Source organism: Chitinibacter sp. ZOR0017, assembly GCF_000799095.1.
Lineage (GTDB): Bacteria > Pseudomonadota > Gammaproteobacteria > Burkholderiales > Chitinibacteraceae > Chitinibacter > Chitinibacter tainanensis.
Map to the genome: position 1 here is coordinate 1 of NZ_JTLG01000003.1, position 56,820 is coordinate 56,820.

Annotated in this window: 55 protein-coding genes (1 of these 55 only partly in view); 16 read left to right on the forward strand and 39 right to left on the reverse strand. The window is 57.4% G+C overall.

Translation table 11 applies throughout. The features are described 5' to 3' along the window. Window positions 1–242 precede the first annotated feature (242 nt). From L991_RS00420 to L991_RS00460, 9 genes are all read right to left on the reverse strand, one after another. Window positions 243–1,754: an ATP-binding protein gene (locus L991_RS00420; protein ID WP_047390938.1), complete on the reverse strand. Its 1,512-nt coding sequence runs from the start codon at window positions 1,752–1,754 to the stop codon at window positions 243–245. Window positions 1,755–1,788: 34 nt separating this feature from the next. Next, entirely contained in the window at window positions 1,789–2,328 is a 540-nt protein-coding gene (locus L991_RS00425; protein ID WP_047390940.1) for a heme NO-binding domain-containing protein, read from the reverse strand. 21 nt (window positions 2,329–2,349) lie between these two features. Continuing rightward, window positions 2,350–3,114 carry a hypothetical protein gene (locus L991_RS00430; RefSeq protein ID WP_047390942.1) on the reverse strand — a complete coding sequence of 255 codons (765 nt, stop codon included), beginning with the start codon at window positions 3,112–3,114 and terminating at the stop codon, window positions 2,350–2,352. Between the two features lie 18 nt (window positions 3,115–3,132). Then, a complete protein-coding gene (locus tag L991_RS00435) occupies window positions 3,133–4,869 on the reverse strand; it encodes a PAS domain-containing sensor histidine kinase (protein ID WP_081986349.1) in 1,737 nt (578 codons plus the stop codon). A 35-nt stretch (window positions 4,870–4,904) separates the two neighbouring features. After that, on the reverse strand, window positions 4,905–5,297 hold the full coding sequence (locus tag L991_RS00440; RefSeq protein WP_197053749.1) for a response regulator transcription factor: 393 nt from the start codon (window positions 5,295–5,297) through the stop codon (window positions 4,905–4,907). A gap of 38 nt (window positions 5,298–5,335) precedes the next feature. Beyond that, window positions 5,336–6,400 carry an ATP-binding protein gene (locus L991_RS00445; RefSeq protein WP_034618488.1) on the reverse strand — a complete coding sequence of 355 codons (1,065 nt, stop codon included), beginning with the start codon at window positions 6,398–6,400 and terminating at the stop codon, window positions 5,336–5,338. A gap of 154 nt (window positions 6,401–6,554) precedes the next feature. Beyond that, window positions 6,555–7,322, reverse strand: coding sequence for a GNAT family N-acetyltransferase (locus L991_RS00450; RefSeq protein ID WP_052190450.1), 768 nt, complete (start codon window positions 7,320–7,322; stop codon window positions 6,555–6,557). Continuing rightward, window positions 7,297–7,734, reverse strand: a complete 438-nt coding sequence (locus L991_RS00455) for a rhodanese-like domain-containing protein (protein WP_047390949.1) — start codon at window positions 7,732–7,734, stop codon at window positions 7,297–7,299. The genes L991_RS00450 and L991_RS00455 overlap by 26 nt, the downstream gene beginning before the upstream one ends. Continuing rightward, window positions 7,731–8,276: a GNAT family N-acetyltransferase gene (locus L991_RS00460; protein WP_052190451.1), complete on the reverse strand. Its 546-nt coding sequence runs from the start codon at window positions 8,274–8,276 to the stop codon at window positions 7,731–7,733. Before L991_RS00460 ends, L991_RS00455 begins: the two co-directional genes overlap by 4 nt. Before the next feature lie 107 nt (window positions 8,277–8,383). On the opposite strand from L991_RS00460, the gene L991_RS00465 reads away from it, so the two are divergent. Both L991_RS00465 and L991_RS00470 read left to right on the forward strand, forming a co-directional pair. Further along, window positions 8,384–9,832, forward strand: coding sequence for a PLP-dependent aminotransferase family protein (locus L991_RS00465; RefSeq protein WP_047390951.1), 1,449 nt, complete (start codon window positions 8,384–8,386; stop codon window positions 9,830–9,832). A 120-nt stretch (window positions 9,833–9,952) separates the two neighbouring features. Further along, window positions 9,953–11,413, forward strand: coding sequence for a sodium:alanine symporter family protein (locus L991_RS00470; protein WP_047390954.1), 1,461 nt, complete (start codon window positions 9,953–9,955; stop codon window positions 11,411–11,413). Window positions 11,414–11,478: 65 nt separating this feature from the next. Here L991_RS00470 and L991_RS00475 read toward each other — a convergent pair whose 3' ends face one another. Next, window positions 11,479–12,261, reverse strand: coding sequence for an ABC transporter substrate-binding protein (locus L991_RS00475; protein ID WP_047390962.1), 783 nt, complete (start codon window positions 12,259–12,261; stop codon window positions 11,479–11,481). A 162-nt stretch (window positions 12,262–12,423) separates the two neighbouring features. Then, complete coding sequence (locus L991_RS17120; RefSeq protein WP_052190452.1) at window positions 12,424–13,998, reverse strand: carbohydrate-binding protein; 1,575 nt, start codon at window positions 13,996–13,998, stop codon at window positions 12,424–12,426. A 132-nt stretch (window positions 13,999–14,130) separates the two neighbouring features. Here L991_RS17120 and L991_RS00490 point away from each other — a divergent pair, with 132 nt between their 5' ends. After that, window positions 14,131–15,069, forward strand: a complete 939-nt coding sequence (locus L991_RS00490) for an AraC family transcriptional regulator (RefSeq protein WP_081986355.1) — start codon at window positions 14,131–14,133, stop codon at window positions 15,067–15,069. On the opposite strand, the gene L991_RS00495 is transcribed toward L991_RS00490, so the two are convergent. The 3 genes from L991_RS00495 to eco form a co-directional block, all read right to left on the reverse strand. After that, a complete protein-coding gene (locus L991_RS00495) occupies window positions 15,070–16,563 on the reverse strand; it encodes a sensor domain-containing diguanylate cyclase (protein WP_052190461.1) in 1,494 nt (497 codons plus the stop codon). A 103-nt stretch (window positions 16,564–16,666) separates the two neighbouring features. Beyond that, window positions 16,667–17,026 (reverse strand): DUF2750 domain-containing protein, encoded by a 360-nt coding sequence (locus L991_RS00500; protein ID WP_047390971.1) that lies wholly within the window; start codon window positions 17,024–17,026, stop codon window positions 16,667–16,669. A gap of 201 nt (window positions 17,027–17,227) precedes the next feature. Beyond that, entirely contained in the window at window positions 17,228–17,701 is a 474-nt protein-coding gene (gene eco / locus L991_RS00505; protein WP_028448303.1) for a serine protease inhibitor ecotin, read from the reverse strand. A gap of 231 nt (window positions 17,702–17,932) precedes the next feature. Between eco and L991_RS17945 the strand changes: the two genes are divergently transcribed. The 3 genes from L991_RS17945 to L991_RS00520 all read left to right on the forward strand — a co-directional run bounded on the left by L991_RS17945 (window position 17,933) and on the right by L991_RS00520 (window position 23,140). Beyond that, entirely contained in the window at window positions 17,933–20,341 is a 2,409-nt protein-coding gene (locus tag L991_RS17945) for a methyl-accepting chemotaxis protein (protein WP_051258607.1), read from the forward strand. Window positions 20,342–20,644: 303 nt separating this feature from the next. Continuing rightward, window positions 20,645–22,681: a S8 family serine peptidase gene (locus L991_RS17890; RefSeq protein WP_052190454.1), complete on the forward strand. Its 2,037-nt coding sequence runs from the start codon at window positions 20,645–20,647 to the stop codon at window positions 22,679–22,681. 90 nt (window positions 22,682–22,771) lie between these two features. Next, complete coding sequence (locus tag L991_RS00520; protein WP_047390974.1) at window positions 22,772–23,140, forward strand: hypothetical protein; 369 nt, start codon at window positions 22,772–22,774, stop codon at window positions 23,138–23,140. A 58-nt stretch (window positions 23,141–23,198) separates the two neighbouring features. Here the strand turns inward: L991_RS00520 and L991_RS00525 are convergent, their stop codons facing one another. The 5 genes from L991_RS00525 to L991_RS16200 form a co-directional block, all read right to left on the reverse strand. Continuing rightward, a complete protein-coding gene (locus L991_RS00525; RefSeq protein WP_081986361.1) occupies window positions 23,199–24,143 on the reverse strand; it encodes a DMT family transporter in 945 nt (314 codons plus the stop codon). A gap of 97 nt (window positions 24,144–24,240) precedes the next feature. Then, window positions 24,241–25,146, reverse strand: coding sequence for an HD-GYP domain-containing protein (locus tag L991_RS00530; RefSeq protein ID WP_081986363.1), 906 nt, complete (start codon window positions 25,144–25,146; stop codon window positions 24,241–24,243). Window positions 25,147–25,188: 42 nt separating this feature from the next. Continuing rightward, window positions 25,189–26,139 carry a succinylglutamate desuccinylase/aspartoacylase family protein gene (locus L991_RS00535; protein WP_047390977.1) on the reverse strand — a complete coding sequence of 317 codons (951 nt, stop codon included), beginning with the start codon at window positions 26,137–26,139 and terminating at the stop codon, window positions 25,189–25,191. A 216-nt stretch (window positions 26,140–26,355) separates the two neighbouring features. Continuing rightward, complete coding sequence (locus L991_RS00540) at window positions 26,356–27,183, reverse strand: undecaprenyl-diphosphate phosphatase (RefSeq protein WP_047390983.1); 828 nt, start codon at window positions 27,181–27,183, stop codon at window positions 26,356–26,358. Between the two features lie 305 nt (window positions 27,184–27,488). Further along, window positions 27,489–27,923: a DciA family protein gene (locus L991_RS16200; protein WP_052190455.1), complete on the reverse strand. Its 435-nt coding sequence runs from the start codon at window positions 27,921–27,923 to the stop codon at window positions 27,489–27,491. Between the two features lie 12 nt (window positions 27,924–27,935). Here L991_RS16200 and L991_RS00550 point away from each other — a divergent pair, with 12 nt between their 5' ends. Both L991_RS00550 and secA read left to right on the forward strand, forming a co-directional pair. Then, a complete protein-coding gene (locus tag L991_RS00550) occupies window positions 27,936–28,826 on the forward strand; it encodes a M23 family metallopeptidase (RefSeq protein WP_028448308.1) in 891 nt (296 codons plus the stop codon). A 111-nt stretch (window positions 28,827–28,937) separates the two neighbouring features. Then, window positions 28,938–31,679 carry a preprotein translocase subunit SecA gene (gene secA / locus L991_RS00555; protein ID WP_047390987.1) on the forward strand — a complete coding sequence of 914 codons (2,742 nt, stop codon included), beginning with the start codon at window positions 28,938–28,940 and terminating at the stop codon, window positions 31,677–31,679. 273 nt (window positions 31,680–31,952) lie between these two features. Here the strand turns inward: secA and L991_RS00560 are convergent, their stop codons facing one another. Together L991_RS00560 and L991_RS00565 are read right to left on the reverse strand one after the other, a co-directional pair. Beyond that, on the reverse strand, window positions 31,953–32,894 hold the full coding sequence (locus L991_RS00560) for a TraB/GumN family protein (protein ID WP_047390990.1): 942 nt from the start codon (window positions 32,892–32,894) through the stop codon (window positions 31,953–31,955). Beyond that, window positions 32,885–33,823: a methylenetetrahydrofolate reductase gene (locus L991_RS00565; protein ID WP_047390993.1), complete on the reverse strand. Its 939-nt coding sequence runs from the start codon at window positions 33,821–33,823 to the stop codon at window positions 32,885–32,887. Before L991_RS00565 ends, L991_RS00560 begins: the two co-directional genes overlap by 10 nt. 277 nt (window positions 33,824–34,100) lie before the next feature. Between L991_RS00565 and L991_RS00570 the strand changes: the two genes are divergently transcribed. Next, window positions 34,101–34,847, forward strand: a complete 747-nt coding sequence (locus L991_RS00570; protein ID WP_047390995.1) for a basic amino acid ABC transporter substrate-binding protein — start codon at window positions 34,101–34,103, stop codon at window positions 34,845–34,847. A gap of 49 nt (window positions 34,848–34,896) precedes the next feature. On the opposite strand, the gene L991_RS17125 is transcribed toward L991_RS00570, so the two are convergent. Further along, window positions 34,897–35,034, reverse strand: coding sequence for a hypothetical protein (locus tag L991_RS17125; RefSeq protein WP_156128934.1), 138 nt, complete (start codon window positions 35,032–35,034; stop codon window positions 34,897–34,899). Window positions 35,035–35,073: 39 nt separating this feature from the next. After that, entirely contained in the window at window positions 35,074–35,613 is a 540-nt protein-coding gene (locus L991_RS00575; protein WP_047390998.1) for a hypothetical protein, read from the reverse strand. A 487-nt stretch (window positions 35,614–36,100) separates the two neighbouring features. Here L991_RS00575 and L991_RS00580 point away from each other — a divergent pair, with 487 nt between their 5' ends. Continuing rightward, window positions 36,101–37,312 carry an MFS transporter gene (locus L991_RS00580; RefSeq protein ID WP_047391005.1) on the forward strand — a complete coding sequence of 404 codons (1,212 nt, stop codon included), beginning with the start codon at window positions 36,101–36,103 and terminating at the stop codon, window positions 37,310–37,312. A gap of 67 nt (window positions 37,313–37,379) precedes the next feature. Here the strand turns inward: L991_RS00580 and L991_RS16775 are convergent, their stop codons facing one another. Both L991_RS16775 and L991_RS00590 read right to left on the reverse strand, forming a co-directional pair. After that, a complete protein-coding gene (locus L991_RS16775; RefSeq protein ID WP_197053750.1) occupies window positions 37,380–39,461 on the reverse strand; it encodes a DEAD/DEAH box helicase in 2,082 nt (693 codons plus the stop codon). A gap of 183 nt (window positions 39,462–39,644) precedes the next feature. Then, window positions 39,645–40,196 (reverse strand): NADPH-dependent FMN reductase, encoded by a 552-nt coding sequence (locus tag L991_RS00590; RefSeq protein WP_047391008.1) that lies wholly within the window; start codon window positions 40,194–40,196, stop codon window positions 39,645–39,647. 95 nt (window positions 40,197–40,291) lie between these two features. Between L991_RS00590 and L991_RS00595 the strand changes: the two genes are divergently transcribed. Together L991_RS00595 and L991_RS00600 are read left to right on the forward strand one after the other, a co-directional pair. Beyond that, entirely contained in the window at window positions 40,292–40,855 is a 564-nt protein-coding gene (locus L991_RS00595) for a YaeQ family protein (protein ID WP_047391015.1), read from the forward strand. Between the two features lie 71 nt (window positions 40,856–40,926). Beyond that, entirely contained in the window at window positions 40,927–41,328 is a 402-nt protein-coding gene (locus tag L991_RS00600) for an FKBP-type peptidyl-prolyl cis-trans isomerase (RefSeq protein ID WP_047391021.1), read from the forward strand. Between the two features lie 39 nt (window positions 41,329–41,367). Here the strand turns inward: L991_RS00600 and L991_RS00605 are convergent, their stop codons facing one another. Both L991_RS00605 and L991_RS00610 read right to left on the reverse strand, forming a co-directional pair. Beyond that, the gene (locus L991_RS00605) at window positions 41,368–42,519 is read right to left on the reverse strand and encodes a glycerate kinase (protein WP_047391133.1); all 1,152 of its coding nucleotides are present in this window, start codon (window positions 42,517–42,519) and stop codon (window positions 41,368–41,370) included. A gap of 124 nt (window positions 42,520–42,643) precedes the next feature. After that, window positions 42,644–43,057: a carbohydrate-binding protein gene (locus tag L991_RS00610; RefSeq protein ID WP_028448319.1), complete on the reverse strand. Its 414-nt coding sequence runs from the start codon at window positions 43,055–43,057 to the stop codon at window positions 42,644–42,646. Window positions 43,058–43,257: 200 nt separating this feature from the next. On the opposite strand from L991_RS00610, the gene L991_RS00615 reads away from it, so the two are divergent. Together L991_RS00615 and L991_RS00620 are read left to right on the forward strand one after the other, a co-directional pair. After that, window positions 43,258–44,598, forward strand: coding sequence for an HD-GYP domain-containing protein (locus L991_RS00615; RefSeq protein WP_052190457.1), 1,341 nt, complete (start codon window positions 43,258–43,260; stop codon window positions 44,596–44,598). 241 nt (window positions 44,599–44,839) lie between these two features. Further along, window positions 44,840–45,055, forward strand: a complete 216-nt coding sequence (locus L991_RS00620; RefSeq protein WP_047391025.1) for a hypothetical protein — start codon at window positions 44,840–44,842, stop codon at window positions 45,053–45,055. A 220-nt stretch (window positions 45,056–45,275) separates the two neighbouring features. On the opposite strand, the gene L991_RS00625 is transcribed toward L991_RS00620, so the two are convergent. The 3 genes from L991_RS00625 to glnK form a co-directional block, all read right to left on the reverse strand. Next, entirely contained in the window at window positions 45,276–46,880 is a 1,605-nt protein-coding gene (locus L991_RS00625; protein ID WP_047391033.1) for a methyl-accepting chemotaxis protein, read from the reverse strand. 126 nt (window positions 46,881–47,006) lie between these two features. Continuing rightward, entirely contained in the window at window positions 47,007–48,527 is a 1,521-nt protein-coding gene (amt, locus tag L991_RS00630) for an ammonium transporter (protein WP_197053751.1), read from the reverse strand. A gap of 24 nt (window positions 48,528–48,551) precedes the next feature. Continuing rightward, the gene (glnK, locus tag L991_RS00635) at window positions 48,552–48,890 is read right to left on the reverse strand and encodes a P-II family nitrogen regulator (protein WP_028448322.1); all 339 of its coding nucleotides are present in this window, start codon (window positions 48,888–48,890) and stop codon (window positions 48,552–48,554) included. Window positions 48,891–49,135: 245 nt separating this feature from the next. Between glnK and L991_RS00640 the strand changes: the two genes are divergently transcribed. Continuing rightward, on the forward strand, window positions 49,136–49,396 hold the full coding sequence (locus L991_RS00640) for an accessory factor UbiK family protein (protein WP_028448323.1): 261 nt from the start codon (window positions 49,136–49,138) through the stop codon (window positions 49,394–49,396). 99 nt (window positions 49,397–49,495) lie between these two features. Then, the gene (locus L991_RS00645) at window positions 49,496–49,975 is read left to right on the forward strand and encodes a GNAT family N-acetyltransferase (RefSeq protein WP_047391036.1); all 480 of its coding nucleotides are present in this window, start codon (window positions 49,496–49,498) and stop codon (window positions 49,973–49,975) included. A 137-nt stretch (window positions 49,976–50,112) separates the two neighbouring features. Here the strand turns inward: L991_RS00645 and L991_RS00650 are convergent, their stop codons facing one another. From L991_RS00650 to L991_RS00690, 9 genes are all read right to left on the reverse strand, one after another. Beyond that, window positions 50,113–50,541: a F0F1 ATP synthase subunit epsilon gene (locus L991_RS00650; protein ID WP_028448325.1), complete on the reverse strand. Its 429-nt coding sequence runs from the start codon at window positions 50,539–50,541 to the stop codon at window positions 50,113–50,115. Between the two features lie 11 nt (window positions 50,542–50,552). Beyond that, window positions 50,553–51,932, reverse strand: a complete 1,380-nt coding sequence (gene atpD / locus L991_RS00655) for a F0F1 ATP synthase subunit beta (RefSeq protein WP_028448326.1) — start codon at window positions 51,930–51,932, stop codon at window positions 50,553–50,555. A 35-nt stretch (window positions 51,933–51,967) separates the two neighbouring features. Next, window positions 51,968–52,846 carry a F0F1 ATP synthase subunit gamma gene (gene atpG, locus L991_RS00660; RefSeq protein ID WP_047391038.1) on the reverse strand — a complete coding sequence of 293 codons (879 nt, stop codon included), beginning with the start codon at window positions 52,844–52,846 and terminating at the stop codon, window positions 51,968–51,970. A 28-nt stretch (window positions 52,847–52,874) separates the two neighbouring features. Further along, window positions 52,875–54,416, reverse strand: coding sequence for a F0F1 ATP synthase subunit alpha (gene atpA / locus L991_RS00665; RefSeq protein ID WP_028448328.1), 1,542 nt, complete (start codon window positions 54,414–54,416; stop codon window positions 52,875–52,877). A gap of 8 nt (window positions 54,417–54,424) precedes the next feature. Then, window positions 54,425–54,961 carry a F0F1 ATP synthase subunit delta gene (locus tag L991_RS00670; protein WP_047391042.1) on the reverse strand — a complete coding sequence of 179 codons (537 nt, stop codon included), beginning with the start codon at window positions 54,959–54,961 and terminating at the stop codon, window positions 54,425–54,427. Between the two features lie 7 nt (window positions 54,962–54,968). Beyond that, window positions 54,969–55,439, reverse strand: a complete 471-nt coding sequence (locus L991_RS00675; protein ID WP_028448330.1) for a F0F1 ATP synthase subunit B — start codon at window positions 55,437–55,439, stop codon at window positions 54,969–54,971. 33 nt (window positions 55,440–55,472) lie between these two features. Continuing rightward, window positions 55,473–55,739, reverse strand: a complete 267-nt coding sequence (gene atpE, locus L991_RS00680; protein ID WP_369076719.1) for a F0F1 ATP synthase subunit C — start codon at window positions 55,737–55,739, stop codon at window positions 55,473–55,475. Between the two features lie 115 nt (window positions 55,740–55,854). Next, on the reverse strand, window positions 55,855–56,652 hold the full coding sequence (atpB, locus tag L991_RS00685; protein WP_028448332.1) for a F0F1 ATP synthase subunit A: 798 nt from the start codon (window positions 56,650–56,652) through the stop codon (window positions 55,855–55,857). Between the two features lie 3 nt (window positions 56,653–56,655). Further along, a protein-coding gene (locus L991_RS00690; RefSeq protein WP_047391045.1) for an ATP synthase subunit I crosses the window boundary here: on the reverse strand, window positions 56,656–56,820 show its end. It continues 207 nt past the right edge of the window; only the last 165 of its 372 coding nucleotides appear in the window; its start codon lies off the right edge, out of view — the gene reads right to left on this strand; its stop codon occupies window positions 56,656–56,658.

Genomic DNA, 56,820 nt, shown 5'->3' on the forward strand with positions numbered 1-56,820 from the left:
GAGGCCGAACTATACCCACCCATCGAAAACACGTCAACACCAATCCAACGAAAAAGCGCCAACAAGTCGATAAGCGATTGATTTGCAAAGCAGCGAGCACCAAAGAAAATCGCGCCCAACCAAGAAGAGCTATCAACCCCCACGCCCAGCAGCACTGCAGCACCAGCGCAAACATCGCCAAAACCACGCCTAGAAACACCACAGCCCGCTGACGCGGGCTGTGGTTGCTCTAAAAGTGAGCTTTAGTAGCAGTGTTCGGTGGGGCAAGCGCTCACCGCTGAACTACTTTGTGGCAGCCAGATACTCACCGTCACCCCTGCGGCGGGACGACTATCCAAAGCTATGTCACCCGCATGCAGCCGGACAATATCTTTACTCATGGCCAGCCCCAGCCCTGTACCCGGTTGATGACCAGAATGATCCGCGCGATAGAAGCGCTCGAAGGCATGCTCGAGCTGCTCGGGCTTCATACCGATGCCGTGGTCACGAATACTCAGTAATACTCCGGCGGCATCACCCCGCATTTGCGGCCGCAGCTGTAGATCAACTTGCTTGTGTTCGGGGCTAAATTTGATGACATTACTAAATAGGCTAGAAAACAGTTTCAGCATGACATGCCGATCTACCTGGACCAAACATTGCTCAACTTGGTAGTCACGCGTCACCAGAAAATCATCTGCCCCAGCAAAGCTAGAGCTAACCGCCATTTCAAGTAGCTCCCGCAAATCATGGTTAGCGAGTTTAAGCTTATCGCGGGTCAGCTCATCCAGCTTGCTCAGGCTGAGTAAATCTTCGATCAATTCGGTCATATTGACCGACTGACGATTGATAGTGGCCAACATGTCTTGCTGCATCGCTGCGGGCACGGGGCGACTCACCAATAACTCGGAAAAGCCGCGAATACTCGCGAGCGGCGTGCGCAATTCATGCGCGGCCATGGTTAGGAATTCGGTTTTTAGTCGATTAGCTTCAACCTCGGCAGTGATATCCCGCAAATACAGCACCACCCCACCCTCTTCATCGGCCGTGGCGCCTTGCAACTCGATCACCCGGCGATAAGGCACATTAAAAGACAGGTGCAGCGGCAAATGGGTATCGAGCATTTGCGCCAGCGAGGGGCAAGCTGGTGCCTGAGCGGTTTGTAACCAGACTTCAAAATCACGCCGTTGCAAATGATCAAGCTGTTCGGTAGAAAGCCCCAGCAAGCGCTGAAAGCTCGGGTTGGCATAATTCAGCACCCCATCGGCGCCAAAGTAGGCCAAGCCATCCGGGCTTAAGCGCATCACGGTGTCGAGCTGCTTGGATTTATTACGCAGACGACTGGCGAGTCGATTGGCGTCAGCCAAGGACATTTGGTTGGTTCGGTGCATCAGTAGCATATCGCCACTGGCATCGTGGAAAGCAAAATCCCCCATCCCCAGGCCCGCCGCCTGCATTTCCTCGCTTGAGGTCAGTACCGGCGAAAGTAATAGCAATAAGCCTTCTGCCCGAACCAGAATGTTGCCACGTAAGCGTAACGCTCCCTGCTGACGCGCTTGCACAACCAAGGCAACATCATGCTGAGCGGCTAATTCCTGCACAGTTGCCACTTTGGGGCGCACGATCGCAAAGCAATTCTCAAAGTATTGCCCCGCAGCCAAGCTTGGAAAAGCTTTACAGAGTGATACCCCTGCCTTGTATATCTGACCCTCTGGATTTAGCGCCAGATAAAAGGGGAAAGCTTGCGCCAATTCAGCTTCAGTGAGGTGAATCATGCCCGTCTCCGCGTAACCCGCGTTTGGCTCAGCTTCAAGCTTCCTGAATCCGGAAAACTCCGGCACACCCTGCCCGGCTTGGTAATTGCTCGATCTCAATAGGCTGGCCAAATCGCTTAGCCAGCCCTTTGACCAAGCCCACCACCATCGGCGCTAGCCCTTCCCGCTGCGACTGATAAAGCAATACATAGCGGCCCGGCCCTTCATCTTCGACTGAAAATACCGGGGCGACCATTTGGGCAAAGACAGTTTCGATACGGCTATGCATCTGGTCTAGATTGCCCAGAAATTCGCGCAGACTAGTCCCCGCTGTTTGCAGCAAATCGGCATAGCCCTCTTCGGCGGTATACATAATCCAATATTCGCCAAATGCTTCCAGCACCTGCTCGGGGCTCATGCCCATTTCTTGCGATACGGCACCAACCAGCTTGTAAGTCATTTGATCGGGGTAGGCACTGATCGCCACAAAGCCATCATCAGCAATACCGGCCTGCTTGCAGACGCGTGCCCAGCCGGTCGGGCCCAAATGTTGTTCCACTAACTGCTCGACTGCGCGATTCACCAATCCATACATGATGTGCTCCTCCAAATTTGTTTAGAGCCCAACCAGCTGCAACCAGAGGTGCGCAGGATCGGGAATACAACGTTCAGGGCATTGCGAGGCCAAGCACAGCTCCCGCGCATGAATCAACTGCGTGAGATGTTCACCCACATACTGCACCAGGCGCGGGCTATGCCCACTAAAGACCGCCGCCACCGGTTGTAATTGGGCGGGGCCATGGCCCTGAGTGAGCAAATCATCCAGCTGCAGCACCAGCGCGGTCATCTGCGCTGCCTCGTGCACCAGCTCGCCCTCGGCCGTATGCTGAATACCTTGCGCTAAGAGCGCCATTTGCAAAACAATCAGCTCACTCATTTGCACTTCGGGCACCGGGCTGGCCGCCAGCAAAAAGGGCACGGCCTGTTGCACGGCCCCATCGCCCGTGCGCAAAATCGCCGCCAGCATGGCCGCACGACACAACTGCTCACAGGATTTGCGATCAAGCCCGGCAAAGTGTGCGAGCAAACCCGCCAGCACCCCAATACGATAGCCACGACGTTGCTCAAATGGCTGCAACTCTTCGGCCAGCGTAGCCCAGCGCAGTAACACATCAATCTGCCCAGCGTGCATCTGCTGCATCATTTCTTCGCGCTGGCGCAGCGCCACCTGCATATCGGACATCACTTTATACAGCTGGGCATAAGCCATGCTTTCGCGGTCACTCGGCGGCGGAGCACTCGACCAGCGCGATATCGGATCGGGCAAGGCCTCAGTGACTTCGATTTCTTCTTCAATCTGCCAATCAAATTGGTAATCCATGCTTACCTCCTCGCTGGGCTAGATAGGCAACAAGGGCAGCCACAATGAGACGGTTGTCCCCTGCCCCCAGATGCTATGGAGTTTGATTTCGCCGGAATGGAGCTCGATGATCTCTTTCACCAGCGACATTCCCAGCCCCGTACCGGGGATAGATCCGGAATCATCAGCGCGGTAAAACCGTTCAAACACGCGTGCCAACTGCTCTTCGGTCATACCAATGCCCTGATCCGCCACATGTAGCGCTACCCAACCCGCACGGCTGAAATCAAAACTGAGGGTAATTTCGCCGCCTTGCGGGGAATACTTCAGCGCATTAGACAGGACATTCAACAACGCCTGCTGAAGCTTTGCGACATCGGCATTAACCATGGCCTTGGGTAGCTCGGCCGGGAGAATTTTGGCGCTGTAATCATTTTGATTAATGGCTTTGACACTATCTTGTAGCACTTCAGCAAAATCAAGCGGCTGCAGATGAATATCTTTGCCGCCACGTGCTTCGATGCGAGCCAGATCCAATAGCTCGTTCAATAGCCCAGTCATCCGGCGGGATTGCCGCAAAATCGTATCCAGGATATCGCGCACAGTTTCTGGCGGAAAATCACGCAAGCGCAGCAACTCGGCAAAGCCCATGATCGATGCCATGGGTGTACGCAGCTCATGCGCGGCGGTAGAAAGGAACTCGCTTTTGATCATTTCTACCTGATGTTGCTGGGTAATATCGCGCAACTGCAGTACGGTGGCAGTTGTTTCACTACCGGCATTAAATAGCGTAATTTCCAGATAGCGATTAGGTTTACCTTGCAGCTCGAGCACCGGCAGGTTGTTCAAGAGCATGGGGGCAAAATCAAATTCAAAACCAAAGTCGTCCGGCTTTTGCTGCAACTTTTGTACCCAACGGCATAACTCAAAGCGCGGGGATTTATCGGTCAGCAGCACATTGAGCATGGATTCGGCCTCGGGCAACCCCACCCCGGTGAGATCCCCAATCGTGATATTGACCAGTTTTTCAAATGGCGGATTGGCATAGGTCAGGTTGCCGGAGAGATCAAAGGTGGCAAAACAATCGGGCGTGAGGGTGAAAATCACTTCCTGCCGGAAAGCAAAATCCATCATCATTTTTTCGCGGCGTTTCACCTCGGTCACATCCGAAATAATGCCATTCACCCGCACGCCACCATCACCCGGTTCCCGCACCGGGTGGAAATGATTGCAATGCCAGCGCACCTGGCCATCGGGCAAGACCACACGGTATTCCAGCTCGGCGCCTTGGCCGCTAGCAGCACCATCAAATGCCGCTTTAACTGCGGGGTAATCTTCGGGGTGCACTAATTTGAGCCAGCCCTGCGGGCTGTGCAGCATATCGGGCTGATCCAGCCCCAGCCACTGTCGCGCTAAGGGGCTGAGGAAAATAAACTCATCCATCGCCGCATTGGCCGAGTAGAGCAAATACTCTTTCTCGCCCAACACCCCGGAAAGCACGTGGTCCAGATCCGCCATTTCCTCGTCGCACCAAGCCTGCTGCAAAAGCAGATCGGTTTCACTCGAGCGTAAGTGCTGCGCCAAGTCCAGCATGGTTTGCGCCACTAAAGTGCCGGGTTCATCCAGATTGCTGGGCAGGGTGGGTAATGGCGCCTCGGTATTTCTTGCGGCTAGCCACGTCTGAATTTGCCGCGCCAGCACCGTTAAGGCTTCAGGCGTGGCGAGTGCAGTATGCGCAAGCGGTGTACTGCCGCCTACCGACATGGATCGAGTCATAGTGGACTCCTTAGCCGGCGCAACCGGCAACTCAATCAAGCGCCCGCGGCGGCGCGCTCTTGCAATAGTTTCTCGATGGTATCGATCAACTCTAAGGGGCTAAACGGCTTGGTCAGGTAACCATCTGCGCCAGCTTGGCGGCCAGCCTCGAAATCAGATTGCTGCCCCCGCGCGGTTAGCATAATGATGGGGATATGGCGTAATTCCGGGTCGGATTTAATCCGAGCACAGGCCTGCAAGCCGTCGATCTCACCGGGCATCATCACATCCATCAAGATCAACGATGGCCGCACAGCCTGGGCCATTTTGACCCCGAGCAAGCCATGATCCGCTTCATGCACTTCGTAATTACCAAACTGCATGGTCATATTAATCAGCTTGCGAATATCGCTTTGATCTTCCACTACCAGAATTGAGGTTTTCATCATGCACCTCTGCACTTGGTTAATCGGCTATTTCACTATAGCTACGGGGTTTTCATCCGCCGCGCCATCAGCTGACTAATGTCATGGGCGTAACGCTCGATCTGCGCGGCATTCACCTCGGCTTCTTTGCGTGGCGCGCCAGTCGGCAGTTCTAGGGTGATACCGCCGCTTTCTTCATCCAGCCGCACATGCCCGCCATAGCGTTGCACCACCGCCTTTGCCAGCGCCAAGCCCAGCCCCAAACCCGCGGGGCGCGCCGCCGAGCCGGCCTGCGTACCATGAAAAGGCATAAATACGCGGTCACGCATATGTGCCGGAACTGGCCGGCCGCTACTCGAAAACACCAGCGTGGCGAATTCGCCGTATTGCCGCGCTTTGATCAGAATTTCGCCGCCTTCCACGCTGCGTGCCAACATGTCTTCCAGCACGGAGGTCACGGTTTCTTGCAACCAAGTTTGGCTGCCATACACCGGTGGCAATTCGGTGTGATCCAGCCCGCTTAAAGCAAAATTGACTTTGCGCCCAGCGGCTTGCTGGCGTGTTTGCTCCAACGCCGTTTTGACCAAATCTGGCAGCATCACCCGCTCGATCGCCCCCAGGGGCTCTCCGGCATGCAGTTGCGCTAGACCCGTAATCTGTTTCAGGCATTGCCGTACTTCGGTGAATAAATCGAGTGCCTGCTGATGCAGGGCTGCATCGGGGCTAGCGCTGGCTTGCGCCAGCGTGTCGAGCAAGGCTTTGGTGGGTGTGATGCATCCGTCATACACCAAAGTGAGGAGATTATCGACGGTGGACTGATAAAAATGCTGGGCCGCCACATCGCGCAATAGCAGCACCAAATCATCCCCCACCGGGCTGCGCAGCAAAGTAGCGGCTAGGCTTTCCTGCCCCGGCACTTCCAGTTGAAACTGGCTGGGCAATTCGATATAGCCGGCGCGCACGCCGGTGAGCTGCTTGCCGACGGCATCCTGCTGCAAAATTTGCCCCATCAGCAAGCCGAGCATGCGCTTGGCGGCTGGATTGGCAAATCGGGCTTTGCCTTCCGGAGATAAAATCAGCACACCATCGCTCAAGCTATTAAATAGCAAGCTCATCCCGGTATTCATGATTCACCTCCCGCGTGCTGGGGCCTTGGTTTGAATCTATATCAGCATTTACTTATAAACAAAGCCATCCGGCCTACACGTAAGGTTTAGCTGACAAGCGGTTTGACCGCCGCCACAGCGGCACTACGCCGGCGGCGATCATTCTGATTGCTAGCTAATCGGCTGCCATTGCGCAATGGCTTTCTATCGCCACCAGCTCGGCCAAGCGCATTTTTTGCCGACCATCGGTCGTAAAGTTATCGTCAGCCAGCCAGCGCTGATAGGCGCGCCAACGGGCCGGCCATTCACAATCAATAATCGAAAACCACGCGGTATCGCGGCTGCGGCCTTTGTTCACCGTGGCCTGCCGAAAAGTGCCTTCATACTGAAAGCCCAGCCGCTCGGCAGCGCGACGGGAGGGCTGATTAAGCGCATTGCATTTCCACTCATAGCGCCGATAGCCCAGCGCAAAGGCCTGCTGCATCAGCAACACCATGGCGGCGGTGGCCAGCCGCGTGCGCTGCAGGGCCGGCGAAAAATGCAGCCAGCCCACTTCGATCGACCCCGCGTGCGGATCGATGCGCAAATAGCTGGCCAAGCCCAGCGCCTGCCCGCTGGCCGCAGCGATAATCGCGTAATACTGTGGGTCACGCGCTTGCGCGCGGCGTGTGAGCTCTGCCGTGAATTCGGCCAGCGTGGCATAGGGGCCGGCGCTGAAGTAAGTCCACAGCGCACCACTATCGGCGCTGAATGCCTGCCACAAATCGGCGGCATGCTGCTCTGCATCCAGCGGCTCTAGCCGGCAGCCCCAGCCGGCCAGCACTTGCCGCGGCGGAAACTGCGCCCCTTGCCAGTTGGGGACCAATGGCCCCAAGGGCTGGCCAAATTCATTGAGATACACCCCAGTAGTATTTGGCTCAACACTCACAGCGGATACCCTCATCGAGCAATACCCCCGGCTCAGCCCCCGTGGCGACGGCATAGCCATCCTGTTGCCACCAATGAATACCGCCAATCAGCTCTTTCACCTGAAAGCCCAGTTTGGCCATTTTGTAGGCGCCCCAGGTCGAGCCATTGCAGCCGATGCCGTCGCAGTAACACACATACACTTTGCTGCGATCCAGCTGCGCCGTACTCGCCGCCGTCATCGTGCGATGCGGAAAGGAGATCGCCCCGGGGATATGCCCAGCCTGATAAATCTCGACCGAGCGGGTATCCAGCACCACAATCTCCGGTGCCTTGGCCAGCAAATCGGCGGCAAGATCCGCCGGATCAGTGCGAAACTGCAATTGCGCTGCAAAAAACTCGGCGGCAGCACCCGGGGTGGCCAGACCACTACTCAATACCACACTCATGTTCTTGCTCCTTTCGTGAAATCATCTAAACCACCGGCCGGCCAGCTCACTCGCCAGGTGGCAATGGTCTGACCATCCGGCGCCGCCCAGCTGGCGGCTTCCTGCTGGCTCGCCCCCAGACGCAAATAAAACGCGAGTGCCGGGGTATTGGCCTGATTGCAATATAAATAAAGACCTTGCGGGTCATACCCCAGCAGGGCAACTTGCGCAGCCGCATGTTGCAGCAGCTGGCGCCCCACGCCCTGCCCTTGCCAGCCAGTGGCCACATGCAAGTTATCCAGATAATGCCCCCACTGCGGGTGATGGGCCGGATACAGGCAATAAAAGCCCACCAGCGTCGCGCCGGCGCGCACCAGCCACACTTGCTGCCCCGGGCTGGGCGCCGCTAAGCGTTGCTGCCAGACAGCGGCCCGCTCGGCAAGCACAGGCTCGGCCAGAAAATCCGCCGCCAGCTGGCCGGCGTAGGTGCGCTGCCAGTTCGCCGCATGCAGCTGGGCAATCTCGGCCGCATCGGCCAGTGTGGCGGCTTGCCAATTCAACATACTGAACTCCCCCATCCAGACCGCCACACGGCGGTGCTTACTGCAGCCCACTTTACGCGCATAATGGCCTACTGAAACCGACCAATTTTGCGCACAGGAGCAGACCAATGTTCAGCCTTCAAGCCTGGCTTAGCGATGAAACGGCGGCGCGCTTGCCGCGGCATGAGCAAATCAGCCGCGCTTTACGGGCCGCGATCCTGGCTGGGCATTGGCCGGCGGGCAGCCGCTTGCCGGCCACGCGCCAGCTGGCCTGCGAATTGGGCCACGCCCGCAGCACCATCGAGCAAGCCTATGCACAGCTTGAGGCCGAGGGCTATCTGCAGCGGCGGGTGGGTGCGGGTAGTTTTGTGAGCCTGCCGGCCAGCTTACCGCTCCGGCGCTCACCCAGCCCGCCGGCGGCCGCGCGCCTCTCGCAGCGCGGGCAAGCGATTGCCGATACGGGCGCCTGCCGCGAGGCCACACTGGGGGTCGGTACAGAGAGCCGCCAATTGTTTAGCGGCCAGCCGGATAGCCAGGCTTTCCCCCACGCGCTATGGGGCAAATTGCTGCTGCAACGCTGGCGGCAGGATGGCCCCGCGCTGATGCGCTATGGCGATCCGCAAGGCTTGCCGGCTTTGCGCACCGCCATTGCCAGCTATCTGGCGCTGGCGCGCGGGGTGAATTGCCAGCCCGAACAGGTGCTGGTGCTCTCCAGCTCGCAGCAGGCCTTGCTGCTGGCCGGGCAGCTATTGCTGGATGCGGGCGAGCTGGCCTGGCTCGAAGAGCCCGGCTATCTGGGCGCGCGCAATGCCCTGCTCGCCGCTGGCGCGCAGCTGTGCCCGGTGCCGGTGGATGATGAAGGCCTTAATACCAATGGGGAGTACCCCAAGCCAAAGCTCATCTATACAACACCTTCACACCAATACCCCCTAGGCATGGCCATGAGCCTGCCACGACGCATGGCATTGCTGGCGCGCGCCCGCGCCGCCGGGGCGTGGATTATTGAAGACGATTACGATGGCGAATTTCAATACGACACCCATAGCCTGCCAGCGCTGCAAAGCCTCGACCCAGATGGGCGGGTGATTTATGTGGGCACGTTTAGCAAGGTGCTGTTTGGCTCCTTGCGGCTGGCGTATATGGTGGTGCCGGCCAATCTGGTCGAGGCCTTCAGCAACGCTCGCACTGCCTTTGACGGGCATAGCAATCAGCTCTTGCAGGCGGTAACAGCCGATTTTATGGCCGGTGGGCATTTCGCCAGCCATTTGCGGCAAATGCGGCTGCTATATCAGCGGCGGCGCGATATTTTGCTCGCCAGTCTGGCCGAGCATTGCCCGGCGTTGTCAGTGCGCCACCACAGCGCCGGGCTGCAATGTGCGGTGTATACCCCGCCCGGCCGCGAAGCGGGCTGGACGACACTCGGCCGAGCCCAGGGGCTGCCGTTGCGCCCACTGGCGCAATTTTATGCCGGCCCGCCCGACCGCGAAGGCTGGCTCATGGGGTATGCGGCGCTAAGCAACGAAGAGATTCGCCGCCAGATCGATACCCTAGGGCGTATCTTGCGCCACAGTGCCTGATGGCACCGCCAGCGGGGCTAAGGGTAATTACTGACAGGTTTTTCCTGATGGTGTCATGCTGGCAGCCTGCGACAATCCAGCCGCATATTATTAATAATATTTAATTCGACTGGAGTGGCTATGCAGGATTGGGTGAACACCATCAATGGCTTCGTCTGGAGCCCGGCGCTGATTTATCTGTGCCTGGGCGTGGGCGTGTATTTTTCGATTCGCACCCGCTTTATGCAGGTGCGGCATGTGCGCGAGATGATTCGCCTGATGTTCGATGGCAAAGCCAGCGATGAAGGCGTGTCTTCGTTTCAGGCGCTGACCATGACGTTGTCTGGCCGGGTGGGCATCGGCAATATCGCCGGTGTGGCCACCGCGATTGCCTTTGGTGGCCCGGGCGCGGTGTTCTGGATGTGGATGATGGCGTTTTTGGGCGCCAGCACCTCGTATGTGGAATGTACGCTGGGGCAGATTTACAAAGAGCGCGTGAATGGCCAGCTGCGCGGCGGCCCGGCCTATTACATTGAACGCGGCTTGGGTATGCGCTGGTATGCGATTGCCTTTGCGCTGGCCACCATTCTGGGTTGCGGCGTATTGCTGCCGGGCATGCAGGCCAACGGTATCGCCAGCGGTTTGGCCAATGGCTTTGGTATTCCGGCCGAAACCACTGCGCTGGGCGTGGTGATTGCGCTGGGGCTGATTGTGTTTGGCGGCGTGAAGCGCATCGCCCGTTTTGCCGAAATCATCGTGCCGTTTATGGCGCTGGGCTACATCCTGATGGCCTGCGTGATTATTGCGCTGAACCTCAGCCTGCTGCCCGAAGTGCTGCGGCTGATTGTGAGCTCCGCGCTGAGCCTGGATGCCGGCTTTGGCGGCATGATCGGCATGGCCATCATGTGGGGCGTGAAACGCGGCGTGTATTCCAATGAAGCCGGCCAAGGCTCGGGCCCGCATGCGGCGGCCGCAGCCGATGTCAGTCACCCGGCTAAGCAGGGCATCGTGCAGGCCTTTGCCGTGTATGTCGATACGCTGTTTGTCTGCTCGGCCACCGCGTTTATGATTTTGATCACCGGTAAATTCAATGTGGTGAATCCCGCCGGCGGCTTCTTGTTTAGCGGCTTGCCGGGGGTGGAAGCGGGTACGAGCTACACCCAATCAGCAGTCGAGAGCATTTTCCCGGGCTTTGGCGCGATGTTTGTCGGTGTAGCACTGCTGTTTTTCGCCTTCACCACCATCATTGCCTACTACTACGTGGCCGAAACCAATGTGGCCTACCTGTTGCGCGGCCGGGCGGGCAGCGATGTGGCGCTGTTCCTGCTGAAATTCGCGCTGCTGGCCACCACCGTGTATGGCGCGGTGCGCACCTCGGATCTGGCCTGGGGGCTGGGCGATATTGGCGTGGGGCTGATGGCCTGGCTGAATATCATTGCGATTTTGCTATTGCAAAAACCGGCGCTGAAAGCCCTGGATGATTACGAGGCACAGCAGGCCAAAGGCCTCGAGCCCGAGTTTGATCCACAAGCGCTGGGCATTCCTAATGCCGATTACTGGACCAGCCGCAGCAACGCCAGCGAACCCGATGTGCGCAAATAAACGTGCAGCGCTCGCGTCAGGTAAAAAACCGCGCCTCGGCGCGGTTTTTTGTTGGCGGGCCCATGCTAGCGCGCCTGATAGCTCTCCACCAGCTGACGCATCAGGCCTTCTTTCACCAGCTGATTAATGCCGGCATTCAGTTCATCCATAAAGCGCGCTTTATACACCGGCGTGAAATAAGCGCTAAACCCCACATGCGCGGTCGGGTCGCCCAGCTGCACGGTTTCAACCAGCTGCAAATGCTGGGTGACGGCCGCCGTAGCTGGGCTGGTTTGCAGGCGATGCAGGGTATAGCGAATCGACAGCGCATCATTGGCATAGCAATCGATGCGCCGCGCCGCCAATTTGAGCAGATTGGCTTCGTTGCTATCGGCTTCGTCGAGGCGAATCTTGCCGTTGCGTGCGGCGGTTTGCAGCGTACGCGCCAGTAAAAAGCCGCGATTCACGCCAATATGCAGGCCAAGAAAATCTTCCGGGAAACGGGTGCGCGGCTTATTCATCACGCTGGGATGGCAAGCAATCAGCAAGCTTTCCTGCCAGAGCGGCACCGAATACGGCACCATATAGCCGCGCTCGCTAAATTGATACGGCGGAAACAAGCCCATTTGCTCGCCACGGCGAATCATCTCTAGCCCGCGCTTCCAGGGCACCGGCCGCAGCTCCAGCTCGAAATTGGTCAGCCGGGTGCTCACCTGCTTGAGAAAATCGACGTAAATGCCCTTAAATTCGCCGTTTTCTACATAGGAATACGGTGGATACGCCTCATCGCCAAACAGCACCACCCGCTCGCGAGCCTGCGCGGTGAGTAGCCAGAGACACAGTAGCCAGCAGAGCCAAGGTCGCAGCATGCAGCCTCCACGGAGCGGTGCCCTATTTCTGCACCTAATGCCCCAGTGTAGTTGAGACCCGCCACGACTGCGGGCCAAGCTTACGAACGGCCTGACGGCTTTAAGCTAGCAAGGTATAGCCCGCAAGGTCATATTAAATAATGCCTGGCGGGCCATACATCCCTAGCGTATGTTTTTCAGGAAGCTCTGCCCATTGCGCCGCAGCTGCTGCACCAGGGCTTCAACGCCGCTTTGATCCAGCTGCTGATCACGCAGATAGAACACCCAATCCACATCCTGCTGGTACTCACGCCACGCCGTGCTGCGCAACAGGCCGGGGCTGCCATCGGGCATGCTGGCGTTGCTCAGCCAGATTTGCAGCGCCAGATACATCGGGTGATCGGGCTGGGCGATCCCGCTGTAATCCTGCATCAGCTCGCCATCCACGTAAAAGCGGATATAGCCATCGCTCACATTCATCAGCAGCGTATGCCAGCCGCGCAGGCTGCCCGATCGACTGGCCGTGGGGTGATTCAACGCATCGTAGGCGGCGATTTCGTAAGTGCCGCTCCACATGGTGGGGCCCGCTTTGCCCCAGCCGCCATTGGGCAGGTATTCAAAATCGATCTCGCTATAGGGTTCGGCGCCTTCCAGATACTGGGTAATGCCAAAGAAGGCATTCACCACCATATCCCCATCGGACCCACTCACCGGCTCATCGCCCAGATACATCCGCGCCGCCCAGGTGCCATTGAGGTAAATCGCCTCTTGTGTGCTGAGCTCGGCTTGCGACACCGTGCCGCTGGTTAGCGTATTGCCATTCACCGTGTCACCACTGGCATTGGTGCGCGCTTTCATCCGCAGTAGCACATTACCCGGATTGGTCGGATCGGGCACAAAGCTGAGATTGTCTGGGCTCCAGCTGCCATTGCTAAAGCCCGGGCCACCACCCCAGCTGCGCACTTGCCAGCCATTGCCGCCCAGCTGGCTGACGCTGCTGTAGCTGAAATCATCAAACAGCAAGCCTTGGCTTGGAATCGTGGGGGTAGGCGCGGGCGTCGCCGTTGGCGCAGGGCTTGCTGTCGGCGCCGCAGTCGGAACAACGCTTGGAGTTGGCCTTGGGCTAGCGCTCGGCGTTGGCACCGCAGTCGGGGCGATGCTGGGTTTCGCGCTGGGGGTCGCCGTCGGCGTCGAGGTTGGGCTGGTCGTGATCACCGGCGTGGGCGCGGGGGTGCTGCTATTCAAACAGGTGCCCATGTCTTTCCAGGCGCCCCAGGTTTCATAGGTCGGCGCGGTATTAACCCACCACTTGGCCACAAAATTATGCCCCTGATAGCTCACCAGCTGGCCAGCCGTATATACCCCGCTTTGCCAGGCCGCAGCGCACTGGCCATGCGGCGGCAAGAATGGCGTCACCACCGGCGTAGGAGTGGGCGGTGGTGGCACCGTCAGATTTGGCGTGGGTACGGGGCTGGCGGTTGGCAGGCTAGTCGGCGCGAGCGTGGGAGCACTGCTTGGCGCAGTACTTGGGCTTGGGGTGGTGGTGCTAAGCAAGCGCCAGAGCGTAGGGGTATTGGCGGGCCGCCAGCCGGCCCCGACATAGGCGGTGTGCGTTAACAACGACTGATAGTCTTGCCCGCCGTCGCTCACTACCGTACCGGCCGGGTAGCTTTGGCCTTCCTGCCATTGCGGACTGGCCGCCTGCGCCACGACCGCGAGGCTCAGCAGCGCGGCGGCGCTGATTGTTTGAAAATGCATGTCTCACTCCGATTGTTGTTTTTTGTGTGCGCGCCCACAGCGCCATTGCCAGCCGCAACGTTCTGCCGCTTAATCAACAGGCTTACAAGGTGGAGCGCAGCGCCAGCTTAAGCGATTGGCCAGTGCCTGAACATGGCCGAATCTGATCTGCGCTTTGTCCGGATGACACCTGTCATGTCGATGATTTACCAAGAATTATTTGAAATTGGCCCCGAAGCCCAGCAAATGAGCGTGGGCGCCCGCAATTACCATCACCCGCATCTGTCTTTGCTGGCTCAGCATGAGATTTTGTTTATGGGCCTGTCGGAAGCGCGCGGGCTGGTGCATGTCGAGCGCAAAGGCGCGCCCTTTCATGTGCTGATCGTGGGGGTGGAAGGCCAAGGCGAAATCATTGCCGGCGAGCAAACCCTGCCACTGGGGCCCAATCAGCTGGCGATTTTGCCGGCCTATGGTCATAGCGGCTTTCGCCGGGTGAGCGAGCATTGGCGCACAGCCTGGTTTTTGCTCAATGATGCGCCCTGCTGGGATCGCCTGCGCGGGGAGACGGTGCGGATTGTCAGTATTCAGCAGGCGCATAGCCTGTTTTACGCCATGTATACGCTCTGCCATGAAGCGCGGCTGGCCGAGGGGCAAGCCAGTGCCACCGCGCTGGAACTGGTGCTGACCTTATTGCAGCGCATGCTGGCCAACGCGGTGAGCGGTGATGCGCTGGCCGAGCGGCTGCGCGAGCTGTTCCGGCCGATTCGCTTTGAGCCGGCACGCGCCTGGCGGGTGGATCAGCTGGCGGCGCAATATGGCGTATCGGCGGCGCATTTTCAGCGCCTGTGCCAGAAAAATCTCGGTGCCACCCCACAGCAGTTAATCATCGAACAACGCATGCTGCGGGCGCAGGAATTACTCAGCACCGGGCGTTACACGGTGAGCGAAGTGGCGCTGCTGATCGGCTATGAAGAAGTGGCGAGTTTTTCGCGCCGCTATCGCGCGCATTTTGGCGGCTCGCCCGGCGAGCTCTTACGTCCATTGCGCCAACAATGGATACCCGATGGGGTATCGACTGCGACAGCAATTTAATCAATCATCCTCTGGCAATACCCCTGCTACCGTATCTGCAGCAGCGGATTCATCCACCACCACCCGGTTGCGGCCTTGCGCCTTGGCGCGATACAGCGCCTGATCCAGCCGGCTAAAGAAGGCCGCACGGGTTTCGCGGCGCTCCCAACGGCATACACCAAGGCTGATGGTGAGGCTTTGTTCGGCCGGCAAGCCCAGCGGCGCGGCGGCCACGCGCTCGCGTAGGCGCTCGGCCCATTGCGCGGCCTGCGCCAGATCGCAATCATCCAGCAGTACGATAAATTCTTCGCCGCCCCAGCGGGCCACCACGTCACCCGCGCGCCCCTGCTCACGCAGCAACTGCCCCAGTGCCCGCAGCGCGGTATCGCCCACCTGATGGCCATGCTGGTCATTCAGTAGCTTAAAGTGATCCACATCCAGCAACACCCCGCATAAAGGGCGCGGCTGGCGCGCGAGTTCCAGCCCTTTTTGTTTCAGCAATACCTCAAAGGCTTGGCGATTATTCACCCGGGTCAGTGCATCGGTGCTGGCCAGTTTTTCCAGCAAGCGCTGGGTGCGGTTAATGCTGTACAGCGCCGCCGCAATCACCACGCCGGTCACCAGCGCCGAAATCAGCAAATTGATCAGCAGCATCCGCTGCGCCGGGCGCAAGAGCCGGGTTTCGTTTTGCTCCACCACCAGATACCAGCCCAGCTCGGGGATAAAGCGGCTATTGAGCTGGATCTCTTCACTGCCTTGCCGGTACACCAGCTGCGTGGGCTCGGTATTGCGCGACAAAATCTGCTCGGCGATATCACTTAAGCCCGCTTGCTGGCGAATCGAGCCGCGATGCTGATCGGCGCGCCCGGTGAGCACCACTTCGCCCTGCTGGTTCAGAAAATAAATCTGCCGGCCAAAACGCAGCTCATACGATTTAAGCAGCTTGGCCATGCTATCGAGGGTAATGCCCACGCCGGTAATGCCGATAAAACGCCCGGCGTAATCATTCACCCGATAATTAATAAAAATCGTGAGCTTATTGCGATTGGCGTAATCGGTATCGACATTGATTTCGTAATCGGCTTTGAGCTGGCGCGCGCGGAAAAACCACGCATCACGCGGGTCAGTTTCCGCCACGGTTTTGAGTAGACCTTGGTGGTGATAGTAATGCCGGCTGTGCTCGGAAATCAGAAAGCTGGTGACGGTTTGATTGCGCAGGCGCACTTCGGCCAGATAGCGCTCGATGCGGCTGGTGTCTTGTTCGCCGGCGATAATCCAGTCGCGCAAAAAAGTGTCATGCGCCATTTGCGCCGAGATAAACACCGGGCGCAGCATGTCTTTCTGGATTTCCGAATAAATCGTATCACCCGTCAGCGGCAGCGCGTTATTCACGATGCTGCGGTGAATTTCCTGCCGTGATACCCAGTAGCTAGCGAGCGAGGTGGTGACAAAGCCTGCCACCAGCACCAGCGTCACCAGTGCGAGCAAACGCCCGCGTTCCCGAAACAGATTCACGCCTGACTTTTCCATTCAGCTTGGATAATGGCGCATTATCCACGCTGAGCGTAGCGAGCCCCAAGCCGCACCCAAGGGCGCGGCACGGAAAAACCACAAGCGCTTATTGCGCCTGCGCCGCCGCGTTCACGCGGGCCTCTAATTCGCTCGCCGGGATATCCTCGCCCACCGGCTGGCTGGCCGACCAATTCACGCCGGCCAACACGCCATCCTGCGTCAGCGCTGGCACCCACTGCGCGCAAAATTGCGCCCAATCCACGGCCACCGGGGTAAAGCCCGCAAAGGCCGCCACCGCGGCGATTTCCTCTTCTGCGCGCTCGGCACTGGCCCAAAAGGGCATGCTGCGATAGCCGGCTGTGGTCATCGGGGCGGGAAAACCCACCTCGTCTTTAATACTCCACAGCTGCTGTTGCTGGGCCACAGTGGTAAAAAAGGCCTGATTATCCGGGGCAGTTTGGCTCATGGCGCGCACTCTGAAGCGATCAAAACGGCGCAGCCTACAGGGTTTAGCCGGCTTTGCAAACCAGTGGGCTATCGTGCTCGCACACCCTCAGATTACCCCCTGCCCGTATAGTCATGCAGAAATTAATTTAACAGGGATGCGTGGCAATACCCATAGATAAAGGCGGCCAAGGCCGCCTTTTTGATACATGCGCAGCGGGGCTTATTCCTGGCCGGCTACTTGCGCTTTTTCTGGCGCCGCCCAAATCCGGTATTGCAGCTCAACGCCTTCGGGCACATACACCACCAGCGGCAATTTGGCGTTGTAGCGAATCAGCTGCTCGTTATACACCGGCACAAAGCGCTCGGTTTTGCTGCCTTCTGGGCAGGCCATCAGCGTCGTGGGGCCTGCGCTCACCGGGCCGACGGTCCAATAGTTATACCCCCAGCCCTGTACGGTTTGCTCTTTGATCTTGGCGCGCAGGCTGCGGGTATTGCAATCGGCCGCGATCACTTGGCCGGGGATCAACTGCACCCGATAGAGCTCGGGGTTTTGCATTTCCGGCAGGCGGATCACTTTACGCACATAGCCTTCTTTGGCCGGTGGAAACGGCTGCAAATCGCTCGCGGCCAGTGCCGGGGTGATTAAACCTGCGGCCAATACGCCAGCCAATACTGATTGTGCGGTGAGTTTCATATCCTGCTCCTTGTTCGAGGTGAATAAAGCATGCCTTAAGCATAAATGCGCGCTAGCCGTTGGCACGATGCAAGATTGCACAGCACAGCGCGGCACAATTACCAAGCCGCCCAGCGCCAGCCATGCCATCTGAATAAAAATTTTTCCTATTCTGGCAAACTTGATCTACACCAAGATTACGATGATTGCATATTGCAAGTCAGGTCTAAATCAACTTTGCACAGGTGTGACATGCAGCTCACGATTAAATCCCGTCTGATCTACACCATTACCTTTCTGGCCGTGCTGTTACTGGCCATTGGCGGGCTCGGCATTTACCACCTGGGCCAACTGAATCAATCGCTAAAAACCGTGTACGAAGACCGCGTGGTGCCGCTGAAACAGCTTAAACACATTGCTGATTTGTATGCGGTCAACGTGATCGACACCGCCAATAAGGCCAATGCCGGCCTGCTCGATGCCCCCACCGCGCTCAAAGCCCTGGCTGAAGCGCAGCAGCAAATCAGCGAGGAGTGGAAAAGCTATCAAAGCACCACGCTGACCAGTGATGAGAAAAAGCTCTCTACCGAGGCCATTGGGCTATTTGATAAAGCCAATGCCGATATTGATCGCTTGGAGCAATTTTTGCAGCAGCATGTGGGCCCACTGGCCGGTGAGCTGGGGGATTTTGATGGGCCACTGTATCAAACCATCGACCCGATTGGCGGCAAGATCAATGAGCTGATTGTGCTGCAACTGGATGTGGCCAAAGCCGAATATCTGGGCGCCCAGCAAACCTATGAGCAGGTGCGGCTGCTGTCATTGATTTTACTGGCTGTGGGCATAGGGCTGGCGATGCTATCGGGTTATTTATTAATCCGCGCGATTTCCACCCCGCTCTCGCGTGCCGTCGCGGTGGCGCAAGGTATTGCCAAAGGCGAGCTGGATCATCAAATTGTGGTGCATAGCCGCGATGAAACCGGACAGCTGATGCTGGCCATGCAGCAAATGCAGCAATCCATTCAAAGCTTTGTCAAAGCCCAGCAACATATGGCTGCCCAGCATGCAGCCGGCACCATGAGTGCGCGGATGGATGCCGCGCAATACCCGGGCACTTTTGGCACCATGGCGCAGGAAGTCAACACGCTGGTGAGCGAGCATATTCAGGTCATCCAGCAAACCATTGCCGTGATTGGCGAATACTCGCAGGGCAATTTCAGCCGCGATATGCCGGCCCTGCCGGGTGAAAAAGCCCAGATCACCGCAGCCATTACCGAAGTAAAACGCGCCTTGCTGGCGATTAGCGGCGATATTCAGAGGCTAGCCGAAGCCGGCGCCAAGGGCGATTTCAGCCAGCGCTGCAATGCCGAGCAATATCAATACATGTTCCGCAGCATGCTGGAAAACCTCAATCAGCTGATCATCACCTGCGACGTCGGCTTTAACGACATCCTGCGGGTGAGCGAAGCGCTGGGGCGCGGCGATCTGAGTCAAACTATTACGCAGGATTATCCGGGCCTGTTTGGCCGGGCACAGCAAGGGGTGAACGGTACCGTCACCACCCTGCGTAGCCTGATCGGTGAAGTGAACGAACTAGTCAGCGCCGCCGCCAATCAGGGTGATTTCAGCCAGCGACTGGAGCTGGCCAATAAACAGGGCTTCTCGCTCGAGCTGGCCGAGCAGCTCAATCAGCTCTCCAGCGTCACCGACAATGGTCTGCGCGATGTGATGCGCGTGTCCAGCGCCCTGGCCAAAGGCGATCTCACCCAGATGATTACCCACAGCTATCCGGGCCTCTTTGGTGAAACCAGCACCGCGGTGAACACCACGGTGAGTAATCTGCAGCAGCTGGTGGGTGAAATTCAGCTCTCGGGCCTGACCATTCAGCGGGCGGTCGGGGAAATCGTGCAGGGCAATACCGATCTATCACGCCGCACCGAAACCCAAGCCGCCAATCTGGAAGAAACCGCCGCCAGCACTGAAGAGCTGACCGGCACCGTGCGGCAAAATGCCGATCACGCCAAAGAAGCCAACAACCTTGCCCGCGAATCGGTACGTATCGCCAAAGAAGGCGGCCAGAGTGTGCGCCAGGTGGTAGACACCATGCAGGCGATTCAAGATGCGTCGCGCAAAATTGTCGACATCATTGGGGTGATTGATGGCATTGCCTTCCAGACCAATATCTTGGCGCTAAATGCCGCAGTTGAAGCCGCCCGTGCCGGCGAGCAAGGCCGTGGTTTTGCGGTAGTGGCCTCGGAAGTGCGCAATCTGGCCCAACGCTCAGCTGTCGCGGCCAAAGAGATCAAAGAGCTGATCAGCAATTCGGTGCATCAGGTCGAGCATGGCAGCCAGCAAGTACAGCAAGCCGGCCACACCATGGGGCAGGTGGAGGCCAGTATTGACCGGGTGAGCACGCTGATTGGCGAAATTGCCGCCGCCTCCAGCGAGCAAAGCGCCGGCATTGCGCAGGTGAATCAGGCCGTCACCCAGATGGATGAAGTCACCCAGCAAAATGCCGCGCTGGTCGAAGAGGCTGCCGCAGCGGCCGAATCGCTGGCCGAGCAGGCGCATGTATTGGCTGAAGCGGTCGGTACGTTCAAGCTCAAAGCCGATACTCTGTTGAGCAAAAATCCCGCCCCACTGGCGGCCCTGCCCGCCTAAACGCGGCAACCGCCGGTTGTGACACACATGTTGCAATTACCCACGCCGCCCACTTGGGTGGCGTGTGCTTTACCCTGCCGCGTATAAGCTGCAAAGCTTTGATCTGCAATGGCTTTGCGCACATACCCCCGTGTGAACTAGGCTGCTTTGTGATTCATGCAGCAAATCGCCCCGCATTAGGGATTTCCGCAGGTCTTATCCCACCCGCATATCCCCTATCCTCCTTGTGTCTTGCCGAACGAAAACACAAAACCGGCGCAAAACGGTCGGGCAAGACTTAACCAAATAGGATGGAGATCCCTCATGCAAATCAAAACTTGCCACGCGCTGGTCGCGTGCGCACTGGCCTCGCTCGGCCTCACGGCGCAGGCCGACACCGTTGACCGGATTGTGGTCAAACTCAAACCCTCGCCGATGATGCGCAGCCTGAGCGCCAATGATGTCAGCGATACGCTAAATCAAGCAGCGCAGGGCAAAGGCCGGCATGCCTTTACCATGGCCGACGGCGAATCGCATGTGATTCAGCTGCCCAAAGGCCTGAGCGATGCCGAGCTGAAAGCCTATCTGCAAAAACTGCAGGCCAGTGGCGAGTTTGCCGCCGTTGAGGCTGATATCCGCATGTATCCACAAGGCGTGGTGCAGCCCAATGACAGCCTGTGGAGCTCGATGTGGGATTTCCTCGCCCCGGTACCGGGTCGCAGCTATGGCGCGAACTTTCTCGGCGCATGGGAATTTGGTAGCGGTCAGAATGTCGTGGTGGGCGTGATTGATACCGGCGCGGTGCCGCACCCTGATTTGGGCACGTTAAGCCCGTTGGCCGGCAACTATGTGTCGGACGGCTATACCTTCGTTACCGACTGCTATCGCGCCGGCACCTGCGACTGGACCAGCGGCAGCCGCACCATCAAGCCATTTGCCGGCGCACTGGATCAAGGCGACTGGTGCACCAGCAGCGATGTCAGCAATCAGATTTGCCAGCGCACCAGCAATAGCTCTTTCCACGGCTCACACGTGGCCGGCACCATTGCCGCGCTGGGCTACAACAATGTGGGCGTGATCGGTGGCGCCTACAACGCGCGCATTCTGCCAGTTCGCGCGCTGGGTAAAGGCGGCGGCTCGGCGATTGATATTGCCGATGCCATCCGCTGGGCCGCCGGCGTGCACCCTAGCATCCCCAACCCGAATCCAGCCAAAGTGATCAATATGAGTCTGGGTGGTAGCTCCAGCTCTTGCCCAAGCTACTATCAGTCGGCGATTAATGACGCGGTGAATGCCGGGGCGATTATCGTGGTGGCGGCCGGCAATGAAAGCCGTGATGCCTCACAAGCAACCCCCGCCAACTGCGCCAATGTCATCACAGTGGCCGCCACCGGCCAGTCGGGCGAAAAAGCCAGCTATTCCAACTTTGGTAGCAAAGTGACACTGGCTGCCCCGGGCGGGAATGGCAGCATTCGCATCACCTCCACGGTGAACAAGAGCGCCAGCCGCGTTGATTTGTCGGCCAATGGCGCCGGCTACACCGGCATGAATGGCACTTCGATGGCCACGCCGCACGTTGCGGCGGCGGTTGCGCTGATGCTGGGTGTAAATCCCAAGCTGAAATACAACGACGTGGTGAGCTTGCTGCGCCAGTCGGCGACGGCATTCCCAAGTAGCGGTGGCTGCACCACCAGCAATTGCGGCGCGGGGATTTTGAATGCAGAAGCGGCGATCCGCCTGGCCAAGCAATCGGCTGGTGACAACACCGAGCCAAATCCAACGCCCACGCCAGTGATCACACCAACCCCGGCGCCGATCATCACGCCGACGCCAGCGCCAGTGATTACCCCGACTCCCGCGCCGATCGTGACCCCAACACCAAAACCCACCACGCCACCGAGCGCCGGCTGCTACAGCGCCTGGGCGGAAGGCAAAACCTATCAAGTGGGTGATTGGGTGACCTTTGATGGCCGCAACTATCGGGCGCTGAATACGCATGTGGCCTATGTGGGTGCCAACTGGACGCCGAAAGCTACGCCAACCCTGTGGCAAGATGGCGGCGCCTGCAGCGGTAGCAGCACACCTGCGCCCGTGGTCACGCCCAAACCGAGCACCGCGCCGGTCATCACCCCAACTCCAGCACCGGTGACAACACCACAGCCGAGCGCGGCACCCAGTACCGCGCCGACCGCCGCCCCAGCCTGCCCGGCTTGGGTAAGCAGCAGCGTGTACACTGCCGGCCAGTGTGTGAGCTTTAATGGCAAAACCTACACAGCCAAATGGTGGACCACCGGCGAGCAGCCAGGGGCTTCACAATGGGGCCCTTGGGCGGCTCAGACTGTAGCCAGCAGCAAGCGTTAAGTCGCGCCCCTAGTCAGCCTCTGCGCTGACTGGGGCTGACTCACCACATTTGCGGCGATCGCCGAGGGTATACCCGGCAAAGGAGCATATATGAAGCGTTTTAGCCTGATACTCTGCGGGGTATCATTGGGCATGGCCAGCGCACTGGGTGGCTGCAGCACGCAGGCCGCCAGCCCCAGCAGCCAGCAAGTGGCCGCCAACGGGCCGAAGCTGATTATTCAGTTGCGCTCGGCGCCCAGCGATGCCAGTGCGGCGCAGGCTGCACTGGCGGCCTTGGCGCAGCGCCTGCAGCTGAGCTGGCAGTTCGAGCGCGAGCTGGGTGGTGGTTTTTGGGTGGTGCAACTGCCGCAGCCGCTGAGCCAAGACGAACTCAAGGCCCAATTGGCCCGCATTGGCGCCGACCCGGCCGTACAGAGTGCAGAAGCCGATCAGCTGCAGCAAACCCAGCCAGCCCCGTAGTAGCTCAACAAGCCCAAAACCGCCCACACTGGCGGTTTTTTTCTATCCTGCGGTGGGCTTAGGCGCTACGCCCTGCTTCGGGCTGCAGCGTAGCGGGATCTCGCGCTGACTCTGGCGCAGCAAGCTCAACCGTCGCCACCCGGGGTATTGGCTTGGCCGTAGCAATGAGCAAGGCCGAGATCAAGATACCCACCCCACCCAGTAGTTGCCAGCCGCTGAGTTGGTCGCCGAGCAACGCCGCCGCCAGCAATACACTCACCACCGGTTCAAGCGTCGAGAGCATCGAGGCTTCAGTGGCCGGCAAGCGCTCCAGCCCGGCCAAAAAAGCCAAAATGGCACCCACCGTCGAAACCAGCGCAATCGCCAGCAGTGCCAGCCAGCCGCTGTGGCTCCCCGGCCAGACTGGGGTTTGCCAAGCGCTGGTCAGCCACAACGCCAGCGCCGCGGCACTCATCACCACCGTCGCAGCCGGCATTGCACCAGCCTGCGGGGTGAGCCGGCTACCGGCCAGAATGTAGCCAGTGTAAATCGCCGCCGCCAACAGCCCGAGCAGCACACCCAGCCATTGCCCACCGGCCGGGCCAATGGTGAGGATCAGGCTGACCGCAGCCAGCGCTAGCGCCAGCAATTTGCGCCCGCCCAGCCGCTCGCCCCCCCAGATGACCGCCACCAGCGTCACCAGCACCGGATAGGCATACAGCAATAAAGCCGCCAGTGCGGCCGAGCCATACTGCAAGGCGGAAAAATAACTATAGGCCTGCCCCACATAGCCCAGCGCCCCCATGGCAGCCAAGCCCAGCAAGACCTTGCCGCGCGGCCAGCGCCCGCCACGCCAGAACATCACCGCAATCATCACGGCGGCCGCCAGCGTAAAACGCACCAGCAATAAGCCCTGGGTGTTCACCCCGCTTTGGTAGGCCCAGCTGCCAAAGATCGGCATCCAGCCAAACGCGATCGCCGAGAAAACCACCAGCCACTGGCCAGCGCGTCGGGAAGCCTGCATGACAGCTACATCCGGAAAGCAAAAATACAGTGTGCCGGAAAGCCCAGCGGCGCGGCAAGCTAGGTGCGCGCGCCGGCTGGTATGCTGGTGTGATACTTCAGGCGAGGGTGGTCAGCACGTTTTCCCATTGGCGCACCAGCAGCTCGATGTGCACGGTATCGGCCTGGAGCGCGAGCGCCTCGGCGCTGGCTGTACGGCCAGTGGCTTGCGCGATCAGATGACCTTGCGGGGCGGCTTGCCATTGATATTCGCCCTGACAATGCGGGCAGGCCAGATAATCCCCGGCCACCGAGCCATGAAACTGCACCAGGGTGGGCCCGCACATCTGGCATTGCCCCAGCGGGATACCTTCACTGGAGTGCCCGACAATATGCGCCAGCTCGCCCGCCTGCCCCAGCGTCAGCAGCGCCGTGCCGCATTGCCGATCAAACTGTTGCCCCAGGGCCGCTTCGATAATATTCAGCGCGCGCTCAATCGGCATCCCTGCCCGATAAGGGCGCGAGCTGGTCATGGCATCAAAGGCATCGCACACGCCGATGATGCGCGCATCCAGGGAGATCTGCTCGCCCTGCAAGCCGGCCGGATAACCGCGACCATCTGGCGTTTCGTGATGTTCCAGCACCCCTTCAAGCACCAGCGGCGCAAACGGATGTTGCGCCAGCAGCCGCGCGCCCAGCGCCGGGTGGGTTTTGATCACCGCGTATTCGTCGTCGGTGAGTTTGTCGGGCTTGCGCAAGATGGCGTCGGGCACGCCAATCTTGCCCAGATCATGCAAAAAGCCGGCCATGGCAATGCGATTTACCTCCACCGCATCCAGCCCCAGCGCTCGGGCCAGCTGGGCCGAGAGCATGGCCACGCGCCACAAATGCCCACCGGTGTAGGCATCGCGCGCCTCCACCACCCAGGCCGAGGCCAGCAGGCTGGCTAGCAAGGCGCGCTGCTGCGCCTCCCATTGCTCGCGCAGGCGGCTGAGTTCGGCTTTGGTTTTTCCTAGAAACAGCATGGCCTTTCTCCGGGTGAGCTGTTTCCTTGGTATAGCTGGTTTTCAGGCCGGTGGCGCGTGCTGCGCCAAGAGATAGTCTATGCCCGCGTTGAGCGTGGCCACTTGCGCAGCATTGCACTGCGCCGGCGTGGCACTGGGGCTGTCGGGGTAGACTTCGGTGGTGGTCACCAGCGCCGCCGCAGTCATCCCGCCACACAGCCCGAGCTCGCGCTTGGCGTAATTGATCACGCCATGCTGCTGCAGTGGCTCGCCAATCAGGCAGCCCTGCGCATCGGGCAAAGCAATGTGGGTCACCTGGCTCACGGCGGCAATCAGTGCGCGCTGAAACTCAGGCGCGGGGCGCTCGCTATCGCCCACCAGATAAAAGCCATCTGGAATCGCATGCCAATCAAAGGCCACGCCATCGCGGGCGGCTTTGGCCGGGCCAAATTCGCTATTGTCGGTGTCGGTGGTTTCGTGCATATCGATATGCAGCGCCACCTGTGGCGCATGGGTGGCCACACAGGCCAGCGCCGCCGCGGCCTCTTGCGCCGGGCTATCGGCATAAAAATGCCGGTTTGGGTCGAGCGTGAGCGGATTCCAGCGATTGATGGTTTCAAAGCCCCACGGGCTGATACAGGGCAAGACCAAGAGATTCACTTGCTCGGCATAGCGGGCAAATTCGTGCGCAATAAATTGCAAGGCACCGAGCACGCCGCTGGTTTCGTAGCCGTGCACGCCCCCGGTAATCAGCACCGTCGGGCGCTCGGGCCGCCACACACGGCTTTTTACCGCCAGCAACGGATAGCTCGCCAAGCCCAGCGCGCAATAATCGAGCCGGCCGTATTCAATCAGCTCGGCTGCGGCGGGCAGCGTCTGGCGCAAAGGCTTGAGCACCAGATCGGCATAGCAGCGCTGCCGTTGCTGACGGGCCAGCCAAGCGGCTTTTTCCGCGGCGCCCCAGGCCTGGCCGGGACGGCCAATCGGGTAGATGGTGCGATGGGGAGCAGACATCAGAAGCAACCTCGGCAGACAACGCAGAAGGCCTCACTATACACCGCCCAACTTGGCCTCGGGATCAGGGGAATCGGTCACGACTGAGGCGCCCAGTACTTGCCACACGCCTTTATCTGGTCGGCCTATAAAAAAACAAAACCGCAGCTATTGCTGCGGTTTTTAATGGGTATAGCCCTGCGAGCATTACCTCAAAAGACCTACAGGCAGATACCCTTAGCCGGCATTCCAGTTCACCAAGCCGAAATGCCAGGTTGCCAGCACAATCAGGCCGAACACGATGCGATACCACGCAAACACCACGAAGGTATGCGTAGACACAAAGCGGATCAGCGCGCGAATCGCGATAAAGGCAAAAATAAACGAGGAAATAAAGCCCACCGCAAACACCGCAATATCGGCGCTATCAAGCACATGGCGGTGTTTATACAAGCTATACAGCGAAGCCGCGCCCAAGGTCGGGATGCCCAAAAAGAACGAAAACTCGGTCGCCGCTTTGCGCGATAAGCCGAGGAACATCCCGCCAATAATGGTGGCGCCAGAGCGGCTCGTACCGGGAATCAGCGCCAGACATTGGCAGAAACCGACTTTGATTGCGTCTTTCAGCGTCAGCTCGTCTACGGTTTCAACCCGCACGGTGTGCTGGCGTTTTTCCGCCCACAGAATAATAAAACCACCAACAATAAAAGCCACCGACACGGCCACCGGGTTAAACAGCACCGCCTTGATCTGCTCGGAAAACAGCTTGCCCAAGATCGCCGCCGGAATAAACGCCACAATCACGCCCAGCAGCAAGGTGCGGCCCGGGCCGGGCTGGCCGGCACTGGCAATACTGCTGCCGATTTTGCGCCGGTATTCCCACACCACCGCCAGCATTGCGCCCAGCTGGATGAAAATCTCGTACACATCGCGCTTTTCCTTGGTCAGGAAATTAAGCAGATCGCCAGTCAGAATCAAATGGCCAGTCGAGGAAATCGGCAGGAATTCGGTGATACCTTCCACCAAACCCATAATCAGGGAATGAAACAGCAGAATCGGATCCATAGCGGGGCGCAGGCAAGCAGTTGAAAAGGTGCGCGATTATAGGCTTAAGCGCACTGTAATGGGCAAGTATCGCCGCGGCGGATGACGGCCTGATGATGTGCCGCGGTGTGAATATTTACACCCGCCCTTGGGAACCGCCCCAAGTGGCCCCACTCTCAGAAGGGTGTGCAATGCACGAGTGCATTATGCTCATCTCCTCCCTGTTGACCGGGCGCCCGTTACCCAACCGGCGCCCGTTTTTTTGCCCTCGCTAATCCTCTCCAGCGCGGGCGATCTTGCGCGCGTATCGGCTAGGCCAGCGTGGCTTAGCGCCGGTGATGGCGCAGCAAATTACTCAGCGCCTGCTTTAAATCCGGATCACTCACCTCTTCAGCCAGCGCCGAAAACGCCGCCTTGGCCGGCTCGGTCATGCGTAAAGTCTTGGTTTGCATCGGATTTCCCTGCTGCAGGGCAACTTGCACCTTGGCACGGATTGCGGTAGCGTGCACTCCAGCCCGATCCAATGCCGCGAGAATATCCGGCTCGGACTGGCGCAAACGCGCCGCCGCGGCACTGCCGGGCACAGCCACCAGCAAGGTGGAACCCGACCAAGCCACGCCCTGACACACCCGTGCTACTTCCGGGCTCAGGGCCGAGCGGACAATCTGCAGCAGCTGTTGATACTGATCGAGTTGACGCACCAGCCGTTTAAGCTGGAAATCACCTTCCATCAGTTGCGAAACGTGGACCTGTTTATTCATACAAGGATTCCAATGAATATCATTGTGGTGTCGCCCCGACTCAATCAAGCCATCTCGCTGGGCCCGCGCGAACTGAGCGCGATTGGCTTAATGCTGACCGTGCTGATTGGGGCTGCGGCCTTTGGTCTGGGCATGCTGTTTGCCCCCAATCGGGTCGAGCCCCTGCTGCGCATGATGCCCGGCCAGCACGCCCGGCAAAACGAAATCGATGCCCTCGCGGTACAAGTCGGGCAATTGCAAGCCAAATTGGCGCGGCTGGATAGCTTGGCCAATCAGGTGGGCGACAAAACCGGTATCGATATTAAACCGTTTTTAAGTCAGCAGGCAGCGCCACAGGGCGGACTGGCGCAGCCCGGCCAGCATTTTGCCGTCTCGGGCCTGCGTGAAATCCTGCAACAAACCGATGCCAAAATGGCCGCGATGATTGATCAGCTGACGCTGGCCGAAGCGGTCTTGATGACGCCCGACGCGAGCTATCTACCGCGGCATGCGCCATTGGCGATTGCCCCGCAATCATCGAGCTTTGGCTGGCGGATCGACCCCTTCAAAGGCACGCAGGTTTTCCACGAAGGGATTGATTATCAGGGCGATAGTGGCACCCCGATTGTGGCCGCTGCCACAGGCAAAGTGGTGTATGCGGCTTACCACCCGCAGTATGGTAATATGGTCGAGCTTGATCATGGCAAAGATTTAACCAGCCGTTACGCCCATGCCAGCCAGCTACTGGTCAAGGAAGGCGAAACGGTCAAAGTCGGCCAGAAGATTGCGTTACTGGGCAGCACTGGTCGCTCTACCGGCCCCCACCTGCATTTCGAGATCCGCTACCGCGGCATCGCGCAAAATCCACTACGTTTTCTTGATGGCGGACAAGCAAACCTAGCCGCGGCAAGCAGCAAGCCTTGAAAAAAGGTAGGGTGGAGTCCATTTAGGCCCAATGCCCCTGTTCCGGCTAAGGGCTTTTGAACTAATTGATAAAAATTTGAGCCTCGCCGAGGCCGTCACGTTGGTAGCACTATGATTGCAACTCTGCTGAAAAAAGTATTTGGAAGCCGTAATGACCGTTTGTTGAAACAATACGGTGCCATCGTCAAGCAGATTAATGCGCTCGAACCGCAAATCGCTGCCTTATCCGACGAGCAATTGCGAGGCAAAACCCAAGAATTCAAAGACCGGCTGGCCAAGGGCGAAACCCTCGACCAAATCCTGCCGGAAGCCTTTGCCGTATGTCGCGAAGGCGGCAAACGCGCACTGGGCATGCGTCATTTCGATGTGCAGCTGATCGGTGGTTTGGTACACCATCAGGGCAAGATTTCCGAAATGCGTACCGGTGAAGGTAAAACGCTGGTAGCCACGCTGGCGGCCTACCTGAATGCCCTGACCGGTAAAGGCGTGCACGTGATTACCGTGAATGACTATCTGGCGCAACGCGATGCGGCGCAGATGGGCAAGCTGTATAACTTCCTAGGCCTGAGCTGCGGGGTGAACCTCGGCCAGATGGCTCATCAGGATAAAAAAGCCGCCTACGAATGCGACATCACCTACGGTACCAATAACGAATTCGGCTTTGACTACCTGCGCGACAACATGGTGTTCAGCGTGGAAGAGCGCGTACAGCGCGGCCTGAATTTCGCCGTGGTCGACGAGGTGGATTCGATTCTGATCGATGAAGCGCGTACTCCGCTGATTATTTCTGGCCCTGCCGATGACAACACCGAGTTGTATAAGGCCATGAACAACGTGCCAGCCCGCCTGATCAAGCAAGAAACCGAAGAAGGCGAAGGCGATTACTGGGTGGATGAAAAAGCCCACTCGGTGATGCTGTCGGAAGCGGGCCACGAGCATGTAGAGCAAATCCTGACCGAAATGGGCCTGTTGCCTGCTGGCGATAGCCTGTATGCGCCAGCGCATATCAGCCTGATTCACCACCTGAACGCCGCCCTGCGCGCCCATGCGCTGTTCGTGAAAGACCAGCACTATGTGGTGATGGATGGCGAAGTGATCATCGTGGATGAACACACTGGCCGTCTGATGTCGGGCCGCCGCTGGTCAGAAGGCCTGCATCAGGCCGTCGAAGCCAAAGAAGGCGTCGATATCCAGCAAGAAAACCAAACGCTGGCCACCATCACGCTGCAAAACTATTTCCGGATGTACAACAAGCTGGCCGGTATGACCGGTACGGCCGATACCGAAGCCTACGAATTCCAGCAGATTTATGGCCTGGAAACCGTGATCATCCCGACCAATCGCCCGATGATCCGTCAAGACCGCCAAGATCAGGTATTCAAAACCGCGGCAGAAAAATACAAAGCCATCATCACCGATATCAAAGGTTGTGTTGAGCGTGGCCAACCGACGCTGGTCGGCACCACCTCGATCGAGCAATCCGAAATCCTGTCGAACATCCTGAAACAGGAAGGCATTGCGCACAACGTCCTGAACGCCAAGCACCACGCCAAAGAAGCGCAAATCGTGGCGCAAGCCGGTAGCGCGGGTCAGGTAACGATTGCCACCAATATGGCCGGCCGTGGTACCGATATTGTGCTGGGCGGCAGTATCGAAGCGCAGCTCAAACAAATCGAAGCCGACGAAACACTGGACGACGCCGCCAAAGCCGCCCAAGTGGCTGCGCTGAAAGCCGACTGGCAAGTGAAACACGATGCGGTCCTGGCCGCTGGCGGTCTGCACATCATTGGTACCGAGCGCCACGAATCTCGCCGGATCGACAACCAGCTGCGTGGCCGTTCTGGCCGTCAGGGTGACCCGGGCTCAAGCCGTTTCTATCTGTCGCTGGAAGACCCGCTGCTGCGTATTTTCGCCGGCGATCGCGTGGCCTTCGTGATGGACAAGCTGAAAATGCCGGAAGGCGAGCCAATCGAAGCCGGCATGGTGTCGCGCGCCATCGAATCAGCCCAACGCAAAGTGGAAGGCCGCAACTTCGACATGCGTAAACAGCTGTTGGAATACGATGATGTCGCCAATGAGCAGCGCAAAGCCATCTACAGCCAGCGTAACGAAATTCTGGAAAGCACCGAAGTCACCGACACCATCGCCGCGATGCGCACCGGTTACTTTGGCGAGCTGTTTGATACCTATCTGCCACCCGATTCAATGGAAGAGCAGTGGGATGCCGAAGGCCTGGAGCGCGCGCTGAACGAGCTGCAAGTCAGCGCCGCGGTGCGCGAGTGGGTGGCCAACGAGAAATCTCTGTCGATCGAAGACATGCGCCAGCGTGTAATCGACGCGGCCAAAGCCAGCTACGACGCGAAAGTGGAACAAGCCGGCGAGCCGAATTTCCGCAATTTCGAACGCTCAGTGCTGCTCTCGCACGTGGACCAATACTGGCGCGAACACCTGTCGGCGCTGGATCATCTGCGTCAGGGTATCCATCTGCGCGGCTACGCGCAGAAAAACCCGAAACAGGAATACAAACGCGAAGCCTTCGAGCTGTTTGCCGCGCTGCTGGATCAGATCAAACGCAATGTGCTGCAAGTGATCATGACCGTACAAGTGCGCAGTGCCGAAGATGCGGCCGCCGTCGAGCAGCACGCCGTACCTGCCGAAGCGCTGCAGTTCTCGCACGAAGAGCTGGAAGCCGTGTTGGCCAGCGGCGACGAAGAGCAGATTCGCGCCGCGCTGATGGCCGCCATGCAGCAAGAAGGTGGCCCACGCATTCAGTTCAGTGGCGTAAGCCGCAACGACCCATGCCCATGCGGCTCGGGCAAGAAATACAAACACTGCCACGGTCAGCTGAACTAAGCCGCCACGCAGCCAATAAAAAAGCACCCCGCGGGGTGCTTTTTTATTGCGGTTTCATCGCATAGCTCAGGGATAGATCAAGCAACTAGACCTAAAGCCGTGGCCAGCTCTAGGCCAGCCCATGGCCGCCGCTGCGTATCTGTACAAGCCGCCAGCTATGTTGCCACCCGAGGCGACCATCGCGCCCCAGGGCACTTTCAACCTTAAATACTCAGACTGGGTATCTAGCCATAAAGCTCATTAATAAATAGCTTTCCGGCTATACCCCATTTATCACTTACTGGCCGCGGGCAAATTCACTGGCTCAACCTTATACCCCAGCTGGCGTAGTAGATTCGGCAAGCCATGTTCACCGACCAGATGCAGACTGCCCACCGCGATAAAGTTGGCCTGCCCCTCGCGCAACAGCGCATCAATGCGCTGCGCCATGCGTGGATTGCGCTCATCCAGTAAGCGCACCATCGCCGCGCGATCTTCAGCGGTGTTTTCACATTCACACCAGCTGCGGTATTGGCTCATGGTGGCCCAGTCGCGGCGATTCCAAACGTCAACCAACTTGAGCAATTGCTGGCGGCCATGGCCATTTTCCAGCATGGTTAGCGCCTGTTCATGCTGCGCCAGGCTAAGCTCGCCATCGTCTTTCAGCGCGGCCAGCTGCTCGGCAACGGTTTCCAGCCCTTTGACGGGCAGCTGCCGCTGTTTGGCCAGCTGCAGCAAGACGTTTTCGGTACCATAGCTGCCTTCCACCCCGGCCAGCTGCGCATCCAGCAGCGTTAAGGTCACCATCAGGAAATTGATGTCCAGCTGCTCCAGCAAGGCATTGGGCAAACACAGTCGGGCCAGCTGCGCCTGATAGCGCGCTTTCACGGCCGCGGGCACATTGGCTTTGCCCTGCATGCCGGCCATCAATTGCTGCGAGACACTGGCGTCGTCCAGATCCAGCTCCAGCACCAGCTGGCGGCTGGCCTGCAAAGCACTGCGCACTTGCGGCCCCAGCGCGCTCCCTTCTACGCGGTTGGCATGGATGGTGCCATACAGATAAGACTGGGTTTTACCGTGACTAATGCGCCAGAGAAAACCGCGCTCGCTGCCCACTTTGGCCAGCTGCGCTGGTGTGAGCGGAGTTGGTATCGGATTGGGGCACACTGCCGCCTGCGCCGTGGCCGCGAGGCCGCAAACGGCGAGCAGCGCCACCGCCAGCTGCTTTAGGCGCATGTGGCCTCCTGCGCAGCAAACATCGCCGCAATATCGCGCACCAGCTGCAGCGAGGCTTCGATTTCGTCTTTGCGAATCGCCACGCTTTCTACATTACATCCAATGGGTATCTGCTTGGCAGCCGCATACTGCAATAGCTCGGAGAAGATACTCCGGCATACCGCCAGTGAATCCGCCAGAATATCGCCCGAATGGCGCAGATCATTTTCCAGCCATTGCGGAATACTGATCCCCAGCCATTTCATAAATTCCAGCGTTTTGGCCGAGCCGCACGGGGTAATGGTGAAAATAATCGGCACCATCGGCGTGCCGCTGACCTGACAGGCGTAGTAGTAATCCGAGAGGAAATTCTTGGCCGCCTCGACGTTATACACACACTGGGTCACAAAAAACGAGCAGCCTTCGGCCACTTTATGCGCCACGCGCAGATGCTCATCCTGCTTGACCAGATGCCGCTCAGGAATCGCCACCCCACCCACCAGCAAGCGCGGGTTCACTTCCCGGCGCAAGGCATAGGCCTGATTCACTGTCAGCGCCACCGCCTGCTCGCGTGAAGCCGCGCCCACAAACACCGACACCCCCTCGCCCAGCGCCTGCAAATCAGCGCCAAACTGCGCCGGCGCATATTTACCCACACAGCGGTAGTTAATCTTGGGTATCGGCAAAGCCGCCAGATAATCACGGCTGTAGGTCAGCGGATCGAGCGTCGCCAGAAACGGAAACGGCCGCGCCACATCGGTACGCTCGGCTTCATCCTGAATGTCATACAGCACCAGCCCATCAATCGGCAGCGGCGCAATGCGCTCTACTTGCAAGGCGGCGATTTCAGCAATTTTCTCCGCCGGATGATTGGCCTTGGGCGGCGTAATACCGTACAGCAGAATCCCAGCCTGACGCTGGGCAATTTTGGTGTGCAATGGAGTGGGCATGAACAGGCTCGCAATCGTTTGCGCGATTTTACCCAGTTTTAGGCCCTGCGGGGCTAAGAAACCGTGCCCTAGCTGTTTGAAAAAACGCAGAAATCTACCCCTGATTGGCCCGTTTACTCGCCCAATCGTACCCACCCCTGCGCCGGTATAAGCCAATCTGGCCCCGCACCACCGCTCCCCGCTAGCTTTGTGTTGGCTTAGGTAGGGCTTTCTCGCATTGCTGCACTGGTGTGAAGCCCTGAGAATGAGCTTTTTAACGCATGGCAGAAGGTGAAAAATGCAAATCCGCACTCTCTTTTCGACCCTAGCGCTGGCCATCGGCCTGTCTTTGGCACCGGCACACGCTGAGCGTGTCTACACCGTGGGGACAGACGCCACATTTGCGCCATTTGAATCGTTGAGCCAGAACCGCGAAGTGGTAGGTTTTGATGCGGATCTGATCAAAGCCATTGCGCAAAAAGCCGGCATAAAAATCAAAATCATCAACACCCCATGGGAAGGCCTGTTTGCCGGCTTGAATAATGGTGAGCGCGATATCGTGATCGCCGCCGTCACCATCACGCCCGAGCGCAAAGCCAGCATGGATTTCAGCGAGCCATATTTTGAAGCCAAACAGCTGATCATCGTGCGCGATGGCAGCAAAGTCACCAAACTGGCCGATCTAAAAGGCAAAAAAGTCGGCGTACAAACCGGCACCACTGGCGACACCGTGGCACAAAAAGCCTTTGGCAAAACCAGCCCGGATATCCGCCGTTATGAAAACATTGTGCTGGCCATGACCGAGCTGCGCGCTGGCGGCATTGAGGCCGTGGTAGCCGACAATGGCGTGGTGAATAACTATCTGGTGAACAACAAAAACAGCAAGCTCAAAACCATCGATGACAGCAGCTTTGCGAAAGAGTACTACGGCATTGCAGTGAAAAAAGGCAATAAAGCCCTGCTGGATCAGCTGAACAAAGGCCTGGCCGCCACCAAGGCCGATGGCACTTTCCAGAAAATCTCGCAGCAATATTTCGGCCACTAAGCCAGCGCGAGCACTCGCACCCAGCCCGGCCTTGCGCCGGGCTTTTTGTTTAGCCGGCCGCAGCCGGATTGGGTAAGGTCAGCCCGCCGCTGAGCGCGCCATCGCCATAGGTGCGTAGCACTTGCGCAATGATGACCTGATAACCGCCTAGCCACGTTTGATAATGCGCGTGAGTGTAAATTGCCATTTCATCAATTTGATTGGATGGCAGCTCCATATTTAAAATTTAGCCACCTCGGTTGCACTTTTCAATAAATCTCAATACATTCTCCTCCTGTATAAACTGATAAAGATCGTGACCATAGTCAGCCCAGCCTATTGGCTTATCCTTTATTGGCCCGGCAAATTCCTTCCCAATATATACATAAGCACCCTCTCTCAGCATCTGGGAATTTTTCAAAAACAGCAAAGATCTCTTTCCAATCTTATTTAAAAGCATTTTCTCAATCCGACATGTACCATTTGTCGATTGCATAACTAAAAAACTAGAACCATGGATCTTCTTGTAGCTACCATTATGATACTCGTGCGCATCTGCCACCAAAAAATATACCCGCTCAATTCTTGACGATTTCTCGCTAGAACAATAGTCCGAGAGACGCTTTGGACCAACAAAACGCCCTCCCATTATTTGATTTTTCCATTCAACATCAATTGATGTGACCACACCAACAACAAGAATGGTGTCATCTCCAATAATCGAGCAAAAATCAACGCTCTCGCCTATTTCACTTTTTGAAATCGCATATACCGGAATAAGCAACATCAATGCACAAACGAGGATGCAACTTATTTTTTTGCAACAAAATTCTATTGCTATCATTGCGGGGCCTTCCTACAAGCAAAACAAATACCATTGACCACAAATGGTGTTTTTACATTTCACACAACACAATTATGTGAAGAATCTAGCAAATACAAATAATGGTGGCGGAATACATGGCTAGCGCTCGCAAAGGGTGAGTCAATGTCCTTGTCATTTTAACCTACCCCGCCCCATCCGCTCGCGGCACAGCCAGCCCGCGCCAAGACAGCCACCTATACCACCCCATGGTATCGAGCTATAAGCATTATTAAAAATAGCATTCCAGCCAATACCCATACCTAGCCTACCGATGCGGCCAGTCGTAATTTAGGAAAGGTTTGCCTGACAGTTGGTTACACGTCATTCCGTTGTCATTTTGATAGCATGAATTGGCCATCGTTACTTATCCGGTGCCGGTGGCGACATCCCACTCTCACAAGGAGGCTTCATGTCATGGCTCAACCGCATTGCCGCGCCGTTTCGCGGCCTACCCCGCAGCGTGTACATTCAAGCCACCGCCACCCTGATCAACAATATGGGTGGCATGGCCAAGCTGTTTTTGCCGCTGTATTTTCGTGAATATTTCAATCTTTCCTACGCCCACATTGGCTGGCTGATGGGGGTGTATGGGCTGGGCCTGCTGGGCGGCTCTTACCTCGGTGGCCTCTTGAGCGATCGCTATGATTCGCGCTGGATTGCCAAGCTGATGTTGCTAGCCAGTGGGGTGCTGACCCTGCTGCTGGCGGCGCCATTGCCGATCTGGGCCTATGTACCGCTGCTGCTGGCGGTCGGCACCAGCGATGGTGCATTTCGCCCGGCCAATATGCGCCTGGTGCTCGAGCCCGTTCGCCCCGAGCAACGTGCGGTGGCGCAGGGCGTGTATCGGATCGCCTTTAATCTGGGCGTATCGGCAGCCGGCATCAGTGGCGGCTTGCTGGCCGCGCTGGGCTATCACTATGTGTTTGTGGCGCAGGGCATCGCCGCCTTGCTCGCCTGTGGCTGGCTGCAATGGGCGTGGCGCGAGATGCCGTGTCTAAATAGTGGGCTAGCGGCCAGCAAGGCCAGCTCGCCCGACATGGCCACCGGCTCGCCTTGGCAAGATCGGGCGTTCTTGCTGTTTGTGGCCGGGCAGCTGGTGATCCTGACCGTGTTTGACCAGATGTATGGCACGCTGGGGCTGTTTTTGCGCGAGCATTATCGGCTCTCGCCCAGCTGGCTGGGCTATCTGTTTACCCTGAATGGCCTGATGGTGGTGACGCTGCAAGTGGCGATTGCCAACCGGGTGAGTCATTGGGGCTTGCTGCGCTCATCCATGCTGGGTGTGTTGTGTATGGGCGGCTCGTTTACCTTGCTCAATGCCGGGCAACACGCGGGCTGGGCCATCGCGATGATGGTGGTGCTGACCTTGGGCGAGCTGCTGATCTCGCCGACCTGGACCACGATCATTATGCAGCACACCGAACAGCGTCAGCGCGGTCGCTATCTGGGGATTTATTCTGCCGTGTGGTCTGGGCGCACGCTGTATGCCCCCACCGTGGGTGCCTTCAGCTATGCCATTTGGGGCGCCAGCGTAACTTGGTGGCTGTGTGGACTGCTGGCACTGATTACCTGTGCGCTGCATCGGCCGGCCCTGCGGCAGATGTTAGCCCCGGCCAATTAAATACCCCTACCCCGTAAAACAGCAAAGGCCAATCAATGATTGGCCTTTGTCTTGATACCCCTAGAGGTTATTCTTCATCCCGCGGTTTGGTGCCACTGCCCCCCAGCAAAGCGGGCGTGGGCCGGCTGCTGCGGCGAGCGGGTTGGCCTTGCTGGCCTTCACCATGCGGAGTGTGATGCTTGGGCTTGCGGTGATCGCTGCGATTGGCATCGCGCGGGCCACGTCGCTGGCCATTGCCAGCGCCCTGACCGCCCCCATTCCCACCTTGGCCACGGCCACCGCCGCGGTTTTGGCGCTCTTCATTATCGTAATAGCCACCTTGCCGCGGAATCGGCGGGAAACCACCGAGCGGATCATAGCTATTCGGATTAGCACGGCGCTGGCTGCCACCACCGCGGCGACCGCCTTGGGTCAGCTCGAACGGTAACGCATTGGCGTTGGATACCGGCTGGCGCTCATCGTAGTTCGTCCGGTTGCCACCGCGCTGGCCACCTTGGCCACCCTGACCGCCTTGCGGTTTTGGCTGGCTGCGGCGCTCATCGCGACGATCATCCCAGCGCTCGCCACGTCGCTCATCGCGGCGTTGGCCTTCACCTTGGCGTGGCGGGCGTTGTTCACCGGTTCTGGCTTGCACGGCGGCTGGGCGGGCTTCGCCTTGGCCCTCACGCGCACCACCACGACCACGGCGGCGATTACGTTTGCGCTGTTGTTCGTCTTCGCTACCCGCAGCGGCAGGCGCGCCTTCACCCGTAGCAGCGGCAGGTTTGGCCGCTGGACGACGGCGGCGCTGTTGCTGCTCGCGCTCGGCTTCGGCTTTCTTTTGCGCCGCGATTTTCGCGACTTCATCCGGATCCATGCCGGCATCGAGCATGGCTTGTTGCTCGGCTTTCAGCGCTTCGGCATTAGCTTTATTCCAGCCTTTGGGCGGACGTGAATTCTGATTTCGCTGTGGGCGCTCGCGGCCTAGACCACCGCGCACAATCGGCTCGGGTTTCACGCTCAGATCGGCTTCATAACCGGGCACGGTAAATTGCTCGATCGGTTGCTTGATCAGTTTTTCGATGTTTTTCAGGTACTCGAGCTCATCCACACACACCAGCGACAGCGCTTCACCGGTGCAGCCGGCGCGGCCAGTGCGGCCGATGCGGTGCACATAGTCTTCGGGGACATTCGGCAGCTCCAGATTCACCACGTGCGGCAGCTCTTCGATATCCAGCCCGCGGGCGGCGATGTCGGTGGCCACCAGCACTTGCAGCTCGCCGGTTTTAAACTGGGCCAGGGCCGCCGTGCGGGCGTTTTGGCTCTTATTGCCATGAATCGCCAGCGCGGTAATGCCTTCTTTCTGCAATTTTTCGGCTACCCGGTTACAGGCGTGTTTGGTACGCATAAACACCAGCACCTGATGCCAGTTGCCTTCTTTAATCAGCTGGGTGAGCAGCTGCTGCTTTTTATCGCGATCCACCAGATGCACCCGCTGGGTCACCAGCGCATTGGCGGTATTCGGGCGGGCAACTTCGACCAGCGCCGGGCTATTGAGCAGGCCGTCGGCCAGCTTTTTGATCTCGTCGCTAAAGGTGGCCGAGAACAGCAGATTTTGCCGCTGTGCGGGCAAGAGCTTCAGGATTTTCTTGATGTCATTGATAAAGCCCATGTCCAGCATGCGGTCAGCTTCATCCAGCACCAAGATATCCACCTCGGCCAGCGTCAGCTCGCCCTGTTTGGCCAGATCAAGCAAACGGCCCGGCGTGGCCACCAGAATATCCACAGGCGCTTCTTGCAGGCGTTTGATTTGCGGATTCACCCGCACGCCGCCAAACATCACCATGGATTTAAACGGCAGGTATTTGCCATAGGCTTGTACCGATTCTTCTACCTGTGCCGCCAGCTCGCGGGTTGGGGTAAGGATCAGCACCCGGGGCGCGGCCAGCGCACTGGTGGCGCTGTCGCTGAGCAGGCGTTGCAAAATCGGCAAGGTAAAGCCAGCGGTTTTGCCGGTGCCGGTTTGCGCCGCCGCCAGCAAATCGCCGCCTTGCAGCACTTGCGGGATAGCCTGCGCCTGAATCGGCGTAGGTTGGGTATAACCGGTATCAGCGAGCGCACGCAACAGCGGCTCGGCCAAGCCAAGCTTGGCAAAAGTCAGATCAGACATTGGAGTATTCCTGCTGCGGCCTATCGCGAGCGCGATACCAATCCAGGGCAGGGTTTGGGTAATTAGGAGTTTGGGCCGGGGAGCTCGTGGCTCACGCGCCGGCGCGCCGATTGGTTAGGCGCCAAGGAACTGAATACTACCGGTTTTTCTTTAAATTACAACCTCTACGCCGCTTAATGGCATTTAGCCACCACAAACGGGTGCAAGAATACGCTGCACTAACAGCGCCTGCTGCATAGCACTAAGAACCTGCTGAATACCGGCGCGGCACGCCGGATCCGCGGCAATGGCCTCGGCGCAGCTCAAATCGCCCACCACCGGAATCGTGAGCGAGGCTGTCGCGATCCAGTCTACCGACATCAGCTGCAACGTTTCTTGCAGTGCCTCGTAGGCGTGCCGAGCCCGTGGGGCGGCGTTGAGCAAGGCCAGTGGTTTATGCACCAACACATCGGTACCCACCAGCCAATCCAGCGCATTTTTCAGCACGCCACTCACCCCGTGGGCGTATTCGGGGCTGGCCACCAGCACGGCATCCACCGCGCGCAGCTCAGCCAGCCAACGCTGCAGCACCGGAAACTGCTCGGGCGCTAGATCGGGATTAAACGGCGGCACGAAGGCGAGCGCGGTAAACGGGGTGAGCGTCATTCCGGCTGGCGCCAGCTGCGCACAAGCCTGCAACAGCGCCGTATTGCGTGACTGTGCGCGCAAACTTCCGGAAATCGTCATGATCTGCATGCCCTACCCCCGCTCGAAACCAGCCAGCATCATCGCATGCCGTGTGTAGGGCAGCAATTCAGGTACACTGCCGTCTTTCGCGATGAGGGATCACCATGGCGCTGAAAGCCACGATTTTTAAAGCCGAGCTTAATATCACCGATCTGGATCGCAACTACTACGCGACCCATGCCCTGACCGTGGCGCGCCATCCTTCTGAAACCGACGAGCGGATGATGTTGCGCCTGCTGGCCTTTGCCCAGCAAGCCAGCGAGACGCTGGAATTTACCCGCGGGCTGTGCGCCGATGATGAGCCCGATCTGTGGCAAAAAAATCTGGTCGACGAGATTGAATGCTGGATCGAGCTGGGCCTGCCCGATGAAAAGCGCATCAAAAAAGCCTGCAATCGCGCCGCCAGCGTGTGGATTTATGCTTATGGCGGCCCGCGCGCCGTGGATTTATGGCTCGATGGCGTACGCGGTCAGCTCAGCCGCTTTCCGCAGTTGAATATTGTGAGCGTGGATGGCCCCGAGCTCAGTGCGCTGGGCGCGCTGGCCGAGCGCGGCATGCAGCTGCAGATCACCATTCAGGATGGGCAGCTGTGGATCTCCAGCGCGCAGGGCGATCTGGCGATTACTCCCCGCGCTTTGTGGCGCGATGGCCAAGCGGTAACGAGCTAATACCCACCCAATGTATCAACCCCAAAGCTAGTTAATATATTGATTAGCAGCACATACCCAAGGAGTCGAAAATGAAAGCCCTGTGTAGCCTCTTGCTCGCCACCCTCGCCTTCAGCGCGCAGGCCGCCGACGCCGCCAAACCCGTCAAAACCGAATCGGGCATCGAAATCACCATGCTCAAAGAGGGCAAAGGCGCGCAGCCCAAGGCGCTGGATACCGTTACCGTGCACTATCGCGGCATGTTTCCAGATGGGAAGGAATTTGATAGCTCGTATAAACGCGGCCAGCCGGCGAGTTTTCCGCTCTCGGGCGTGATTCGCTGCTGGACCGAAGCCGTGCAACAGATCAAGGTGGGCGGCAAAGCGCGCCTGGTGTGCCCGCCCAATCTGGCCTATGGCAGCCGCGGCGCCGGTAATGTGATTCCGCCGAATGCCACGCTGGTGTTTGAAGTGGAATTGCTGGCGATCGAATAAGGCTAGCCTGCAGGGTATAGGCTGAAAGCGATTTAGCGATCAGTCTTTCAGCCACATACCCAGGCGCAGTAACCGTGCCACCTGCTGCGCGGTACGGGTGAGATTGGCTTCGGCCTGCAGCAAGACCTCGTCGCGGCTAGCCAGCGCCGGAATGCAGTCAAATGCCGCCAAGATCCCCGCCGCCTCCAGCTCGCGCGGGCTGGCTTGCAATGCGCCCACAATCGCCAGCACCGGCACCCCCGCCTGCTGCGCCAATTGAGCCACGCCAAACGGTGCTTTGCCCGCCAGCGTTTGCGCATCCAGACAGCCCTCGCCGGTAATCACCAGCGCCGCACCTTGCAAGGCCTGCGTGAGCTGCACCGCCTCCAGCACGATATCAATGCCGCGCCGCAGCCGGCAATTAAATAAAAACGCCAGCGCCGCCGCGCCAATGCCTCCGGCCGCACCCCCGCCGGGCAAGGCTTCCACATCTTTGCCCAATTGCCGGCGAATCACATGGGCAAACTGGTGCAAGGCTTCATCCAGCTGCACCACCTGCGCCGGGCTCGCGCCTTTTTGCGGCCCAAACACCGCCGATGCGCCGCGCGGGCCGGTGAGTGGGTTATCCACATCGCAGGCCAGCTCAAACTCGCATTCCAGCAAGCGGGCATCGAGACCGCTCAGATCAATCTGCGCCAGCCGGGCCAGCGCCGCACCACCGGGCGGCAAGGGCTGGCCGTCGAGCCCCAGCAATTGCGCCCCCAGTGCCCGCAGCATACCGCTGCCGCCATCATTGGTGGCCGATCCACCCAAGGCCAGAATAAAGCGGCGGATGCCCTGATCCAGCGCCGCACGAAGCAGATCGCCCACGCCCTCGCTGCTGGTAAGTAGCGGATTGCGCTCATGTGGCGCCAGCAGCGCCAAACCACAGGCGGTGGCGATTTCGATCACCGCCGTTTGCCCGTCGCCCAATACCCCCCAATGCGCCAGCACCGGCTGGCCCAATGGCCCCCGCACCTGTGCTTGCTCTAGGCGGCCACCACAGGCTTCCAATAACGTGGTCAGCGTGCCCTCGCCGCCATCGGCCAGCGGGAGCTGCACCAACTGTGCCTGTGGCAACTCGGTGCGCAGCGCCGCCGCGATCATCGCCGCCACCTGCGGGGCGCTGAGGGTTTCTTTAAACGAATCGGGGGCAATAATAATTTTGGGCATGCAGACAACAAAAAATAAGGCGCCGCCGGCATTCGCCATGGCGGCGCACAATCAGATTAGACACAGGGTATAGCCCGCCAGCCTTTTCAAAATAAAGCCTAGCGAGCAATACCCAAAAGAATGATTAGCGCGGTTGCGGGTAAGGGCGCTCGACCGCTTCCCACAGGCTAGGCGCTTTCTCTGGCGTCCAGCCTGCACCCCGCTCGGCTTTATGACTTTGCAGGCAGCGATAAGTGCGGCCGCGATAGCTAATCAATTGCCCGCGCGCATACGACACACCTTCCCGCCAGCTGCCGCGATCACCCCACTGGCCATCACCATGAGCTTCCACTTTGCGCCACAAGGCCGGTGCGGCTTCCGGATTCCAGTTGGCGCCTTTCACCGCATCGTGGGCTTGTTGGACTTCATACAGTTGGCCGTGATACATCACTCGCTCGCCTAGCTGATAGGCGCGACCTTCACGCCAGGGGCCAGCCGCCCAAGCGGCGCTAATGGTCAGACACAGGCTCAAAGCCAGAATACGACAAGTACGGTGCATGAGGTTCTCCTTGGCGGTGGCCGACAGTATCGCCGAAAGCGCGACAAACCCGCATGACAAAGCGCACAAGCGAGGGGTGAAAAGTACCCAAGCCACTCCAGCAAGTTTGACGCGCATCAGGCGCAGGCGCGAAAAGCCCGCGCCAAGGCGACGAATGTTGTCTACAACCGAGAAACACCTCTGCCGGGCAGGCCTATTGTATGTACAACCGCAATGTGACGATGGACAGCATCTCCACCTTCCGCATCCGGCTTTTTGACATGATCTGCGCGCTCTCAACCGCGCTAGATTTACTCGACCCGGCGCTGGGCTCGCACCAGAAGCGTACCTGTCTGATTGCCTCGCAATTGGCACGCAGTCTGCAGCTGAGCGATGCCGACTATCAGGAAGTCTTTGGTGCGGCGATTTTCCACGATATTGGCGCGATTGGCCTGCAAAACCGTTTATCCATGCTGGACTTTGAAGAGGTAGATCCGCACACCCATGCCACGCTGGGGGCTTTGCTGCTGGAACGCTTTCCGGCCTTCCGGCGCTATGCACCGCTGGTGCGCTGCCACCATGTGCAGTGGCAACATGGCGCGGGCACGCAGCACGCTGGCCAAGCAGTGCCCACCTACAGCCAACTGATTTATCTGGCTGATCGCATTGAAGTGCTGGCGCAAGGGCAAGAGAATATCCTTGGTGCCGTCCCGCAAATCGTGGCACAGATTCAGGCGGTGCGCGGCAGCAAATTTCACCCACAGCTGGTGGACGAGTTTGTCCAGCTCGCCCAGCATGAGAGCTTCTGGCTGGATATCTTCTCGCGCAATCTGGATCGCATCCTGATGGATGCGGCACCGTTCGATAATATCGAGCTGGATCTGCAGCAGATGCTGCAATTTGCCCAGTTTTTTGCGCTGGTCATCGATTCGCGTAGCCATTTCACCGCCACGCACTCGGCCGGGGTGGCCATCACGGCCGAAATCATCGCCCAACAAATCGGGATGACGGCGCAGGAATGCACCAAAATGCGCATTGCCGGCTATTTGCATGATCTGGGCAAGCTGGCCGTGCCCAGCGAATACATCGAGCGCGACGGCAAGCTCGACCAGACCGAGATGGCGCGCGTACGCTCACACAGTTACATCACGCTGGATATTCTGGGCAATATCAAAGGGCTGGAAGACGTGGCGCAATGGGCGTCTAGCCACCATGAACGGCTGGATGGTAGCGGCTACCCCTACCATCGCACCGCCAACGAATTACCGCTGGGGTCGCGCATCATGGCCGTGGCCGATGTGTATACCGCCCTCACCGAAAATCGCCCTTATCGGGCCGGCCTCGCCCCGAATGCCGTACTACAGATGCTGGATGAGCTAGCGAAAGACGGCAAACTCGATCCGGTGGTGATCGGCGTCTTACATCAGCATCTGTCCACGGTCGAAGCCGCCCGGATTGCGGCGCAGGAACAAGAGAGCCTGGATCTCGCCGAATTCTGGCAAGTGGCCTCACGCGAATGTGGCGTACAAAAGGCTCGCCAAGCCGCGCAGGCAGGAGTCTAGCTTCAGAAATTCGAATGAAGCTACTGCTCCGCCAATATTGCTTACGCCAAATCAGTCATCAATGAAGCTTGCCCTCATTTTCATCAAAAATAGTCGCCACAATTCAAATCCCACAAGATAAAACCAAGCGCCGTCAGGAAGCAGAAATTTAACTTGCCTTATATAATTTCACGACAAATAATATTCAAGCCAAAAAGGCGAAAGCTACATTTAGATTGCAATTACCCAAGGAGAGTTACCCATGAAACTGATTCAAACTACGATTCTGGCAGCTATTCTGGCAATGTTCGGCGCATCTGCGATGGCAACTGAAAACAACACTACAGGCGTTAAAAAGTCTGTAGAGAAGAAAAATGAGCAAATTAGCAAAGCAAATGCCAGCGGTGCAAGCAAAGCTAAGAAAGCAAAAAAATCTCACGCTAGCGGTGAAAAAGCAGCTGAGCAAGTTGGTCACTAAGCCACTAGCTACTGCTTACTAGAAATCAAAAGGCTTTGCCACTTGGCAAAGCCTTTTGATTTATGACGCGCCAGTCTAAAGAATCTCTCCAAACCTGCCTGAACAACCTTCTCAACAGCGACACACAAGATTGGTACATTTTGGCGATTAGACTTTTAACTAGCCTTTCGAGCACACCAGCAAAAAATTGCCCTTGTGCCATATTGGCACGGAAGATCAATCACAGCTTAAAGCGGCTCACCGCCTGTTTCAGTTCGGCCGCTTGGCTACCCAGCTCACGGGTTTGACTGGCGGCGGCATCAAAGGTGCGCAGATTATCCTGCGCTCCCCGTTCAATTGTGCTGACCAGCTCGGCCACGCGTTCACTTTGTTCGCTTTGCATGGCCATCACTTGCAGCAATTCATCCACCGCTTGCACCACCTGCTGGCTGCTATCAACGATGCGGCCCATGGTGTCTTCGGCCTGCTGGGTTTGCTGTAGGCCCTGATCAGCTAGGGTCACATTCTGATTCATGCCCGAGACCACCAGACCGGTTTTATCCCGAATACTGGCAATTGCCGTGACAATGTCTTGGGTGGCCTGCGTGGTGCGCTCAGCCAGTTTGCGCACTTCATCGGCCACCACCGCAAAACCTCGCCCTTGCTCACCGGCGCGGGCGGCCTCAATAGCGGCATTCAGCGCCAACAGATTTGTTTGGTCGGCAATTTCACGAATGCTGATCACCAAACCGGAAATGGCCGCAGTTTGATTGCCGAGATCCTGCACTTCATCGGCCGCGATATTAATGCTATCGGCCAGCGTGCGAATACTGCCAGCAACGGTTTGGATGCTATGAATACCCTCGCCGGCTTGCGAGCCGGCCGCACGGGCGAGTTCAATCGCCATTTCCGTACTGCTAGTCATTTGCTGCAGACCCTGATTGGTGCTGGCCACGCTTTCCTGAATACCGGAAACCGAAGCATTCATCGTATGCACGCGAGCGCGCAAATCATGCACTCGGGCATCTTGCCCGGTGGCGGAAACCGACACCTGATCGGACACTTGCCGAATGGCCTGCACCACCTGCCCTAGTTCACGCTGCATTTGCGCCACTCCGCCGAGCACCGAATCGGTGCGGCGGGCATGAATAGCTTGGCTGAGATCACCTGCGCCAATCTTGGCCACCAATTCCCGCAAGGCCAAAGGCTCAATTTCCAGCGGCTGATAAATCCGCCGCGCCACCAGGGCCAGCATGCCGCAGACAAACAAGGCCACCAGCACATTGAGCACCAATAGATTGCGGGTGGCCTCGGCCACTGCCGCTTCTTGCTCGCTTTGGGCCGCAGCAAAGGCGGCTTGGACTCGCTGATCTTCGGTATCAACCAGAGTCGCGAGCTGCTCACCGGTTTGGTCAATCAAATCATCAATCGCAGCAAATGCCGCTTCATCCGCACGCGCAGCAATAATCCGGGGCAAATCGCTCGCCACCCCTTGCTGCAATTTGCTAAACAGGCTGCGCATCTGCTCACGCGTGGCCGTGGCTTCGATTTGTTCGATGGCTTGGCGAATGCTTTGGCTGAGGGCTTCGGTTTCTTTTACCCGCTCAGGCTGCACCTGGCCTTCGTCTTTATCGACGATATTATCCATCGCGACGAGGGTGATCTGGGTGACATCGGTACGCAGCCGGCCTAGCGCATTGCTTTGTTTAGCCAGCACGCTGGCGCGAGCGATTTTTTCCGAAACCAGCTTTTGACTGGCCCAGGCATTAATCGCCAAGGCAAGCAAGCCGGTAATCAAGGTGGCGGCCAAAATCAGCAGCCAGTGACGAATCGGCAAATTTTTCATAACTACCAAGCCTCGATTAAGTTTCACCTACAGTCTAGTCAAGATAGTCGCAAAAAAAAGCCCGCGACATCCTTCGATGCGCGGGCTTATCAAAGTGCCTGAACAGCACACAGGAACAAACTCGAATTACATGTTGTAGGCTTTCTCGCCGTGGCTGGTTACATCCAGACCTTCGCGTTCTTCGTCTTCTTTCACGCGCAGACCGATGGTCATATCAACCAGCTTGTAAGCAATGGCCGCGACAACACCAGACCACACCAGCGTAATACCCACACCAATGGCTTGGATTTTTACTTGCGTAGCAATGCTGTAGCCGCTGGCCACGCTGTTGCTTACATAATCCCACACGCCAGTGCCGCCCAGATCAGGGCTCGCGAAGACACCGGTCAGGATCGCGCCCAAGATACCGCACACGCCATGCACGCCAAACACATCCAGCGAATCATCCGCGCCCAGCAGACGTTTCAGACCATGTACGCCCCACAGACCAGCCACACCCGCCAGCAGACCCATGATCAGACCACCGCCCACGCCCACATAGCCAGCAGCAGGCGTAATCACCACCAGACCAGCAACCGCGCCTGAGGCGGCACCCAGCAATGATGGCTTACCTTTCAGAATCCACTCGGCAATCAACCAGCTCAGCGCTGCAGCAGCAGGCGCCACCCAAGTATTGATGAAGGCCAGCGCAGCGACGCCATTGGCTTCCAGTGCCGAACCGGCATTGAAACCAAACCAGCCGAACCACAGCAGTGAAGCACCGATCATGGTCATAGTCAGGCTATGTGGGGTCATCGGATCACGGCCGTAGCCCACCCGTTTACCCACAAAGTACGCGCCCACCAGGCCAGCAACTGCGGCATTGATATGCACCACCGTGCCGCCGGCGAAATCCAGCGCGCCGTCTTGGAACAGATAACCGGCAGTCGCAGTGGCAGCGGCAGCAGCTTCAGCCGACGTATAGGCGTCAGGGCCAGCCCAGTACCACACCATGTGCGCCATTGGCAGATAGCTGAAGGTAAACCAGATCACGCAGAACACCAGCACGGCCGAGAATTTGATGCGCTCCGCAAACGAGCCCACGATCAGCGCACAAGTAATAGCGGCAAAGGCACCTTGGAAGGCGATATAGATCATCTCGGAGATGCCAATGCCTTTATTCCAGGTGGCGGCAATCGAATCAGGCGTTACGCCTTTGAGCAGCACCTTTGACAGCGAGCCAAAGAATGCATTGCCTTCGGTAAAGGCCACGCTGTAGCCGTAAACCACCCACAGCACCGAAATCAGGCTGAAGACGGTGAATACTTGCATCAGCACCGACAGCATGTTTTTGCTGCGCACCAAGCCACCGTAGAACAGCGCCAAACCTGGAATCGACATCAGAATCACCAAGGCAGTGGCGACAAACAACCAGGTGTTATCGCCTTTATTAATGGTGATGGTTGGGGCTGCTGCAGCTGGGGCCGAAGCCACCAGCGAAGCTGCGGCGGGTGCACTTGCCACGCTTGAGGCTGCATCAGCGCTCACTTCGCTCGCCACCGCAGTGGTTGCAGAGGCCTGCACGGCACTGGCGGCTTCTTCGGCCATCGCAGGTACCGCGAAAAACATGGCGCCGATCAGCGCCAAGCTACCAAGTAATTTTTTCATTATGCGCTCTCCAGTCGGTTCGAATTAGATGGCAGCTTCGCCGGTTTCGCTGGTACGAATCCGCACGATGTGGGCCAAGTCGAAGACAAAAATCTTGCCGTCACCGATCTTGCCGGTGTGGGCGGCTTTTTCGATCGCTTCGATGGCTTGCTCCAGCAAGTCATCGCTGATGGCGATTTCAATTTTTACTTTGGGCAGAAAATCAACCACGTACTCGGCACCGCGGTACAACTCGGTATGGCCTTTTTGCCGGCCGAAACCTTTTACCTCGGTGACCGTCAAACCTTGTACGCCGATTTCTGACAGGGCTTCGCGCACTTCATCGAGCTTGAAGGGCTTGATAATCGCAGTGACGAACTTCATGGTTAACTCCTGATACGAAACGATCAATGGGTGGACGGGCCACTATCAGCAGGAAGCGTGCCAACTTCAAAAGTGGCGTATTTTCAGACCTTTACAGCTTAGTCGATGGATGATTGCACAATTTTGAACCAGCCTAGATCGACCCCAGCCCGTGCGTGCACTTTTTTTGTGCATGCTGTGCGCATTGCTTTATAGGGCGATCTGCTACACTCATGGATGAACCCGCCTTTACTAGGAGCATGATCATGCTGAAAGAAAAATTCTTTGATGAAATTGCCAGCAAACTCTCAGATGCCGTGGCCAATAGCCCTGCCAAAGACATGGAAAAAAACGTTCGCGCCATGATGGGCAGTGCGTTTAATAAGCTGGATCTGGTAACCCGCGAAGAATTCGAAATCCAGCAGGAAGTTTTGGCGCGCACGCGCGAAACCGTGGTGCAGCTGGAAGCCCGTGTCGCCGCACTGGAAGCGCGCCTCGAGCTCAATAACCCTCAAGACGGCATTTAAGCTCACCGGCTTTACAACAGCCTGACCGACAAACCGAGCCTTGCGCTCGGTTTTTTTGTACCATCGTAAACTCAACTACAACAACAATCGTGCGTACCAATGACCATCAGCATTACCAAGGCTGGCATTCTCGATCTGGATGACCTCGCCCCGCTCTATCAGGCTTATCGGCAGTTTTATATCGATCACGCCATTCCTTATGCCCACTGCAGTACCGACTTTGAGCAAACCCGTGCATTTATCGCTGAGCGGCTCGCTCATGGCGATTCGCGCCTGTATCTGGCCCGCAACCAAGGCGGCGAGGCCGTGGCTTTTGCGCAGGTCTACACCAGTTTCTCATCGATGTTTCTTTGCCGCAGCTGGGTACTGAATGATCTGTATGTCGCGCCAAGCCAGCGTGGACAAAAGCTGGGCGAAACCTTGCTCGCGCATGTCGAAAAAGAAGCTCTGGCGATTGGGGTGGCGATTTTGACGATGGAAACATCACCGGAAAACGTTCAGGCGCACCGGCTGTATCAGAAGATGGGCTATGAGCGCGAAATGGGGCATTTGCATTTCGTGCGCAAATTGGGGATTTAATACCAAGCTAGGTATGTCCCGCTAAGTATTATCTGGATTGGCCTATAGGGCAATACCCTGAAAACAATCCAAATAAGAGACGTAAAAAAACCAGCCCGTAGGCTGGTTTTTTTGTCCAGAACATCGTCCAGCGATGATCAGTGGCCGCGCCGTTTGATCTTGTCGATAACTGCCAGTTTGGCAACCGCTTCGACCAGTTCGGCCTGCGCCATGGCAAAATCCATCGACGAAGCATGATTTTTCAATGCTTCTTCGGCCTTGCGCTTTGCTTCCTGCGCTTTGGCTTCATCGATGTCTGCACCACGAATCGCAGTATCGGCCAATACCGTTACCCCATCCGGCTGAACTTCGAGCATGCCACCTGAAACAAACAGGATGACATCATCTTCGTTCGAGTTCGCGATCTTGATCCGGATCGCGCCCGGGCGGATGCGGGTCAGCAGCGGCGCGTGCCGCGGCAAGATACCGATCTCACCTCGTTCGGCAGGCGCAGAGATAAACTCGGCGGTGCCTGAGTAGATCAGCTCTTCGGCGCTAACTACGTCCACATGCATGGTCATGGCCATAGCTTAACCCCTTATTGCATGGACTTGGCTTTTTCGACCGCTTCCTCGATGCCGCCAACCATGTAGAAGGCTTGCTCTGGGAGGTGATCGTAATCGCCGTTCAGGATGCCCTTGAAGCCCTTCAGGGTTTCTTTGAGCGGAACGTATTTGCCTGGAGAGCCAGTGAATACCTCGGCCACGTGGAATGGCTGAGACAGGAAACGCTGGATCTTACGCGCACGCGATACGGTCAGTTTGTCTTCTGGCGACAGCTCGTCCATACCCAGAATCGCGATGATGTCTTGCAGTTCTTTGTATTTCTGCAGCGTAGATTGTACGCCGCGAGCTACGTAGTAGTGCTCTTCACCAACGATTTGTGGGTCCAGCTGACGTGAAGTTGAGTCCAGTGGATCTACCGCAGGGTAGATACCCAGAGACGCAATATCACGGCTCAATACAACAGTCGCATCCAAGTGAGCGAATGTGGTAGCTGGAGATGGGTCAGTCAAGTCATCCGCAGGTACGTATACGGCCTGGATTGACGTGATCGAACCAGTTTTGGTCGAGGTAATACGCTCTTGCAGTGCACCCATCTCTTCGGCCAGGGTAGGCTGATAACCTACGGCTGAAGGCATACGACCCAGCAGGGCGGATACTTCAGTACCGGCCAAGGTGTAACGGTAGATGTTGTCTACGAAGAACAGGATGTCACGGCCTTCATCACGGAATTGTTCCGCGATGGTCAGACCAGTCAGCGCTACGCGCAGACGGTTGCCTGGAGGCTCGTTCATCTGACCATAAACCATCGCCACTTTATCAAGAACGTTAGAGTCCTTCATTTCGTGGTAGAAGTCGTTACCCTCACGAGTACGCTCACCTACACCAGCAAACACAGACAAACCGCTGTGTGCTTTAGCGATGTTGTTGATCAGTTCCATCATGTTTACGGTTTTGCCTACACCGGCACCACCGAACAGACCAACCTTACCACCTTTCGCAAACGGGCATACCAGGTCAATTACCTTGATACCGGTTTCCAACAGATCGATGGTTTGGTTCAACTCATCAAATTTTGGAGCAGCTTGGTGAATAGCGCGAGTTGCCTCGGCGTTCACAGGACCTGCTTCATCGATTGGGTTACCCAATACGTCCATAATACGACCCAGAGTCGCTTTACCTACAGGCACAGAAATAGCTGCGCCGGTGTTAGCAACTTGCAGGCCACGTTTAAGACCATCGGTACTACCCATGGCGATCGCACGCACTACGCCGTCACCGAGCTGTTGCTGGACTTCCAGCGTCAGATCGATATCGACCAGTTTGAGCGCGTCATACACCTTGGGCAGGTTGTCGCGTGGAAATTGCACGTCAACAACTGGTCCAATGATTTGTACGATTTTACCTTGGCTCATCGTTTTTCCTAATCCAGTTAATCCGTCAGGGCCCATTAAACTGCAGCGGCACCAGATACGATTTCCGAAAGCTCTTTCGTAATCGCAGCTTGACGCGTTTTGTTATACAGCAGTTGCAGGGAGCCGATTACCTTGTCGGCATTGTCGGTTGCGGCCTTCATTGCCACCATCCGAGCTGCTTGTTCCGATGCCATGTTTTCCGCTACGGCTTGGTAAACCAATGCCTCGATGTAACGGTTCATCAATTCATCGATCACAGTCTTCGCATCCGGCTCATACAGGTATTCCCAGTTATGAGTGCGGGCCGGTTTTTTTGCCGGCTCGAATGCATCGCTCGACAATGGCAGCAACTGCTCGGCAACTGGCTCTTGTTTCATCGTATTGATGAAGCGGGTGTAAACGAGGTGCACTTCGTCTACTTCGCCAGCTACGTAGGCATCGATCATCACTTTGATCGGGCCAATCAGCTGTTCCAGATGTGGGGTATCACCCAAACCGGTGACATGCGAAATCACTTTCGCGCCATTCCGGTTCATGAAGCCCAGACCCTTATTACCGATTGCAGTTACAACCGTCTCAATGCCATTCTGGTGACGATCTTTCATGTTATTGAAAGCCAGACGCAGGGAGTTGGTGTTCAAGCCACCACACAGACCTTTGTCCGAAGTCACCACAATCAGGCCAACCCGTTTGACGGTGTCGCGCTTTTGGAGATATGGGTGTGCATAGTCAACCAGCGCAGCGCTCAGGTGAGCGGCCACATTACGGATTTTTTCACCGTAAGGGCGGGCCGCTTTCATGCGATCCTGAGCTTTGCGCATTTTCGACGTAGCTACCATTTCCATGGCGCGGGTGATCTTCTGCGTGTTTTTTACGCTTTTGATCTTGGTACGAATCTCTTTACCGCCTGCCATGATCTGATCCTTTTATTGACGTCTCAAATCAGTACGCAGCGCTAGCCTTGAAGGAATCCGCAGCTTTCAGTACAGCAGCTTCGTCGTCAGATGACAGTTCACCTTTCTCGTCGATGCGGGCCAGTACGTCGGCGTGGTTTGCCTTGAGGTGGCTGAGGAACGCGGCTTCAAATGCCAGTGCGCGGTTAACAGCGATGTCTGCATAAACACCTTTGTTAATCAGCAGCAGGGTTACACCCAGCTCACTCACTTTCATTGGGCTGTATTGAGCTTGTTTCATCAGCTCAGTCACCAGCTTACCGTTTTCCAGCTGTTTACGAGTTGCTTCGTCCAGATCAGAGGCAAACTGAGCAAATGCAGCCAGCTCGCGATATTGCGCGAGAGCCAGACGTACACCACCGCCCAGTTTCTTGATGATCTTGGTTTGCGCCGCACCACCTACACGCGATACAGAAATACCGGCATTCATCGCAGGACGGATACCCGCGTTGAACAAGTCAGTTTCCAAGAAGATCTGACCGTCGGTAATCGAAATCACGTTGGTTGGTACGAATGCAGACACGTCACCGGCTTGCGTTTCAATGATCGGCAGCGCAGTCAGTGAACCGGTTTGACCCTTCACTTCGCCGTTAGTCAGTTTTTCAACTTCTTCAGCGTTGATACGGGCCGCACGTTCCAGCAGACGTGAGTGCAGATAGAATACGTCACCAGGGTAAGCTTCACGACCTGGAGGACGACGCAGCAGCAGGGAGATCTGACGATAAGCCACAGCTTGTTTCGACAGATCATCGTAAACGATCAGCGCGTCTTCGCCACGATCGCGGAAGAACTCACCCATGGTACAACCTGAGTAAGCAGCGATGTATTGCAGAGCAGCTGATTCAGAAGCAGACGCGGCCACCACGATCGTGTGGGCCAGAGCGCCGTGCTCTTCCAGTTTACGCACCACGTTGGCGATCGAAGAGGCTTTTTGGCCAATCGCAACGTAGATACAAGTTACGCCGGTGCCTTTCTGGTTGATGATCGCATCCAGAGCAACGGCAGTTTTACCGGTCTGACGGTCACCAATGATCAGCTCACGCTGACCACGACCAATCGGCACCATGGTGTCGATTGATTTGATACCGGTTTGCATTGGTTGAGCAACTGACTGACGTGCAATTACGCCAGGAGCAATTTTCTCGATTGGTGCAAATTTGTCGGTACCCAGAGGGCCTTTACCATCGATTGGCTGACCCAGCGCATTCACTACGCGGCCTACCAATTCGCGGCCAACTGGAACTTCCAGAATACGGCCGGTACATTTCACTTCGTCACCTTCGACGATGTGTTTGTAGTCACCCAGAATTACGGCACCTACTGAGTCACGCTCCAAGTTGAGCGCCAGACCGTAGGTATTGCCAGGGAATTCCAGCATCTCGCCCTGCATAACTTCTGACAGGCCGTGCACGCGCACGATACCATCAGTTACCGACACAACAGTACCAGTGGTGCTGGACTGTGCGCCTTGAGGCAGATTCTGGATCCGAGCTTTAATCAGTTCACTGATTTCGGACGGATTAAGTTGCATGATTTCTCCTAACTCTTCAGGCTCGTTGCAAGTGCGGTCAATTTGCCACGAACAGAGGCATCGATAACCAGATCACCAATGGTCACCTTCACACCACCGATCAAATCGGGGTTGACGCCAACATCGGCCGTAACCTTGCGTTTGAGTTGCTGAGTGAGCGTAGCCGTCAGTTCGGCCAGTTGGGCATCAGTCACAGCAAAAGCAGACTCGATATGTGCTTGCGCCACACCTTCATCTGCAGCTTTGAGCTCTTCGAAGAGAGCAGCTACCGCCGGCAGAGTGGTAAAGCGGCGATTTTCGAGTACTGTTGCCAGGAAGTTGTTAACCTCAGCGCTTGCCTCACCGCCCAGAAGCCCCGCGAGGAGCTCCTGAACCTGTGCCGCAGAACACTTCGGATTAGCCACTACTGCAAGGGCATCGTCGTTACTCGCGATGGACGCAAGCTTGGCGAGAATGTCCGACCATTGAGCAAGCGTGTTGCTCTCTTTGGCCAAGCGGAAAACCGCTTCAGCGTAGGGTCTAGCGACTGTGATAAGTTCTGCCATGACTGTCTTACAATTCCGCTTTGATAGATGACAGCATGTCAGCATGCTTAGCAGCGTCTACTTCACGCTGCAGAATCTTCTCAGCACCGGCAACGGCCAGAGTGGCCACTTGCTGACGGAGTGATTCTTTGGCTTGCTGGATTTGCTGTTCGATTTCACCTTGAGCGCCGGCCAACAGGCGTTCGCCTTCGGCCTTAGCATTGCTCTTAGCTTCTTCGACAAGTTGTGCAGCGCGTTTTTCTGCCTGAGCGATGATCTCTGCGGCCTGCTGTTTAGCTTCGCGCAGTTTATCTGCTGATTTTTTCTCAGCATTTTCGAGATCTTGCTTGGCGCGGTCCGCCGCGGCCAGGCCGTCGGCGATACGCTTCGCACGCTCATCCATCATCTTGGTCAGCGGAGGCCAAACAAACTTCATCGTGAACCAGATCAGGATCGCGAATGTGATCATCTGACCTATGAGAGATGCATTAAATTCCACGCTGAAAGTCCTCCTTAAAGGCTGATCAAATGATTAGTGAGCAGCAGCAGTCAGGGCAGCAAGGAATGGGTTGTTGAAGGTGTACAGCATAGCAACACCAACGCCGATCATAGAGATCGCGTCCAACAGACCAGCGATGATGAACAGTTTAGTTTGCAGAACTGGGATCATTTCTGGTTGACGAGCAGAAGACTCGAGGAATTTACCACCGAGGATTGCGAAACCGAGTGCAGTGCCGATCGCAGCCAGACCGATGATGATCGCAGCAGCGATAACAGTCATGCCTTGTACGGAAGCAATTACTTCAGGTGCAGCCATTTTGATACTCCTAAGGTTTAAATCAAAAGTTACTAGGTTGGGTAAATCTTTGTCCGACACCGTGCACCCAACCGACACACGTCACCGGACGAAAATCTTAGTGGTCTTCTACAGCCAAGCTCAGGTACACGATGGTCAGCATCATGAATACGAAGGCTTGCAGGGTTACAACCAGAATGTGGAAGATCGCCCATGGCGCGCCCAGCACCCAGTTGATCCACCATGGCAGCAGCGCGATCAAGATGAAGATCAGCTCACCGGCGTACATGTTACCGAACAGACGCAGCGCCAGAGAGATTGGCTTAGCAGCCAGCTCGATCAACTGGAATGCAAAGTTAACTGGCATCAGGATGATGGTCATTACCAAGCCTTCGGCGTGGAATGGGGCAGTGAAAAGCTCTTTGATCCAGCCAAACAGGCCTTTAGCAGAAATCGAGAAACCGATGATCAGCAGCATCACAGTCAGTGACATTGCGAAAGTCTGGTTCACGTCAGCGGTAGGTACGACACGCAGATAAACGTGATGAGGATCCATACCGAAGAAGGTGTGACCGATCCATTGGGCGATGGTAGGTAGCAGATCAACAGGCAAGAAGTCCATGCTGTTCATCAGGAACACCCAGCAGAAAATGGTCAGGCTCAGTGGGCCGATCACTTTCGATTTGGCATGGAAGGCATCCTTGATCTGGGTGTCGACCATTTCGACAATCAGCTCAACGAAGTTTTGCAGGCGACCTGGCACGCCAGAAGTGGCTTTGTTTGCCACGTAGGCAAACAGGGCGACGAAGGCCAGACCCAGAACCAACGCAATCCAGAAGGTATCCAGATGGACGCCGCTCGCGGATTTGGCAAAGGTCAAATGGTGCTGGATATAACTAGTTGCATCTTGTGCCATGATCTACTTTTTACCGTCAAATTGAATTAAAAGCCCAAACCAGTAAGCACTTGCGGCGGCGAGGTAACCTACGAACACCCACAACCAGGCGGCTTGCTGGTATACAACAAACAACGCTGCAAAACTCAGCAACGTCATAAAAAGCTTGGCCATCTCGGCAGCAAAGTG

Excerpts from the sequence above, each read along its gene's own strand:
- L991_RS17125 (WP_156128934.1), bottom strand. The coding sequence starts at position 35,034 with ATGGCAATTTACACTCACGCGCATTATCAAACGTGGCTAGGCGGTTAT.
- L991_RS00540 (WP_047390983.1), bottom strand. The coding sequence starts at position 27,183 with ATGGATCCGATTCTGCTGTTTCATTCCCTGATTATGGGTTTGGTGGAA.
- L991_RS00420 (WP_047390938.1), bottom strand. The coding sequence starts at position 1,754 with ATGATTCACCTCACTGAAGCTGAATTGGCGCAAGCTTTCCCCTTTTAT.
- L991_RS00580 (WP_047391005.1), top strand. The coding sequence starts at position 36,101 with ATGTCATGGCTCAACCGCATTGCCGCGCCGTTTCGCGGCCTACCCCGC.
- L991_RS00470 (WP_047390954.1), top strand. The coding sequence starts at position 9,953 with ATGCAGGATTGGGTGAACACCATCAATGGCTTCGTCTGGAGCCCGGCG.
- L991_RS00430 (WP_047390942.1), bottom strand. The coding sequence starts at position 3,114 with ATGGATTACCAATTTGATTGGCAGATTGAAGAAGAAATCGAAGTCACT.
- L991_RS00490 (WP_081986355.1), top strand. The coding sequence starts at position 14,131 with ATGGCCGAATCTGATCTGCGCTTTGTCCGGATGACACCTGTCATGTCG.
- atpD (WP_028448326.1), bottom strand. The coding sequence starts at position 51,932 with ATGAGCCAAGGTAAAATCGTACAAATCATTGGACCAGTTGTTGACGTG.
- L991_RS00645 (WP_047391036.1), top strand. The coding sequence starts at position 49,496 with ATGACCATCAGCATTACCAAGGCTGGCATTCTCGATCTGGATGACCTC.
- glnK (WP_028448322.1), bottom strand. The coding sequence starts at position 48,890 with ATGAAGTTCGTCACTGCGATTATCAAGCCCTTCAAGCTCGATGAAGTG.
- atpA (WP_028448328.1), bottom strand. The coding sequence starts at position 54,416 with ATGCAACTTAATCCGTCCGAAATCAGTGAACTGATTAAAGCTCGGATC.
- L991_RS00595 (WP_047391015.1), top strand. The coding sequence starts at position 40,292 with ATGGCGCTGAAAGCCACGATTTTTAAAGCCGAGCTTAATATCACCGAT.
- L991_RS00445 (WP_034618488.1), bottom strand. The coding sequence starts at position 6,400 with ATGAATACCGGGATGAGCTTGCTATTTAATAGCTTGAGCGATGGTGTG.
- L991_RS00670 (WP_047391042.1), bottom strand. The coding sequence starts at position 54,961 with ATGGCAGAACTTATCACAGTCGCTAGACCCTACGCTGAAGCGGTTTTC.
- L991_RS17945 (WP_051258607.1), top strand. The coding sequence starts at position 17,933 with ATGCAGCTCACGATTAAATCCCGTCTGATCTACACCATTACCTTTCTG.
- L991_RS00605 (WP_047391133.1), bottom strand. The coding sequence starts at position 42,519 with ATGCCCAAAATTATTATTGCCCCCGATTCGTTTAAAGAAACCCTCAGC.
- L991_RS00600 (WP_047391021.1), top strand. The coding sequence starts at position 40,927 with ATGAAAGCCCTGTGTAGCCTCTTGCTCGCCACCCTCGCCTTCAGCGCG.
- L991_RS00560 (WP_047390990.1), bottom strand. The coding sequence starts at position 32,894 with ATGCGCCTAAAGCAGCTGGCGGTGGCGCTGCTCGCCGTTTGCGGCCTC.
- L991_RS00530 (WP_081986363.1), bottom strand. The coding sequence starts at position 25,146 with ATGCTGTTTCTAGGAAAAACCAAAGCCGAACTCAGCCGCCTGCGCGAG.
- secA (WP_047390987.1), top strand. The coding sequence starts at position 28,938 with ATGATTGCAACTCTGCTGAAAAAAGTATTTGGAAGCCGTAATGACCGT.
- L991_RS17120 (WP_052190452.1), bottom strand. The coding sequence starts at position 13,998 with ATGCATTTTCAAACAATCAGCGCCGCCGCGCTGCTGAGCCTCGCGGTC.
- L991_RS00615 (WP_052190457.1), top strand. The coding sequence starts at position 43,258 with ATGTACAACCGCAATGTGACGATGGACAGCATCTCCACCTTCCGCATC.
- L991_RS00475 (WP_047390962.1), bottom strand. The coding sequence starts at position 12,261 with ATGCTGCGACCTTGGCTCTGCTGGCTACTGTGTCTCTGGCTACTCACC.
- L991_RS00535 (WP_047390977.1), bottom strand. The coding sequence starts at position 26,139 with ATGTCTGCTCCCCATCGCACCATCTACCCGATTGGCCGTCCCGGCCAG.
- L991_RS00590 (WP_047391008.1), bottom strand. The coding sequence starts at position 40,196 with ATGCAGATCATGACGATTTCCGGAAGTTTGCGCGCACAGTCACGCAAT.
- L991_RS00550 (WP_028448308.1), top strand. The coding sequence starts at position 27,936 with ATGAATATCATTGTGGTGTCGCCCCGACTCAATCAAGCCATCTCGCTG.
- atpB (WP_028448332.1), bottom strand. The coding sequence starts at position 56,652 with ATGGCACAAGATGCAACTAGTTATATCCAGCACCATTTGACCTTTGCC.
- L991_RS16775 (WP_197053750.1), bottom strand. The coding sequence starts at position 39,461 with ATGTCTGATCTGACTTTTGCCAAGCTTGGCTTGGCCGAGCCGCTGTTG.
- L991_RS00425 (WP_047390940.1), bottom strand. The coding sequence starts at position 2,328 with ATGTATGGATTGGTGAATCGCGCAGTCGAGCAGTTAGTGGAACAACAT.
- eco (WP_028448303.1), bottom strand. The coding sequence starts at position 17,701 with ATGAAACTCACCGCACAATCAGTATTGGCTGGCGTATTGGCCGCAGGT.
- L991_RS16200 (WP_052190455.1), bottom strand. The coding sequence starts at position 27,923 with ATGAATAAACAGGTCCACGTTTCGCAACTGATGGAAGGTGATTTCCAG.
- L991_RS00520 (WP_047390974.1), top strand. The coding sequence starts at position 22,772 with ATGAAGCGTTTTAGCCTGATACTCTGCGGGGTATCATTGGGCATGGCC.
- L991_RS00565 (WP_047390993.1), bottom strand. The coding sequence starts at position 33,823 with ATGCCCACTCCATTGCACACCAAAATTGCCCAGCGTCAGGCTGGGATT.
- L991_RS00450 (WP_052190450.1), bottom strand. The coding sequence starts at position 7,322 with ATGAGGGTATCCGCTGTGAGTGTTGAGCCAAATACTACTGGGGTGTAT.
- L991_RS00460 (WP_052190451.1), bottom strand. The coding sequence starts at position 8,276 with ATGTTGAATTGGCAAGCCGCCACACTGGCCGATGCGGCCGAGATTGCC.
- L991_RS00525 (WP_081986361.1), bottom strand. The coding sequence starts at position 24,143 with ATGCAGGCTTCCCGACGCGCTGGCCAGTGGCTGGTGGTTTTCTCGGCG.
- L991_RS00435 (WP_081986349.1), bottom strand. The coding sequence starts at position 4,869 with ATGACTCGATCCATGTCGGTAGGCGGCAGTACACCGCTTGCGCATACT.
- atpG (WP_047391038.1), bottom strand. The coding sequence starts at position 52,846 with ATGGCAGGCGGTAAAGAGATTCGTACCAAGATCAAAAGCGTAAAAAAC.
- L991_RS17890 (WP_052190454.1), top strand. The coding sequence starts at position 20,645 with ATGCAAATCAAAACTTGCCACGCGCTGGTCGCGTGCGCACTGGCCTCG.
- L991_RS00650 (WP_028448325.1), bottom strand. The coding sequence starts at position 50,541 with ATGGCCATGACCATGCATGTGGACGTAGTTAGCGCCGAAGAGCTGATC.
- L991_RS00640 (WP_028448323.1), top strand. The coding sequence starts at position 49,136 with ATGCTGAAAGAAAAATTCTTTGATGAAATTGCCAGCAAACTCTCAGAT.
- L991_RS00455 (WP_047390949.1), bottom strand. The coding sequence starts at position 7,734 with ATGAGTGTGGTATTGAGTAGTGGTCTGGCCACCCCGGGTGCTGCCGCC.
- L991_RS00620 (WP_047391025.1), top strand. The coding sequence starts at position 44,840 with ATGAAACTGATTCAAACTACGATTCTGGCAGCTATTCTGGCAATGTTC.
- L991_RS00575 (WP_047390998.1), bottom strand. The coding sequence starts at position 35,613 with ATGTTGCTTATTCCGGTATATGCGATTTCAAAAAGTGAAATAGGCGAG.
- L991_RS00570 (WP_047390995.1), top strand. The coding sequence starts at position 34,101 with ATGCAAATCCGCACTCTCTTTTCGACCCTAGCGCTGGCCATCGGCCTG.
- L991_RS00625 (WP_047391033.1), bottom strand. The coding sequence starts at position 46,880 with ATGAAAAATTTGCCGATTCGTCACTGGCTGCTGATTTTGGCCGCCACC.
- L991_RS00610 (WP_028448319.1), bottom strand. The coding sequence starts at position 43,057 with ATGCACCGTACTTGTCGTATTCTGGCTTTGAGCCTGTGTCTGACCATT.
- L991_RS00465 (WP_047390951.1), top strand. The coding sequence starts at position 8,384 with ATGTTCAGCCTTCAAGCCTGGCTTAGCGATGAAACGGCGGCGCGCTTG.
- L991_RS00440 (WP_197053749.1), bottom strand. The coding sequence starts at position 5,297 with ATGATGAAAACCTCAATTCTGGTAGTGGAAGATCAAAGCGATATTCGC.
- L991_RS00500 (WP_047390971.1), bottom strand. The coding sequence starts at position 17,026 with ATGAGCCAAACTGCCCCGGATAATCAGGCCTTTTTTACCACTGTGGCC.
- amt (WP_197053751.1), bottom strand. The coding sequence starts at position 48,527 with ATGAAAAAATTACTTGGTAGCTTGGCGCTGATCGGCGCCATGTTTTTC.